The organism is Streptomyces sp. MB09-01 (genome assembly GCF_033794505.1).
In the GTDB taxonomy this organism is placed as follows: domain Bacteria; phylum Actinomycetota; class Actinomycetes; order Streptomycetales; family Streptomycetaceae; genus Streptomyces.
In genome coordinates this window covers 1-44564 of sequence record NZ_JARAYQ010000034.1, presented here as the reverse complement: position 1 = coordinate 44564, position 44564 = coordinate 1, and the positions used below count along the sequence as shown (strand labels likewise).

Here is a 44564-nt window from a genome sequence, read left to right as displayed (position 1 = left end):
ATCTGGAGGAGGGGGGGCGGCGGTGCCGCGGCGGGTTCCATCTCCACGCTCGTCACCTCGGGCGCGAAGCAGGCGAGGGTGTCCTCCAGGGTCCGCCGGGCGCCGTCCTGGCCGCCGCTGCCGCAGCCGCAGCCGCCGGTCGCGGCCCCGGGGCGGAGCCGCAGGACGCCGGTGGTCTCGTCGAAGCCGACCAGCTCCACCGGGTCGTCCACCGCGTCCAGGGCGCGCGCGATCCGGGTGCGCGCGTCCTCGGGGTGCAGGCCGTGCAGGGAGAGCAGGCTCGCCACGAGTTCGTCGTCGAGCACCGCGTCGAGCGGGCCGTGGCCCAGCCCCTCGACGATCCGGGCGAGTCCGGCGCCGTAGAAGTCCATGAGGACGCGCACCAGTTCCTCGGCGGCAGCGCACGCCGCACGGTCGCCCGTGGCGGCGATCCCGTCGAGCACCTCCTCGACCCTGCGCCCCGCCCGGGCGGCATCGAGCACCGCGCTCATCCGCCCAGTCCGCTCAGGCCGGTGGGCACGTGCATGGTCTTCACCGTCTTGCCGCCGCCGACGTACATGTGGACGCCGCAGGGCAGGCAGGGGTCGAAGCTGCGCACCGCGCGCATGATGTCGATGCCCTTGAAGTTCTCCGGGCTGTTCTCCTCGAAGATCGGCGTGTTCTGCACGGCGTCCTCGTACGGTCCCGGGGTGCCGTAGCTGTCGCGGACGCTGGCGTTCCAGGGCGTCGGCGGGTACGGGTGGTAGTTGGCGATCTTGCCGTCGCGGATCACCATGTGGTGCGAGAGGACGCCCCGTACGGCCTCGGTGAAGCCCACTCCGATGGACTCGTCCGGCACCTCGAACTTCTCCCAGGTCTGCGTGCGTCCCGCGCGCACCTCGGCGAGGCCCTTCTCGGCGCAGTGCAGGGCGATGGCGGCCGCGTACGCCTGGAAGTAGGTGCGGGCGCGGTTGCGCTCCAGCGCGTTGCTCCACTTCGGGATCTTCCACTCGAAGCGGGTCTCGGGCTTGGTCATCGTGCGCGGCAGGGTGATGACGACGCTGTGCCCGGTGGCCTGCACGTAGTCGGTGTGGACCAGTCCGGACAGGGCGGTGGACCACAGGCGGGCGATGGGGCCGCCGCCGGTGTCGAGCGCGAGGTGGTCCTTGCCGTCGAACCAGCGGGGCGACATCACCCAGCTGTACTTGTCGTCGAAGTTCCGCTTCTGGGGGGCGGGGATGGTGTGCTGGTTCCACGGGTGGCGGGGGTCGACCGGGTTGCCCAGCGGGTCGTGGGTGACGAACTGCTCCTGGCCCTGCCAGTCGTCGTAGTACGAGCTGCCGAGCAGGATGCGGATGCCGAGGTTGATCTGGGTGAGGTCGTTGGTGACCAGCTTTCCGTCCACGATCACGCCCGGGGTGACGAACATCTTCCGTCCCCAGTCGGTCATGTTGGCGTACGTGAAGTCGCAGTACTCGGGGTCGTTGAGGGCGCCCCAGCAGCCGAGCAGGACGCGCCGGCGGCCGACCTCCTCGTACCCGGGCAGGGCCTCGTAGAAGAAGTCGAAGAGGTCGTCGTGGAGGGGGACGACCTTCTTCATGAACTCGCAGTACCGCATGAGGCGGCTCATGTAGTCCGTGAAGAGCTGGACGGAGGCGATGGTGCCGACGCCGCCCGGGTAGAGCGTGGAGGGGTGCACGTGGCGCCCCTCCATCAGGCAGAACATCTCGCGCGTGTAGCGGCTGACCTGGAGGGCCTCGCGGTAGAACTCGCCCTCGATGGGGTTGAGGGAGCGCATGATGTCGGCGATGGTCTTGTAGCCGTGTTCCCCGGCGTGCGGGGACGGCGTGCGCTCGGCCAGCTCGAGGACACCGGGGTTGGTCTCGCGGACCATCTTCTCGCAGTAGTCGACCCCGACCAGGTTCTCCTGGAAGATGTTGTGGTCGAACATGTACTCCGCCGACTCGCCGAGGTTGATGATCCACTCGGCGAGGTGGGGCGGCTTCACCCCGTAGGCCATGTTCTGCGTGTACACCGAGCAGGTGGCGTGGTTGTCACCGCAGATCCCGCAGATGCGGCTGGTGATGAAATGCGCGTCGCGGGGGTCCTTGCCGCGCATGAAGACGCTGTAGCCGCGGAAGACCGACGAGGTGCTGTAGCACTCCGCCACCCGCTTCTGCTTGAAGTCGATCTTCGTGTGGATGCCGAGACTGCCCACGATCCGGGTGATCGGATCCCAGGCCATCTCCACCAGGCCGCTGCCGTCGCCGGCCGCCTTCGTGTTCGGTGCCATCGTGTCTGCCGTGACCCTTCTTCGGTGCGGAAACGGGATTTGCTGCGGGTGCGCTTGCGCTGCGGGGAGCGGGAGGAGCCGCGCCGTCACCAGGGCGGGCGGTAGCCCGTGGTCAGGCTGCGGCCGCCGTGCCTCCATTTCGGTTCCTCGTCCACGGTGTGGGCGGTGACCGCCCGGAGCTTGCGGACCAGGGCGCCGTACGCGCCGCTGGCCTTCGTGGAGACCTTGGCGCCGGGGGGCTCGTCCATGAACGGCATGAACTTGTCCGGGAAGCCGGGCATCGTGCAGGCGATGCAGATGCCGCCGACGTTGGGGCAGCCGCCGATGCCGTTCATCCAGCCGCGCTTGGGGACGTTGCACTTGACGACGGGGCCCCAGCAGCCGAGCTTGACCAGGCACTTGGGCGAGTCGTAGGTCTGTGCGAACTGGCCCTGCTCGTAGTAACCGGCGCGGTCGCAGCCCTCGTGGACGGTGGCGCCGAACAGCCAGGTGGGGCGCAGCTTGTCGTCGAGCGGGATCATCGGGGCCGAGCCGGCCGCCTGGTAGAGCAGGTAGGTCAGGGTCTCCGAGAAGTTGTCCGGCTGGATCGGGCAGCCCGGCACGCACACGATCGGGATGCCGGCCTTCGAGGTCCAGTCCCAGCCCAGGTAGTCGGGCACGCCCATGGCGCCCGTCGGGTTGCCCTCCATGGCGTGGATGCCGCCGTACGTGGCACAGGTGCCGATGGCGACGACCGCGAGGGCCTTGGGGGCCAGCCGGTCGATCCACTCGCTGGTGGTGATGGGCTGTCCGGTCTCCGGGTCGTCGCCGAAGCCGCACCAGTAGCCCTCGGGCTTGATCTTCTCGTTGGGGATGGACCCCTCGACGACCAGGACGAACGGATCGATCTCGCCCCGCTCGCCCTTGAAGAACCACTCGATGAACGTGTCGGAGCCGCCGACCGGTCCGCATTCGAAGTCGATCAGCGGCCAGTGCACGGCGATCTTGGGCAGACCGGGCAGCACGCCGGTCACGATCTCCTCGATGCTCGGCTGCATCGCGGCCGTCAAGGACACGGAGTCGCCGTCGCAGCTCAGGCCCGCGTTGATCCAGAGGATGTGGATCGGCGGGTCTTCCACCGGGTCCTTCGTCACTGCGGCCATGGGATGCCTCCTCGGGGAGGGGGTCGGGGAAGGGGGTGTGGAGAGGCGGCCTGTCTCGTCCTCACCCTTCTTGCTAACAGCAGTCGGGTCCGGGCGCCGCGTCAGGTGCGGCCAGTCCAGTGACACCGCGCGGCCGGACGGCCGCGCGGCGCGCGGCGGCGGGCGGAGCGGTGACGTGCGGGTCGGCGGCCTGCGGGGCCGCCTGCGGCGCGACGGCGGCCACGGGAGCCCGGCCCGTCGTGGCACGGGTGAGGTGGGGCGGGGTGGTGACCGCGCGCTCCTTGCGCACGAAGGCGCGGCGCAGGGCGTGGTAGGGGGCGTCCGGGTCGAAGAAGGTCCGCCGCATCCGCACCAGCTCGGCCTCGCGGTAGGCGGCCAGCGGCCGGACCGCCTCGTCGTGGTCGCGGGCCGCCTTCTTGGCGGCGATCCGGGCCGTGGTGGCGGGCAGGGCGGCGAGGCGGGCAGCGAGCCGTTCCGTCTCGCCGGTGAACTCCTGGGGCGCGCAGGACACCGTACGGTCGACCAGGCCCACCCGCTGCGCCGCGGCGGCGCTCAGCGGCAGGGCCTCGGCGGTGAGGCGCTCCGCGAGGCCGGGGCCGACGCGGCGCGGCAGGGTGTACGTCCAGTACTCGGAGCCGTACAGCCCCATCAGGCCGTAGTGCGGGTTCAGGACGACCCCCGAGCGGCACCAGACCTCGTCGGCCGCGAGGGCGAGCACGGCCCCGCCGGCGGCGGCATTGCCGCCCAGCGCGCTGACCACGAGCCGGTCGGTGGTGGTCAGCACCGCCTCGACGAGGTCGTCCATGGCGTTGATGTTGGCCCAGGACTCCTCGGCCGGGTCGGCGGCGGCCTCGATGACGCCCAGGTGGATGCCGTTGGAGAAGAAGTCGCGGCCGCCGCCCAGGACCAGCACGGAGGTGGGGCGGGTGCAGGCGGTCCGGTACGCGTCGAGCAGCCGCCGGCAGTGCGCGGTGCTCATCGCGCCGCCGGGGAAGGAGAACGCCAGGAAGCCGGCCTGCCCTTCCTCGTGGTAGCCGATGTCGGACCAGGTGCGGCGGTGCGGGCCGGCGTCCGGGGGCGCGGGCACCTCGGGCAGCGGGGGCAGCCGGTCCGCCAGGGCCACCGTCGCGGGCAGTTTGGGTTCGGCCGGACCGCCCGGCCGGCGGCGGGCGCGCAGTTCCGGGATCCAGACGGCGCCGTCGACGGTGGCCCGGCAGACCGCGCCCGCCCGGGTGGCCAGCAGCTCGCCGGGGCGGCCGCGCAACCGTTCCTCGCGGTGTCCTCCGTGCAGGAACCACTCGCCGCCGAGCAGGTCGTCCCGTACGCCGGGCTGCGAGTCGGCGGCGCGCAGCGCGCGCAGGACCTGCTCGGTGCCGTCCGCCTCCCAGTCGATCCGGCGCTCCTCCTGGCGCAGGAGCGGCCGGGCCCGGCCGCCGGTCTGCGGGTGCGGGACGTAGGTGCCGGAGGCGAAGCGCTCCACCGCGAGGAGGACGGCCTCCAGGGCCGCGTCGGCGATCTCGCCGCGGTAGAGGTCGCTCTTGCCGACCGGCGGTACCGGGCACTCGACGCTCGCCCAGACGTCGCCTGCGTCCATCTCCGCGTTGGCCTGCAGGACCGTGACCCCCCATCGGGTCTCCCGGTCCTGGATCGCGCGGTCGAGGGAGGAGGGGCCGCGGTCGCCGACGGGTCCGGGGTGGACGATCAGGCAGGTGTGGGCGGACCACACCTCCTCGGGGAGGGCCGTGCGCAGCATCGGCGCGAGCACGAGGTCGGGCCGGTGGCCGCGTACGGCTTCGGCCAGGGGGGTGTCGGGCAGGGCGAGTTCGACCGCGACGTGGTGGCCGTGGTCGCGCAGCTCGGCGTGGACTCGCTGCGTGAGGCTGTTGAACGCGCTCGCGACGAGCAGGACGTACACGTGATCTCCCAGCGGCGGCCCGGAGCCGCGGTACGGCGGTGCCCGGCCCGACCGGCCGTGCGTGTCCGGAACATGACCGGCCGCCTGAGATGGTCGAGGACGCGGGGGCGCCCGCGGCCGAAGCTGCGCGGGGATGTCACTCGAAAGCGCCGTTTCCGACGGCCGCTCGGCCGTAGGGGGTGGCACACGGGCCGGTGCGCCGCGGGTGTGCGCCACCGGGGTTCCCTACCGGCGGTCCTCGATGCCGATCGCCTCCTGCAGGTCCTCGTGCGCCTGGCCCCACTCGCCTTCCTGCTGCTCCAGGAGGGCGGCGGCGATGGCGTCGAGCTTCTGCTGGATCGCGTGTTCCGCCCGTCGCTCGGAATTCTTGAGGAGGGCGAGGAGCAGCAGGGAGACCGCGGCCATCGCATCGCCCGCCAGGAGCTGCCAGGCCATGTCCAGGCCGGCCAGGTGGACCACGACGAAGCCGGCCACCAACAGGACGCACAGCACGGAGAAGACGGGGGAACTGGTGAAATTGGAGGCCAGTTCCGCCAGCCTCTCGAAGCGGCCGAGCCGCCCGTCCGGGCCTTTCTCTGCAGGATGCTCGAGGGTCATGACCGACGCCTGCCCACGCCTGCCCCGTCGAACCCCGCCGGAGCCGCTCTCCGGGAAGGTACCGCGCCAAACTGGCGGGATTCCTTCCCCGCAAGCGGTCATTTCCGCTCGACAATGAGTTGACCGTGTCACGCGGTCCGGCCTAAGGTTTGGGCCGTTACTGCCCGGTACCCCATATCCGTCTTGACTTTTGTTCTCTGCTGCAATTCGCTCGAGCGGATCGAATAAACGGGTATTCCGCGCCGTCCGCGCTCGTGAGGTGACCGGGGCCGAGAATGCTGGACGCATCATTTTCATGCGCAGGCCGGCCACGAGCGAGGGAGGCCCGTGATTCCGTCCACCGAGGTGACCGCACAGACCGTGTACGCCGGTGACGGCGCCACGACCGAGGTCCGCCTGTACCGCAGGCCCGACGAGCCCTCGGCCGCCGTGCTGGTGTGCATGCCCGCCATGGGCACCAGGGCCGTCTCCTACACCCCCCTGGCGGAGGCCCTCGCCCGGGCCGGGTTCCAGGTGGCCCTCGGCGAGCTGCGGGGGCAGGGGACGAGCTCCGTACGCGTGCGGCGCGGGGTGCGCTACGGCTACCACGAGATGGTGACGCACGACTGCCCCGCGCTGTTCCGGGCCGTCGCAGCCGCCTTCCCCGAGGCGCCGCGCCACCTCCTGGGGCACAGCCTCGGCGGGCAGCTCGGCACGCTGTACCTCAGTCAGGAGCCGCACATGGCCTCGGGTGCGGTCCTGGTGGGCGCACCCTCCTGCCACTACCGCGGCTGGCCGTTCCCGCAGAGCCTCGGGATGCTCGCGGGGTTCCAGCTCGCGGCCGCGTTCTCCTCGGCGTACGGGTACTTCCCCGGCCGGCGCATCGGCGTGCTGGGGAACGACTCGGCGCAGATCCTGCGGGACATGGCCACCCAGGTCCGGACGGGCCGCTACCACGTGCCTTCCTCCCCCGTGGACTTCGAGCCCTGGCTGGCCGAGCTGGACCTGCCGGTGCTCGCGGTGACCGTCAAGGGCGACGGCATGGCCCCGCCCGGAGGGGTGCGGGGACTCAGCGACAAGCTCACGAGCGCACGGGTGACGCACTGGGAGCTGGTCCTCGGCGACGGCGTGCGGGGCAGCCGGCACTACGGGTGGATCCGGGACCCCGCCCCGCTCGTCGACCGGGTGAGGGCCTTCGTGGACCAGGCCCGACCGGCGTGAGGCGACACGCCCGTACGCGGGTCCGTCAGCCCAGGCGGGACGGGGAGGAGGCGCCCGGGGTCAGCAGCTTGGGGGCGCCGGTGCCGTCGGCGGGCACGGTCCACAGGTCGGTGCTGTCGGCGGCCCCGTCGGCGGGCAGGGCGTAGACGAGGGTCCGGTCGTCGAGCCAGGCGGCCTGGTCGTCCACGCTGCGCTTCTCGGCGAGCGCATGCTCCCGGAGCGTGCCCAGGTCCATCACGTGTTCGCGCCACAGCGAGGCTCCGGCCCGCACCCGCTTCTTGTACGCGATGCGGGTCTCGTCCGGCGACAGGGACGGGCATTCGACGTTCTGCGCGAGGGTGGTGACGGTGCGCCGGGAGATCGATCCCCTGATCAGATGGGTCTGGCCGGCGGTGGCGAGCGTGGCGTAGAAGGTGTCGTCGTCCTTGGAGAGGGTGACGCCCCAGAAGTTCACGTCCTGGGCGCGGTAGTCCCGGCCGTCCATGGAGACGGCGAACTCCTCCAGACTGGATTCGAGCTTCCCGGTACGGGTGTCCAGGATCGCGGTGCGCGTGGAGAAGAACGCGGAGCCGTAGGACTCGCCGGAGACGAAGACGGTCCAGGCGGCGAACCGGCCGCTGGGCGAGACGCGGGCACGGCTGGGAGTGCCCGCCAGGGGGAGGCTGCGCACCGTGCGCAGGTCGGCGTCGACGATCAGGGCCTTGTTGTCCTGGGCGAGTGCGCCCGGCGAGGAGCGCAGGCACAGCCCGGTTCCCGCTGCGGCGTAGAAGCGCCGGCAGCCGAGGCCGGAGGCGGTGCGCGCGGACCGGGGCGCATCGGCCGGGACCGAGGCGAGGGCTCCGCTGTGGGGGCCCTGTCCGCTGTTGAGGAAGGCCAGTGCGCCCTGCCGGGTGAGCGTGACGCCGCCCGCGGCGGCCTCCGGGCCGCCCGTACGGGGCCGGTCGGCGCGGTCGGCGGCGCGCACCACCAGCGCGGCGGCGAGGCCTGCGAGCAGCAGCACCGCCACCGCGAGGACGAGCAGGCGGCGTGACAACGACAGCGTCATACGGGGGGCCTCACGGGCTTCGGGTCGGGTCGGGGAGGACGGGGGTGTCTGCGGGGGCCGCCGGACGCAGGACGAAGCCGGCGACGGCCGCGCAGCACAGCAGTCCGGCCGCGGCGGCGGCGAGCGCCGGGCCGGTGCCCCAGAGGCTCCACGCCGCGCCGAAGGCCAGCGAACAGCCGAAGCGGGCCAGCGCCTGGCCGGTGCCGACCAGGGCCAGACCGGTGGCGCGCAGCCGCCCGGGGACGGTGGCGGCGACGGCCGCGGGCAGCACGCCGTCGGTGGCGGCGTAGAACATGCCGTGCAGCGCGAGGACGAGGTAGGGCAGCGGCGGCCAGTCGGGGGCCCACAGCAACAGCCCGTACCCGGCCAGCAGGAGGGCGTGCCCGGTCAGGAACACGGTGCGCCGGCCGATCCGGTCGGCGAGGGCACCGGCGGGGACGGCCAGCAGCAGGAACACGGCGGCGGTGCCCAGCGGCAGGAGCGGGAACCACTGCTCGCCGATGCCGGTGCGGCGCTGCAGGAGCAGGTAGACGAAGGCGTCGCTGACCGTGGTGAGGCCCAGCAGGACGGCGCAGAGGGCCAGGGCGCGCAGCCGGGGCAGTCGCAGCAGGGCCATCGCGTCGCACAGCCGTACGGGGTCCGGGCGCGCCGGGCCACCGCCGCCGGCCGGCCGGGGCGGGACCGCCTCGCCGCCGCTGGACGGGACGAACAGCACGAGCACCACGACGCCGAGCACCGCGACGCACGCGCTGACGCCGAAGACGGCGTCGTACCCGTCGACCGCCACGCTCAGGACGAGGAAGGCGGCGAGCGGGCCGAGCAGCGCCCCGGTGGTGTCCATGGCCCGGTGCACGCCGAAGGCGCGGCCTTGTGACCCGGCCGGTGTGGAGAGGGAGATCATGGCGTCGCGCGGGGCGGTGCGCAGGCCCTTGCCGGTGCGTTCCAGCGCGAGGACCACGCTGATCGGGCCGAGGCTGTGGGCGAGCAGCAGCAGCGGTTTGCACAGGGCGGACAGTCCGTAGCCGATGCCGGCGATCAGCTTGTGGTTGCGGATGCGGTCGGCGAGGTGGCCGCCGGTCAGCTGCACCAGGGCGCTGACTCCGTTGTAGAGGCCGTCGAGCGCGCCGAAACCGAGCGGGCTCAGGCCCAGCCCGGCGATCAGGTACAGGGGCAGGACGGCGGTGACCATCTCGGAGGAGACGTCGGTGATCAGGCTGACCGTGCCCAGGGCGAGGACGGCCGAGGTGACGGCGGGCGTCCGTAACGATCCCGGGTCCGCCGGGGCTTGCGCGTCCGCGGGCGAGGGCGCGGAGCGGTCCGCGAGGTACATGCGCTGGCGCTCCCGGTGCCGACGGTCTGAGTCACTCGAACGTGCGGATGAAACCCTAGTGCTTGTACGGGCCAACAGTGGGGCGTACGGACCGATTCGGCCGCACGCCCCCGGTCGCCGAGGTCACCCCTGCCGGCTGCTCTCGTCCCGTAGCCAGGTGGAGAAGTCCTGGTTCCGGATGGCCTTGCGGGACCCCCGGCGGGCGGCGAGCGCGGCCAGGACGAAGACCACCACCCCGGGGAGCAGCCGCGGCTGGGCCCGCAGGAGGGCGCGCAGGTCGGCCGTGCCCGTACGGGCCGACGGCGCGGCCGCGCCGGACCGCTGCGAGGCCTGGAAGCGCTCGAACTCGGCGGAGGAGGTCGCCGCGCGGATCCGCCGCCGGACGAGGTCGGACCAGGTGCGCGGGGGGTGCACGACGACCCGGGCCGCCTCGACCACGCGTCGCTCCCCCGGCCCGAAGGCGAGGGACGCGGCCAGGTCGTCGGCCATCAGCGGGGGCAGCGCGGCGATCCGCGCGTGCCCCGGCTCGGTCACCGCGATGACCCCCCGGCCGAACAGGCCCTCGCGGACGGCCGGCAGCCGCTGCCACACCCGGTAGTACGCCCGGACCGGCCAGGCGCAGCCGGCCAGCGGGACGTCACGGCCGGGGGCGGCGGCGAGCAGGTCCGGACTTCCGGCGAGCGCGCCCGTCAGGGCCCGTACGTCGGCCGCCCCCACGACGACGTCGGCGTCCACGTAGAGACGGGGGAAGCCCCGCGCGTGCTCGTCCCCGACCCGGAGTGCCGTGTGTTTGGAGGGAGTCGGGATCTCGACCACCCGTACGCGGGGGCCGCGCGCGCCCGCCACCCGGGCGGTGTCGTCCGTACAGCCGTTGCACACCACGACGATGTCGGGCCCGTCCGCCGGTGTGTCGGTGCCGGTGTCGACGTCGGCCAGGAGTGCGTCGAGGAGCCGGCCGATGACCCGGCCCTCGTTGTGGGCCGGTATCACGATGCTGGTCACCCGGGCAGTATGCACGGTCGAACACCCGCTCCAGGCGATTCCGTCAACTCTGCCCGGGGGTACGCCCGGTGGACTAGATTGAGCGGCGCCGAGCGGTTTCGGCAGGAGGTACGGGTTCGGCTGTTTGGGGGAACATGCAGCCGGCCGGGGGGTAGTACGCGGAATCACGCAAGGCATCGGTTGTGGGGGGCCATCACCGTTGAGCAGGTCATGCACGGGTCGCGCAGGCGTCCGGCCTGCCCTCGACGGCTTTCCCATCCATCCCACGCGCCCCCGGCCATGAGTTGTCGGCACGCCGGTCGGCACGCCGGTCGGCGTGCGCGGAAGGAAGGGGAACGCTGTGAAGCCCAACACTGTGAAGGACGGCGGCTCGAAGGCCGCCGGGCGGGCGGAGCCGTTAGGCGTCGCCGTGGTCGGTGCGGGCTACTGGGGCCCCAATCTCGTCCGCAACTTCCAGTCCAGTCCGCAGTTCCGGCTGCGCTGGCTCTGTGATCTGAACGTCGACCGGGCCCGGCAGGTGCTCGGCGGCTACTCCACCGTCCAGGCGACCTCGGACTACGCGGCGGTCCTCGCCGATCCGGAGGTCGACGCGGTCGCCGTGGCCACCCCTGCCGGAACCCACCTGGACGTCGCACTGGCCGCCCTGCGCGCCGGCAAGCACGTCCTGGTGGAGAAGCCCCTCGCCGCCACCTACGAGGACGGGCTGCGGCTGGTCGACGAGGCCGAGGAACGCGGCCTCACGCTGATGTGCGACCACACGTACTGCTACACCCCGGCGGTGGGCCGCATCCGGGAGATGGTCCGCTCCGGCGAACTCGGCGAGATCCATTTCGTCGACTCGGTACGGATCAACCTCGGGCTCGTCCAGAAGGACGTCGACGTCCTGTGGGACCTGGCCCCCCACGACCTTTCGGTCCTCGACTTCATCCTCCCGGACCACGTCCAGCCCGTCGCCGTCGCCGCGCACGGAGCCGATCCGATCGGGGCCGGGCAGTCCTGCGTGGCCTACCTGACGCTCCAGCTGAGCACCGGCGCCATCGCCCACGTGCACGTCAACTGGCTGTCCCCGACGAAGGTGCGCACCACCATGGTCGGCGGGTCCAAGCGCACCCTGGTGTGGGACGACCTCAACCCCTCCCAGCGGGTGGCGGTGTTCGACCGCGGCGTGGAGCTGAGCGCCCCGCAGGAGATCGGCGCGGACGAGCGCCGCGACATGCTCGTCTCCTACCGGACCGGCGACATGGTGGCGCCCGCGATCGGGGAGAAGGAGGCGCTGCGCAGCATGGTGGAGGAGTTCGCCGCGGCGATCGGCGCGGGGCGGCCGGCCCTGACCGACGGCCGGGCGGGCCTGAAGGTGCTGGACATCCTGGAAGCGGCCTCCCGGAGCCTGGAGTTCAAGGGCGCGGTCGTCGGACTGCGCACCGGACGCTGACCGTTCGCGGATCCGTGACACGAAAGACTATGAACGACTCAGTGGGGGCAGTGCGTTGAGCAGCGTACGAGGCAAGAGGATTCTGGTCACCGGCGGAGCGGGCACCATCGGCTCGCACCTGGTGGACCTGCTGGTGGACAACGGGGCACGCGAGGTCGTGGTGCTCGACAACTTCGTCCGGGGGCGGACGGCCAACCTGGCCCGCGCCCTGCCGAGCGGTGTGGTGGAGGTCGTCGAGGGGGACATCCGCGACCTGGCCGCGGTGCGCAAGGTGACGGAGGGCGCCGAGCTGGTGTTCCACCTGGCGGCCATCCGGATCACCCAGTGCGCGGAGGAGCCGCGGCTGGCGAACGAGGTGATGGTGGACGGCACGTTCAACGTGCTGGAGTCGGCGGCCGCCGCCGGCGTGGGCAAGGTGATCGCCTCGTCCTCGGCCTCGGTCTACGGACTGGCCGAGCAGTTCCCGACGACCGAGCGCCACCACCCGTACAACAACGACACCTTCTACGGCGCCGCGAAGGCCTTCAACGAGGGGATGCTGCGCAGCTTCCACTCCATGTACGGGCTGGACTACGTCGCCCTGCGCTACTTCAACGTGTACGGGCCGCGGATGGACATCCACGGGCTCTACACCGAGGTGCTGATCCGGTGGATGGAGCGCATCGCCTCGGGCGAGCCGCCGCTGATCCTCGGCGACGGCCTCCAGACCATGGACTTCGTCGACGTGCGCGACATCGCGCGCGCCAACCTGCTGGCCGCCGAATCGGACCTGACCGACGAGGTGTTCAACATCGCGAGCGGGACCGAGACCAGCCTCCTGGAGCTGGCGAACGGCCTGCTGGAGGCGATGGGCGCGGAGGGCCTGGTGCCGGAGCACGGCCCGGCCCGCGCCGTGAACGGCGTGACCCGCCGGCTCGCGGACACCGCGCGGGCCGCGGAGCGACTCGGCTTCACCGCCGGGATCGACCTGCGCAGCGGGCTGCGGGACCTGGTGGACTGGTGGCGGGCCGAGCGCGCCGCCGACGCCCCGGCCCCGACGGCGACGGCCGCGGCGGACACCGCGGCCGGGGAGGCCGGCCGATGAGCGCGCAGGATCCCGTACCGCCCGCCCGCGTCCCGGTCATGGTGCCGTGGCTGGGCGAGGAGGAGGCGAGGGCCGCCGCCGACGCGGTGCTCTCCGGCTGGGTGGCGCAGGGCCCGCGGGTCGCCGAGTTCGAGCGGGCCTTCGCGGAGCGGGTGGGCGCCGAGCACGGCATCGCGGTGAGTTCGTGCACCACCGCACTGCACCTGGCCCTCATCGCGCTGGACCTGGGCCCGGGCGACGAGGTGGTCGTTCCCTCCCTGTCCTTCATCGCCACGGCCAACGCGGTCCGCTACGTGGGCGCGCAACCGGTGTTCGCGGACGTCGAGGAGGCCACCGGCAACCTCACCCCGGCCACCGTGGACGCGGTCCGCACGCCCTGCACGAAGGCGGTGCTCGCCGTCCACCAGGGCGGGGTGCCGGCGGACGTGCACGCGCTGCGCGCGGCCTGCGCCGACTGGGACGTCGCCCTGGTGGAGGACGCCGCCTGCGGCATCGGCGCGACGGTCGGCGGCAAGTCCGTCGGCCACGGCGCGCTGCTCGCCGCCTGGTCCTTCCACCCCCGCAAGGTGATCACCACCGGCGAGGGCGGAATGCTGACCACGGACGATGCGCAGTGGGCCGAGCGGCTGCGGCGGCTGCGCGAGCACGGGATGAACGTGTCCGCCGCGCAGCGCCACGCGAGCAGCAAGCCGATCGTCGAGAGCTATCTGGAGGTCGGCTACAACTACCGGATGACCGACATCCAGGCCGCGGTCGGCCTGGTGCAGCTCGGCAAGCTGGACGAGATCGTGGCCCGGCGCCGGTCGCTCGCCGCCCGTTACGCGCAGCTGCTGCGCGGCGTGCCCGGGCTCACCCCGGTCCGGGACCCCGGTCACGGCCAGGGCAACTTCCAGTCGTACTGGGTGCTGCTGGCCGACGACTTCCCGGTCGGCCGGGACGAGCTGCTCGCGGTGCTCTCCGAGGCGGGGATCTCGGCCCGGCGCGGGATCATGGCCTCGCACCTGGAGCCGGCGTACGCGGGTCACGGGGCGGCGCCGTTGCCGGTCACCGAGCGCATCAGCCGCGATTCGCTGATCCTGCCGCTGTTCCACACCATGACGCACGACCAGCAGGACCGGGTGGTGACGGTGCTGCGGGAACAGGCCGGCGGATGAACGGGCCGCGGGGCACCGAGGACCTGCTGATCGTCGGTGCGGGCGGGTTCGCCCGGGAGACCGCCCAGGCGGTCCGGGACGTCGCCGCCGCCGACGTGGCACGGGGCCTCCCGCCGCGGTGGCGGCTCGTCGGGCACCTCGACGACGACCCGGCCCTGGAGGGCCGGGTCGTGGACGGGGTGCCGGTGCTGGGCGGCAGCGAGCGGGTGCACGAGCTGTGGGCCGCCCGGGTGGTGGTCTGCGTGGGCAGCCCGCGCGACTACGCCGTGCGCGCCCGCGTGGTGCGGCGTCTGGGGCTGCCCGTGAACCGCTACGCGACCGTGGTCCACCCCACGGCGGTGGTGTCGGCGTCCTCGATGCTCGGCGCGGGCTCGGTGCTGCTCGCGCACTGCGTGCTGACCGCCGCCGTCCGGGTGGGGTCGCACGTGGCGGTGATGCCGCAGGTGGTCCTCACCCACGACGACGCGGTCGGGGACTTCGCCACGCTCGCCTCGGGGGTGCGCCTCGGCGGCGGGGTGCGGCTGGGCCGGGGGGCCTATGTGGGTGCGGGCTCGCTGGTCCGCGAGTACACGACGGTCGGCGCCTGGTCGCTGACCGGTATGGGAAGCACGGTCCTGGCCGATGTGCCGCCCGGCGAGGTGTGGGCCGGGAGCCCGGCCCGCCGGCTGCGCGCGGCGGACGCTCCGGCGCTCGACGAGCTGCGGACCGATGGGGAGATGACCGGCCGGTGGCCGGGGACACGGATGGAGAGCCCAGTCGCATGAACCAGATACCGCTCGTGGACCTGAAGGCGGCGCACGCCGAGGTCGCCGGGGAATTACGGGCCGGATTCGATCGTGTCCTCGCGAACACCGCCTTCATCGGCGGTGAGGAGGTCCGCGCGTTCGAGCGCGAGTACGCCGACTTCGCCGGGGTCGGGCACTGCGTGGGCGTCGCCAACGGCACCGACGCCCTCGAACTGGCCCTGCGGGCGAGCGGGGTGGGCGTCGGCGACGAGGTGGTGCTGCCCGCCAACACCTTCATCGCCACCGCGGGCGCCGTCGCCCGCATCGGCGCCCGGCCGGTCCTGGTCGACTGCCTCCCCGACACGCTGCTGATGGACCCGCGGGCCGCGCTGGACGCGGTCGGGAAGGCCACCCGCGCGGTGGTCCCGGTCCACCTGTACGGGCAATGCGCCGCGACCGCGGAGCTGACCGCGCAGCTGCCGGCGCACGTACGGATCGTCGAGGACGCCGCGCAGAGCCAGGGCGCGACCCGCGACGGCCGCTCCCCCGGCAGCGGCGGGATCGCCGCGACCAGCTTCTACCCGGGCAAGAACCTGGGCGCCTACGGCGACGCGGGCGCGGTGGTGACCGACGACGAGGAGAGCGCGGACCTGGTCCGGGCCCTGGCCAACCACGGCGGTGTCGCCAAGTACCGGCACGACGTGGCCGGGTTCAACAGCCGCCTGGACGGGCTGCAGGCCGTGGTCCTGCGGGCGAAGCTGGCCCGGCTGGCGGAGGGGAACGTGGCCCGCCGGGCCGCGGCCGCCCGCTACGACGGCCTGCTCGGCGAGCTCGCGGCGGCCGGCCGGGTCACCCTGCCGGTCACGGCGGCGGGCAACGTCCACGTGTGGCACCTGTACGTCGTACGGGTCGCCGGAGCGGACCGCGACGCCGTCGTCGGCAAGCTCAACGCGGAGGGCATCGGAGCGGGCGTGCACTATCCGGCGCCGGTCCACCTCACCCCGGCCTTCGCCCACCTCGGGTACGGCCGCGGCGCCTTCCCGCACGCCGAAGGGGCCGCGGACCGGATGCTCTCCCTCCCCCTCTTCCCGCAGATCACGGCCGCCCAGCAGCAGCGGGTCGTGGACGCGCTCAGCGGCGCCCTGCGCTGACGCCTCCCGGTTCACGCAAACTAATGAGGTACAGATGAACAAGCGGAGAAGGCTGCTCCGGTTTCGGTACGGTCTTTTCACCGTGGTCGCCACCCTGGTGGCCACGGTTCTCTCACCGGCCTCGGTCGCCGGTGCCGCCGACCCCTGCGGTCCGACGTCGAACGCGGTCGTCTGCGAGAACTCCAAGCCGGGCACGCCCATGTCGAACTGGTTCGCGCCCAGCGCGTGGGGCGACATCAAGGGCTTCAGCGCCCAGATGAGCGTCCAGGCCGGCGACACCGTGCAGTTCAAGGTCCAGTCCCCCTCCCCCTACCGCGTCTCGGTCTACCGACTGGGCCACTACGGGGGCAACGGCGCCCGGCTGCTGTCGACGCAGGCCCAGGCCGCCCAGACCTACCCGGCCAACTACGCCCAGGGCGGCAACCCGAAGAGCTGCACGACCAAGGCGTCGACCGGTCTGGTCGACTGCGGCAACTGGCCCGTGACGGCGACGTGGAGCGTGCCGTCCGACGCCGTCTCCGGCCTGTACATCGCCAACTTCGACCAGGCGGACGGCAACGGCCTGATGCCGTACCCGTTCGTCGTCCGCAACGACTCCAGCCACTCCGACATCCTGGTGCAGACGAGCGACCAGACCTGGCAGGCGTACAACAACTACGGCGGCCAGGACCTCTACGACGGCGGCGGTCCCGCACCGGACGGCCGTGCGTACGAGGTGAGTTACAACCGGCCGATGGACATCGGCGGGGAGAACGGGATCTACGGATCCGAGTACCAGATGATCTCGTGGCTGGAGCGCAACGGCTACGACGTCAGCTACATGTCCGGGATCGACATGTCGGTGCGCGGCGCCTCCCTGATGCAGAACCACAAGGTGTTCATGTCCTCGGGGCACGACGAGTACTGGACGCAGGAGCAGTTCACCCATGCCCTGAACGCCCGGCGCGCCGGTCAGCACCAGACGTACTTCGCCGGGAACGAGATCTTCTGGAAGACCCGGCTGGCACCGAGCATCGACGGCGCCGCCACGGCCGACCGGACGCTGGTCTGCTACAAGGAGACCAAGCTGTCCTTCCCGGTGCCCAACGGCGTTCCCGACCCGAGCGGCACCTGGACGGGCACCTTCATGGACCCGGCCAGCGCCACCAACGGGCGTCCGTACCAGCCCCAGAACCAGCTGACCGGAACACTGTTCACGGTCAACGGCTACCGGGCGGACGCGATCACCGTGCCGGGCGCGTTCGCCAAGATGCGGCTGTGGCGCAACACCACGGTCGCGAACCTGAGCCCCTCGCAGACCGCGACCTTCCCGACCGGAACGCTCGGCTACGAGTGGGACTCCGACATCGAGGACGCGGCGCGGCCGCCGGGGCAGATCAAGATGTCCTCCACCACCGTGGACATCGAGGACGGCAAGTACCGGCTGGACTACGGCAACACCTACGGAAACGGCACCGCGACGCACAGCCTGGTCGCCTTCCGCGACCAGACCTCGCACGCGCTGGTCTTCGGCACGGGCACGGTGCAGTGGTCGTGGGGCCTGACCAACATGCCGACGGGCAACCCGGACGACATGGTGGTCACCGAGGACAAGCGGATGCAGCAGGCCACCGTCAACGTCTTCGCGGACATGGGGGTGCAGCCCAAGAGCCTGCAGGGCAACCTGGTCCCGGCCACCGCGTCCACCGACACCACCGGGCCGACCGTCACCGTGACGAGCCCCGCGTCCGGCGCCACCGTCCCGGCCCTGCGGCCCGTGACCGTCACCGGCACGGCGGCCGACAGCGGTGGCGGCGTGGTGGCCCGCGTGGAGGTCTCCACGGACGGCGGAACCACCTGGAAGGCGACCACCGGCGTCGGGAGCTGGAGCTACACCTGGACGCCGACCGCTCCCGGCCCCGTGCAGATCAAGGTCCGCGCGGTGGACGACAGCGTCAACATCGGCGCCGTCACGACGGTGCCGCTGACCGTCGGCCCCCAGCAGTGCCCCTGCACCGTCTGGCCCGCGGCCGCGGTACCGGGGACCGTCAACGCGGGTGACGGCAGCTCGGTGGAGCTCGGCGTGAAGATCCGCACCACGGCGGCCGGTTCGATCACGGGGGTCCGTTTCTACAAGTCCCCGGCCAACACGGGCACGCACACAGGCAGCCTGTGGAGCTCCACCGGTCAGCGCCTGGCCACGGGCACGTTCACCAACGAGACGGCCTCGGGCTGGCAGCAGCTGAACTTCGCCACTCCGGTACCGGTGAAGGCGAACACCACCTACATCGCCTCCTACTTCGCGCCGCACGGCGGGTACTCCTTCGACAACACCTTCGCCTCCGGCTCCGCGGGTCTCGCCCCGCTCACCGCGCTCAAGAGCGGTACCGACGGCGGCAACGGCGTCTACCGCTACAGCGCGACGGGCGGCTTCCCGAACACGGCTGCGAGCGGCAGCAACTACTGGGTCGACGCGGTCCTGGACACCTCGGCCGCGAGCACCACACCGCCCACCGTCACCTCCACCTCCCCGCAGTCCGCGGCGACCGGCACACAGATCACGACCTCGGCGTCGGCGACCTTCTCCACGGCCATCGACTCCGACACCCTGGTGTTCACCCTGAAGGACTCCGGGGGAGCCAACATCCCGGGTACGAAGGTGATGGGCGCGGCCAACAGCGCGACCTTCACGCCTTCCAGCGAGCTCGCACTGAACTCGACCTACACCCTGTCGGTCCAGGCCGGCGACCTGTGGGGCAATGCGATGGCCGCACCGGTCACGTGGAACTTCACCACCAGTCCCAACCCGCCCACGGCGAACTGCCCCTGCACCCTCTGGCCGAACACCGCCACGCCGACCACCGCCAACGTGGGGGGCGACGCCAACTCCGTGGAGCTGGGCACCCGCTTCCAGTCCGCGGCGAACGGCTACATCACCGGTGTCACCTTCTACAAGGGCCCCGGCAACACCGGTACCCACACCGGCAGCCTCTGGGCCGCCGACGGCACCCTGCTCGCCACCGGAACCTTCGGCAGCGAGACCCTGACCGGCTGGCAGCAGCTCAAGTTCGCCACCCCGGTGCCCGTCACCGCCGGCACCTCGTACGTGGCCTCCTACCACGCGCCCAACGGCAACTACTCCGTGGACGGCGGCTACTTCACCGGAGCGCACCGCTCCTACCCGCTGGTCGCACCGGCCGACGGATCGGGCGGCGCCAACGGCCTCTACAAGTACGGCGCGACCACCACGTTCCCCACGAACACCTTCGGCTCGGTGAACTACTGGGTCGGTCCGATCTTCAGCACCACCCTGCCGAACGGCATCCAGTCGGACGGCTCCACGGAGGTGACCGGCCGGTGAGCACGGTCAGCGTGGTGATCCCCTGCTACAAGTACGGCCACTTCCTCGCGGACTGCGTCAAGAGCGTCCTGGACGAGCAGGAGGGCGTCGACGTCCGGGTGCTGATCATCGACGACGCGTCCCCCGACGACTCGGCGGAGGTCGCGCGCGCCCTGGCGGCCGCCGACCCGCGGATCGAGGTCCGGGTACACGAGCAGAATCGGGGCCACATCGCCACCTACAACGAGGGCCTGCTGGAGTGGGCCGACGGGGACTACGTCGCCCTGCTCTCGGCCGACGACCGGCTGGTGCCCGGGGCGCTGGTGCGGGCCGCCGCCCTGCTCGACGCGCATCCGGAGGCCGGTTTCGCCTACGGCCGGCCGCTGCGGTTCCAGCACGGCGGCCCGCTGCCCGCGGCCCGCACCCACAGCACGGGGTCGGTCGTCTATCCCGGGCAGTGGTGGCTGGAGCGGCGGTTCCGGGAGGGCACCGGATGCATCACCTCACCCGAGGTGGTCGTCCGCACCAGCCTCCAGCGCAAGGTCGGCGGCTACGATCCCGAGCTGCCGCACGCCGGGGACATCGAGATGTGGATGCGGCTCGCCGCCCATGCCGACGTGGGCTACGTCCGGGGGGCCGACCAGGCCTTCTACCGGGTCCACGGCAACAACATGTCCACCACGGACTTCGGCGGACAGCTCGACGACCTGCGCCAGCGCCTGGTCGCCTTCGACTCGGTGCTCGACAAGTGCGCCGGCCTGCTGCCCGGTTCCGACCGGCTGGCGCTGGCGGCGCGCACCCGGCTCGCCCGGTACGCGCTGCGGCGCGCCTACCGGGCGTACGACCGGGGACGCACGGCGGTGGTACCGGTCGACGAGCTCGTGGAGTTCGCCGCCGAGTGCCTGCCCGGCGGCTACACGTCGCTGGCCGAGTACCGGGCGCTGCGCAGACGCCGGCGGATCGGACCGCGCGTGATGCCCTACCTCCAGCCGCTGGTGCTGTCGGCCGTCGCCGACCGGGGGCGCGAGTGGCTGTGGTGGCGGTCCTGGAAGCGCCGAGGAATCTGATGCCCCTTCTCCACCGTCTCCACCGCTTCTTCCGGCGGGTCCTGCGGACCGGCGTCGGCGCTCTCGCGCCGGCGCCGGTTCCGGCGTGTCAGGAGCCGGTCGGTCCACAGCGCCGCAGCCATGCCGCCGACCACGGCCAGCAGGGCCACTCCGGCCAGGGCACGCACCCGGTCGCCGGTCCGCGCGACCGCGTGCGGCTGCACCAGGAGGTCCACGCTCATCCGTGCCCCGGCCGGGATGCCCTGCTGCGTCTGGAGGTCGGTCAGGTGCCGGGTGTAGGCCTCGATGATCTTCCGTACGGAGGCGTCGGCCGTCGCGGGGTCGGAGTGCTCCACCTGGATCTGCAGCGAGGGGATCAGGTGGCGCGGGGTGACGCTGGTACCGCTGTTGCGCGGTGTCATCCGGTAGGTGCCGGTGACACCCGCGGCCTTGAGCTCGGCCGCTCCGGCGGGCGAGCCGAGCTGCTGCACCACCCCGTACGAGACGGCGGCGAGCGGCGGTTGGAGGTTCGCGAGCTGGTTCGGCTGCGTGCTGGTCACCGGCGGTTTGAGCACCACGATCGCCGAGCTGAGGTAGACCGGTTCGGGCCGCAGCACCGCCGCCGCGCCGGCGGCCGCGACCAGCACCGCCACGACCAGGACGTACCAGCGCCGACGCAGCGCGCGGACCAACTCACCAGGCGACACGGGGATCCCCTCCTTCATGACCGATCTTTGCAGGACCCGGGTAGGTCCGCCATCAAATCCGCCACCCGGCAGGGGTGTTCGTGAGCATTCGTGACATGGCCGCGGTGCTGCGACGTCGCTGGTACGTGATCGTGCCGGCCATCCTGCTCAGCCTGCTGGCGGCGCTCCAGCTGTACCGGTCGGTGCCGGTGGCGTACCAGTCGCAGAGCTCGGTCGCGCTGCTCGACTCCAGCGCGGCCTCCCAGCTGCCGCCCGCCTTCGGCAACCCCATATCCAACGCGGGCGGCACCCTGGTCGTGACGGCGGACGTGCTGATCAGGACGCTGTCCGGGGCCGACGCCGCCCGCGACCTGCACAGCCTGGGCGTGACCGATCCGTACACCGTCGGGTTCGCCGCGAACACCTCGGGCCCGCTGCTGACGATGACGGTCACGGGCACCGACCGGGGGAAGGTGCTGGAGGAGACGAACACGCTGACGGCCTTCGCCGGCGAGCAGCTCAACGCGCTCCAGACGGCGGCCAAGGTCCAGCCCGCCTACTTCGTGCAGAGCACGCCGGTGGTGCTGCCGCAGACCCCGGTGGCGCAACTCAAGAGCCGCTACCAGCAGGTGCTGGGGGTCCTCATCCTCGGTGTCAGCAGCGGGTTCACCCTCTCCTTCGTGGCGGACGCCCTGCTGGCGGCCCGCCGCCGCAGGCGCGAGGGCCCCGCCGGGGCCACCGCGCGAGGGCGCGCCGGCCGCCGCAGGTCCCGGGGCCGCCACGTCGACGCCACCGCCCTGCTCACCGGCTATCTGGCGCTGGCCTTCTTCATCCCGTCGAACCTGACGCTGCCGGGCCTGGGCGGGGTGGGCACCCCGGCCAACGTGTTCGCCCTGCTCGCCCTGCTCTGGTACCTCGCGACCTGGCTCACCGGCCGGATCCGGCCGGCTCCCGGGACCCGGCTGCCCCGGGTCGCCATGTGGCTGCTGGCCGTGTCGGTGCTGGCCTCCTACATCGCGAACGCGGGCCGCGGGAGCGTGCGCAAGGAGCTCCTCGGCGCGGACCGCGGCCTGATCGCCCTGCTGGTGTGGGTGGCACTGGTGGTGCTGGTCTCCGCCGGCATCCAGGACCGCTCGCGCCTGGACGTACTGCTGCGCCGGGCCGTGGTGATGGGGACGATCGTGGCCGCCATAGGGTTCTACGACTTCTTCACGGCGACGAACATCGCCGACAGCATCGGCATCCCCGGGCTGCAGTCGAGCGTCCCGCAGATCGCGACGCTGGACCGGGGGGCGTTCACCCGGCCCCGGTCCACCACGGCGCAGCCGCTGGAGTTCGGCGGGATGCTGGCGCTGCTGCTGCCCTTCGCCGTGCAGCAGGCCTTCGATCCGGTACGCAAGCACCTGCGGGCGTGGCGCCGCTGGGGGCCGGTGGTGCTGATGGGCGGGGCGCTGCCGCTGACGGTGTCGCGCACCTCGATCATCGGGGCGCTGATCGTGATCCTGGTGATGGTGCCGCGCTGGAAGCCGCAGCGCAGGTGGAGCGCGATCGGTGTGCTGCTGGGCGCGGTGGCCTGCTTCAAGATCATCATCCCGGGGCTGATCGGCACCATCACGGCGCTGTTCGCGTCCTTCCTGACGAACTCCGACAGCAGTACCCAGGCCCGTACGGTCAAGTACAGCGCGATCGTCCCCTACCTGGACGAGCGCCCGTTCGCCGGACGGGGTCTGGGCACCTTCATCCCCGAGCTGTACTTCTTCACCGACAACCAGTACATGCTGACCCTCGCCGAGATGGGCTTCCTGGGGCTGTTCGCGCTCCTGTTCCTGTTCCTCACCGGCATCCACCAGGGCGGGGCGATCCGCCGGCTGGCCGCCGGCGAGTCCGACCGGGAGCTCGGGCAGGCGTTCTTCGCCTCCGCCGTCGTCGCCCTCGTCGTCAGCGCCACCTTCGACGCACTCAGCTTCCCGATGTTCGCCGGGATGTTCTTCCTGACGATCGCCGCCGGAGGCAGCTACCTCGGCTTCATCCGGCGCGCGGCGCCGAAGCCCCGATCCGTGGAGTTCCCATGTCTTCCCGCCGCCCAGCCTCCCCTCAGCCCCTCCCCGGCTCCGGCCCGGTAGCCGTCCTCGTCGTCACCTGGAACAGCGCTGCGGTGCTCCCCGCGTTCCTCGCCTCGCTGCCGGAGGGGATGGCCGGGCTCGACTGGCGCCTGGTCGTCGCCGACAACGACTCGGCCGACGACACCGTGGACGTGCTCCGCTCCCTGGCCCCTGAGGCGACGGTCGTCCAGACCGGCCGCAACGCCGGGTACGCGGCCGGGGTGAACGCCGCTCTCGGCGCCGCCGCCGAGTGGGAGGGCGGCTTCCGGGCGGCCCTGGTGTGCAACCCGGACGTCCGGATGCGGCAGGGCTGCGCCGCGCTGCTCCTGGACGCGCTCGGCGCCGCGGCGCCCGGCGGCGGACGGGTCGGGATCAGCGTCCCGCTGCTGTACGAGGAGGACGGCCGGACGCTCCTGCACTCGCTGCGCCGCGAGTCGCGCGTGACCCGCGCCCTCGGCGAGGCGGTGATCGGCAACCGCCGGGCCGGGCGGTTCCCGCGCTGGAGCGAACTGGTCACGGACCCGGCCGCGTACGAGCGGGCGACGGTCGCCGACTGGGCCACCGGCGCGCTGATGGCCCTGTCGCGGGAGTGCCTGGACGCCTGCGGGGCCTGGGACGAGTCCTTCTTCCTGTACTCGGAGGAGACCGAGTACTGCCTGCGGGCGCGGGACCACGGTTTCGTCACCCGGCTGGAGCCGGCGGCGGCGGCCACCCATCTCGGCGGGGACTCGCAGGTCTCGCCGCGCCTGTGGACCCTGCTGACGCTCAACCGGGTGAGGCTCTACGGGCGCCGCCACGGAGCGGCGGCGACGGCCGCCTTCCGGGCGGCGGTCCTGCTGCGGGAGACCTCGCGGGCCGTCCTCGGCCGCCCCGCCAGCCTGGCGGCCGCCCGCGCCCTGGCCAGCCCGTCCGCACTGCGCGCCACCCCCGGTCCCTAGGGGGTGTCCTGCCAGGCGGTCCAGAAGCTGTCCGGGTTGACCAGGTAGCGGACGGTGGGGCGGGGCAGGTGGCGGACCTCGTGGCGGCGGGCGTAGCGGCGGACGAGCTCCCAGTCCTCGCGGGGCAGCACCTCGGGGGTGCGGCGCAGCCGGCTGAAGTACAGGGACCGGTTGCGCCGGGCCACGAAGGCGTTGGTGTCCAGGAAGGCCTCGTGGGCGGCGCGGCGGCGGTCGAAGGGCACCGACAGGACGTCCCGTTCGGTGCCGTCGGGCAGCACCCTGCGCAGTGCGGTGTAGACGGCGTCGGGGCCGCCGGAGGGCTCCAGTACCGCCAGGGCCTGCTCCAGGTGGTCGGGCTCCCAGAGGTTGTCGTCGTCCAGGAAGGCCACGTACCGGGAGCGGGTGAGCCGGATGCCCACGTTGCGGACGATGCCGGCGGTGGCGGTGTTGCGGGCCAGGGAGACCGCGAACAGCCGCGGGTCCGCGGGCAGTTCGGGCAGCCCTGCGCCGTCGTCGACGACGATGACCACCTGGTCGGTGACGGTCTGCGCCAGCGCCGAGCGGACCGCCGCGCCCAGTCCCTCGGGGCGCCGGTGGGTGGGGATGACGGTGGCGACGAGCGCGGCCGGGGGCCGGCCCAGGAGGGCGGCGAGACGGGCGGCCTCGGCCTCCTCGAAGCGCCGCAGCCGCACTGCGGAGGGGAAGAGCAGGAGCTTGTTGCGGGCCTCGAAGAGCACCAGCCAGCCGAAGGCCCGCTTGAGCAGCGCCCAGGGGGCCCGTGCGATCCGGCGCATCATCAACTCTCCGTGGTCAGCCGGTGGGTTCGGGGACGACGGGCCGGCCGTCGGACATGCGGTTGCCCTTCCACACGTTCCCGGCGCCGCCCGCGTTCCAGGCGGCGACCGGGCCGTAGGCTCCGGCGCCCGGGTGGTACTGGGTGGAGAAGACGTTGTCGGTGACCTGGATGCCGGTGGCGCCCGGGCCGCCGCCGTAGAGCGCGTACGCTCCCCCGGCCAGCCAGTTGCCGTCGACGACCACGGAGGAGACGACCCCGGTGTCGGCGAACAGGCCCACGGCCGCGGTGGCTCCCCGGTCCACCGGGGTGGAGTTCAGCAGGGTGTTGTGGCGCAGGATCAGCCGGCCCTTGTTGCCGCCCCCGCTGATGACGGCGTCGGTGTGCTGCCATTCCCCGCCCTGGTTGCGGAACGCGACGAGGTCGTGCACGTAGTTGTCGTGCAGGTCCCCCTGGCCCATGGACAGGGCGTTGCCGAAGACCGAGATGTCGCACCAGCCGACCTCGATGGAGCTGGCGCCCATGTTGGAGACGGCGTAGTTCACCCCGCCGTTGTCGGGGCCCTTGCCCGGCACGGCGGTGATGGTGGTGTGCAGGACCTTCAGCCCGCTGAAGCCGGGGCGCAGGTTGATCCCCCACCAGTTGGTGGAGGTGATCCTGCTGTCGATGACGGTGACGTCGTTGGCGTAGATGTCGAGCGAGCCGCGGATGTCCCAGCCCTTGATGACCGTGCCGTCCTTCTTGACCGACATGTTCCCCGTGTCGTGGCGCTCCAGGGCGATCCGCGGGCCGGTGCTGCTCGCGTCGGGGAATCCGCAGGCGCCGGGCGAGGCGCACGCGGAGGCGGAGGCCGAGGGCGACGGTTCGGCCGTGCCCGGTGCGGGCGTCGGGGAGGGGGTGGCCGAGGGGCTCGGCGTGGCGCCGGGCGCGGGCGCGCCGCTACCGGAGGGGGCCGCGGAAGGTGTCGCGGACGGCGCGGCCGCGTGCTCGCCCACGCCGGTGCGGTCCGCCTGGAAGAGGGTCAGTACGACGGCCAGCACGACGCCGGCGAGCAGCCACGCCCCCAGCCGCCTTCGGTGCTGTGTCACGGCGCTACCCCCGGAGCAACGAGCGGCTGGGCAGGACGCACAGCCCGTAGACGAGCGTGGCGGCGATCGTGGTCGCCAGGAGCGCGAGCACCCCGTCGCCGAGGTACCGCTCCAGGCCTAGGACCACCGCGGCCATCACCGTCCCGCCGAGCAAGGGCCAGGCGCAGGCCCGGGCGACGACGGCGAACCGGATGCCGCCGCGGTGCAGGGCGACCAGGTACACCGGCACCACGACGACCGCGGCGACCAGGACCTGGCCCTGGGCCACCCCCGCGATCCCGCCGGTGCGGGCACCGGCCACGAGGACCGGGATCAGGAGGAGGAGCCATATTCCCTGGACGGCGATGAGTGAGCGGCGACGGCCGATGGCCACCAGGCAGTCGTAGGCGAGTTCGCAGCCGATGCGGATCAGGCCGAGGGCCATCAGCCAGGGCAGTGCGCGGGCGGCGGGCCCCCAGCGCTCCCCGTAGACGAGCTCCACGATCGGTCCGGCGAGGCCGGCCAGCAGCACGCAGAGCGGGACGGTGACGGTCACCAGGACGGCGAGGGCGCGGCCGAATCCGTCGGCCAGGGCCTTCGGGGACTCGGCGAGCCGGGAGAAGCCGGCGAAGGAGACCCGGCGGGCCGCCTCGGAGACGATCCGTACGGGCCAGCCGGAGATGTTGAACGCGAGCACGTAGAAGCCGAGGGCCAGCTGGTCCAGGGTCGAACCCACCACCATGGGCGGCACGTTGGCGACGCCGAGGGCGAGCAGGCTGGCCCCGGCGAGCGGCAGCCCGAAGCGGAGCAGGGCCCGGGCCTGTTCCCGGTCCCAGCCGAACCGCAGGGTGCCGGGGGCCGCGAGGCAGCAGCCGACGAGCGCGCCCGCGCTGCCGGCGACGGCGCCCCAGGCGAAGCTCATGGCGCCCCAGCCCTGGACGGCCAGCAGCAGGGTCACCGTGGTGCTGAGCACGAAGTTGACCGCGTCGACGGCCATCCGCCGCCCCTGTGCGAAGGCGCGGGTGAGGAAGCCCGCGGGCACCTGGGACAGGCCGTCGAGGACCACGACCAGGCACATGACCCGCAGGACGCCGGAGGCCTCGGGCGAGCCGAGTACGTCGGCCACGGCGGGGGCCGACGCGAACAGCACCACGTACAGCAGGCAGCTGGACAGGGCGCTGAGGGTGAGGACGGTCGGGGCGAAGCGGCGCGGGTCGCCCTCCCAGCGGATGATCGCCAGTGAGACGCCGAGTTCGTTCGCGGAGAGCAGGACCAGCAGCACCGTCTGCGCGATCCCGTACACGCCCCAGGCCTCGGGTCCGAGGAAGAAGCGGGCCAGGACGATCCCGGTCACGAAGTTGCCGAGGCGCATGACCACGGTGTTGATCAGGCTCCACCGGGCGGCCGAGCCGACCTTCCGCCCGAGCGACGGCGCCGCCGCCGGGGCGGTCTGGGTGTCCGTTCCCGCGGCGGTCACGGCGATCCGGCCGAACGGGAGCCGGCCGGGTGGGCGACGGTCATGCGCAGGGTGGCCGTCGGGTCACCGGCGTCGTCCGCGGCCGGTCCGCCGGGCTCGCCGCCTTCGCCGGGGGCGGGCCGGTGCTTGCGGGGCGACGGCCGCTGCCGCTTGCGGGCCTCCGCGAAGAAGGTGGCCACCAGGCTGAGCACGAAGCCCAGCGCGCCCGCCATGACCAGGAACTGGAGCCTGGCCTTGGTCTGTGCCTGCGGCTTCTGGGGAGGCACGATCGTCGACATCCGGATCATGGCGTCGGGGGCCACCGACTGCTGGCTCTGGAACTCCTGCAGCCGCTTCTCCGCGTAGGTGGTGAGGATCTCGTCCGACTTCAGCACGGCGGCCGGGTCGGTCCCGACGACGCTCAGCCACATGTAGGGGCCGAGCGCGTTGTCGGCGATCTTCGCCTCGTGCACTCCGGTGACGCCCAGGGCCTTGAGGTCGGCCTTGGCGCCGTCGGAGTTGAGGTTGCGGGCCAGACCGTCGGCCATCCCGGTGAGCGAGGCCTGGGTGCTCAGGAAGGGGTTGCCGTCGAAGGCCACCGTGGCCTTCTCCGAGTTCAGCAGCGTCACCGTGCTCTGCGAGCGGTACTCCACCGGGACCAGCAGGTACACGGCGGCGGTGAGCACCGCCGTGATCAGCAGTCCGGGCAGCAGCACGTACCAGCGTCTGCGCATGACCCGCCAGATCTCCGCGAGATCCATGGTCTTCCCCTTCGAATTGCGTTTACAGCACGTGCTGTTGATCGGTGGCCGACCCGCGCGGGACGAGGTCGGTCGGGCGCGGCCGTGTGTGCGCGGGCGGGCCGTCGAGCAGGACCGCGGCGATGCGTTCGCTCGCCCGGCCGTCCCATAGTCCGGGGCAGCGGGGCGCGGGCGGGTGGTCGAGCACCCGGTTCACGGTGGCCGTGATGCGGTCCGGATCCGTGCCCGCGAGGACGTTGGTGCCCTCCTCGACGGTGATGGGGCGCTCGGTGTTGTCCCGGAGGGTCACACAGGGCACGCCCAGGGCGGTGGTCTCCTCCTGGACGCCCCCGGAGTCGGTGAGCACCAGGCGCGCGGAGTCCTGCAGGGCGATGAAGTCGAGGTATCCGGCCGCCGGTACGAGCCTGATCCCGCCGGGCACGCCCAGTTCGGCGAGCCGTTCGGCGGCCCGCGGGTGCACGGGCAGCAGCAGCGGGCAGCGGTCGGCGATCTCGCCCAGGGCCTTGAGCAGGCCGCGCAGGGCGGCGGGGTCGTCGACGTTGGCCGGGCGGTGCAGGGTGACCAGGCCGTAGCCGCCGCGGGTGAGTCCGTACCGGTCCAGGACGTCCGACTTCCTGGCCCGGTCCAGATTGGCGAGGAGGGTGTCGATCATGACGTTGCCCACGACGTGGATCTGGTCCTCCCGGTAGCCCTCCGCCCGCAGGTTCGCGGCCGCGTCGGGCGAGGGGACGAGGAGGTAGTCGCTGAGCCGGTCGGTGGCGACCCGGTTGACCTCCTCCGGCATGCTCCAGTCCCGGCTGCGCAGGCCGGATTCCACGTGGGCCAGCAGCGGGCCGGCCTTCGCGGTGACCAGGGCGCAGGCGAGGGTGGAGTTGATGTCGCCGACCACCACCACCGCGTCCGGAGCCAGTTCCTCGAGCAGCGGCTCGAAGGCGGCCATCACCCGCCCGGTCTGCTGGGCGTGGGTGCCGGATCCGGCGCCCAGGTACCGGTCGGGCGGCCGGATGCCGAGGTCGCGGAAGAACACGTCGTTCATGGACTCGTCGTAGTGCTGTCCGGTGTGGACGAGGATCACCTCGGCGCCGCGGCGCTCCAGTGCGTCCATCACCGGTTTGATCTTCATGTAGTTGGGCCGGGCCCCGGCCACGCAGACGATCCTGGTCATGGGTCAGAGCACCTCCACCTTCGGTCCGGTCATGCGGTTGCGGGTGTCGAGGACGAAGGAAGCGTGCTCCTCGATCATCTGGTAGTCGAAGGAGTCGTGGTCGGTGAGCAGGACGACCACGTCGGCGGCCGCCACTTCCTTGCGGGTGGGCTCGACCCGGACGAGCCGGGCGTCGACCTTGATGCTCTCCACGACGTGGGGGTCGACGGCGCGGACCTTGGCCCCCATGTCGAGGAGCAGTTCGGCGATGCGGACGGCGGGCGACTCCCGCGCGTCGCCGGTGTTCTTCTTGTAGGCGAGCCCCAGCAGCAGCACCTTGGAGCCGTTGACCGAGCGGCGCTTGGCGTTGAGCGCGTCGATCACGCGGCGGGTCACGTACTCGGGCATGTGGTTGTTGATGTCGTTGGCGAGTTCGACGAAGCGGAAGTTCTGGCCGAGTTCGCGCTGCACCCGCCAGTTCAGGTACGAGGGGTCGATCGGCAGGCAGTGGCCGCCGACGCCCGGCCCGGGGGTGAACTTCATGAAGCCGAAGGGCTTGCTGGAGGCCGCGTCGATGGCCTGCCAGACGTCGATGTCGAGGTGCCGGGCGAACATCGCGATCTCGTTGACCAGGGCGATGTTCACGTGCCGGAAGGTGTTCTCCAGCAGTTTCGCCAGCTCGGCCTCCTTGGGCGAGCGGACGGGGACCGTGGTGTCGACGAGTTCCCCGTAGAAGGCCTCGACGGCCTTGAGGGAGCGGGCGTCGACTCCGGAGACCACCTTGGGGGTCTGCTGGAAGCCCCAGACGGTGTTGCCGGGGTCGATGCGCTCGGGGCTGTAGCCGAGGTGGAAGTCCTCTCCCGCGGTGAGCCCGGAGCCGTCCTCCAGGATCGGCGCGAAGAGCTCCTCGGTGGTGCCCGGGTAGGTGGTGGACTCCAGGACGACGGTCGCGCCCGGGCGCAGGAAGCGGGCCAGGGTGTGCGCCGACTCCTCGATGTAGCGCAGGTCGGGGGCGCCGTCCTGTAAGGGGGTCGGCACGGTGACGACGGCGACGTCGAAGCCGCCGCAGTCCCGGGCCAGTTCGCTCGGGCGGTAGGAGCCGTTGGCCAGCGCCCGGTTCAGCCGTTCGGAGGAGACGTCCTCCACGTACGATTCGCCGGCGGCGAGGCTCTTGACCCGCCGCGCGTCCACGTCGTACCCGATCACCTGGTGTCCGACCTCGGCGGCCCGGACGGCCAGCGGCAGTCCGACGTATCCCTGTCCCACGACGACGACGCGCATCAGTGACTCCTGTTCGCGGAACCGGCAGACGGTGTGCGGTGGATGAGCTCCCGGACCGTCATGGCCAGGAAGGCGGCGTTGGTGGTGAGGTAGCGCTTGCCGAGACGGCGCGGCTCCTGGAGGGTGCGGTAGAACCATTCGAGTCCCATCCGCTGCCAGACCAGCGGGGCCCTCCTGGTGACGCCGGCGAGGATGTCGAAGGAGCCGCCGACGCCGTGGACGACGTGCGCGCCGGTGCGCTTGCCGTAGCCCGCGGTGAAGATCTCCTTCTTGGGCGAGGTCATCCCGAGGAACAGCATCCGGGCGCCGCTGTCCGCGACGCCGTCGGCGATCGGCTCCTGGTCGGAGTCGGCGAAGTAGCCGTTGCGGCTGCCGGCCACCCGCAGTCCGGGGAAGCGTTCGGAGATCTGCCGGAGCATCAGTTCCAGGACGGCCTGTTCGGCGCCGAGCAGGTAGACGGGGATGTCCGCCACCTCGGCCGCCGCGAGCAGCCGCATGAACAGGTCGATGCCCGCGACCCGTTCGGGCAGCCGCACGCCCAGGACGCGGCCGGCCCAGACCACCGCCTGGCCGTCGGCCAGGACGAGGTCGCAGCCGGCGACCGCCTCGGCGAGACGGGGGTCGCGCCGCATGTTGACCAGCTTGGCGGCGTTGACCATGCCGATCTCGATCTGTTCACCGCGCCGCACCGCGTCGAGGCATCGCTGCACGGTCTCGTCCATGGTCAGGGGATCGAGCGCGATCCCGAAGAGGGTGGGCCGTCGGGTCATCTCGGCAGCCCCCCGAGCCAGGCGAAGAGCATCCAGCCGAACTCGTACGGGCGGCATTCCCGGTCCACCGCGAGGGGCCGGAAGATCCGGTCCAGCGGGGCGAGCCGGGCGCCGGGAGCCACCCGGGTGGTGAGCCCGCGGGCGGCGCGGACGGCCTTCTTCGGGTCGCCGCGGTAGACCTTGCGCCAGGTGACGCCGAAGTCCTCGCGGATCATCGGCTCCCGCGGGGTCCCGGCGGGACCGGCGAGCTCGGGCACGTCGGTCATCCAGCGCAGACCCTTGCGGACGGCGGCGCCGAAGTCGGTGCCGCCCGCGTCGGCCAGGTCGAGCAGCGCGGTCGGGGCCATGGCGTGCTGGTGCACGCTGTAGACCGGGTAGCCCTCGATCACTCCGCCGCGGCGGGCGTCGTAGTGCCACCACCACTGGCCGCCGTCGCCCTGCAGGGCGCAGATGCGGGCGGCGCAGGCGTCGGCGGCCGCGAGGGCCTCCGGGTCGCCGCCGCTCGCGTGCAGCCGGGCCAGTGCCTGGAGCGGATAGGTCTGGTCGGCGAAGCAGGCCACGTGGGAGCGGTATCCCGGTACCAGCCCCGGCCCGGTGGCGTGCGGGAAGAGCGGGCCGTCGCCCGTCCTGGCCGCCAGCAGGCGGGTGCGGGCGGCCGCGAGGCGGTCCTCCACGTCCACCGCGGTGCGCGCGGCGGCGAGGGCGGAGAGCACCCAGGCCGCCTCGACGGTGTACTGCGGCCGCCCGGGCACGTCCAGCGCCGCCACCCGGTCGAGGGCGTCGGACAGCTTCGGGTGGCCGGTCTCGGCGGCGGCCCAGGCGATGAGTGCCGCGTCGCCGAGGTTCACCACCCCCGGCAGCCGCTCCACGAGCAGGCCCGCGAACTCCTCGGCGGAGCGTCCGCCGAACAGGGCGCGCTGGCGGTCCGCGGGCAGGAAGCGGGCGCCCAGCGCCGTGATGGCCGCGTACCGGGTGCTGGTCCCCCGCTGCTCCAGGCGGCGGGTGCCGTCGGGCGGGACGGTCCCCGCCCTGGTGAACACGAAGGTCTCGGCGCCCGGCAGGTACATCGCGGGAAGTCCCGCCTCGGCCAGCGCGAGCAGCCGCTCGGCGAGGGCGTGCAGCGGCAGGTCCTCGCCGGCCAGTGCTCCTAATCGTGTGCTGGTCATCGGGTCCCCACCCCGACTCCCCGGGTGCTCCGCGCACCCCGTATGCCCGCGCCGTACGGCACCAAGACACCTACCCCCTCTGATCGCTCCTCGGAGGGGGATTGCGCATGACGGCGACGCCCGTGCCGCCGGTGTCGTCCTACCGGTGGCACGAGCCGTCCGGAGGCTGCGTCTGGACCCCCCAGCGATGCCTCGGACTGGAGCATGCGTGATCGGCAGTGCCAGCAGGCGCGTGGTGTCCGCGCCGGCCGTCACACTGCCCGCGATGCCCTCGTCGTGTTACAACCCCCCACTGAGCACGGTCTGTTGCGTGCTCAGATCCCGTATACAGGGACAAGGTATGCCCACGGATGTTCGTTGATTGCGGTTTTGAGGAAATGCCGATGACGTAGTTTGCCGACGTTCCGTCAGGTTCGCTCGAGGAGCGTGCCGTCCTTCTCGTCGTGCAGCGCGCCGGTGCGCGGGCACTCCCATACGCCGGGCTCGCCCGCGCGCTCCACCAGACGGACCCCGGCCCGGCCCACCCAGCCGATCCGCCGCGCCGGCACGCCCGCCACGAGCGCGAAGTCCGGTACGTCCTTCGACACGACGGCGCCGGCCGCGACCAGGGCCCAGCGTCCGACCCGCACCCCGGCCACGCACACCGAGCGGGCTCCCAGCGAGGCCCCCTCGGCGACCACGACCCCGGCGGGCTCCCAGTCGCCGTCGCGCTTGAGCCGGCCGTCGGGTTCGACCGCGCGGGGGTAGAAGTCGTTGGTGAGGACGGCCGCCGGACCGATGAACACGCCGTCGCCGAGCTCGGCCGGCTCGTACACGAGCGCGTAGTTCTGGAGCTTCACGTGGTCCCCGATCCGCACGCCGGGGCCGACGTACGCCCCGCGCCCCACGATGCACCCGCGCCCGAGCCGGGCCTCCTCCCGTATCTGCGCCAGATCCCAGATCGTGGTTCCCTCACCGAGCTCGGCGCTCTCGTCGACCTGGGAGGAGGGTTGAATGCGGACACTCACGGCGCGGTCCCCTTACGGTTCGCGAGGCGTTCGGACGTACGGACGCACGTCCGTACGGGCCGAGCATATGCGCCGACGGGACGCCCCACCGGCCGATCAACCAACCGTCCGCGAAACGGATTTGGGCGTTCCCCACCCTGCCGGGGCCGGCCGCGGCGGACGGTCAGAGGAGACGTTCGGGGACGGAGCCGGGCGGGACGGTGCGCGTGTGGAGGCGGCCGTCGGGAGCCAGGAACTCCACGTCGCCCATCGGGTCGGCCGTGACCTCTCCGACGACGGCGGCCCGGCGTCCGTAGGGGTGGGCGCGCAGCGCCGCCAGGACCCGGGCGGTGTGCTCCGGCGGGACGAACAGGCAGAGGCAGCCCGCACAGGCCGCGTCCAGGGGCGCCAGGCCCCGGGCTCCGAGGGCCACCCGGGCCTCGTACCGGACGGGCAGGGCGGCCTCCTCGACGCACAGCGTCAGGCCGCGGCCCGCGGCGCACTGGCGCAGCACCTCCGCCAGGCCTCCCGCGACCACCGTGCGGGCGTGGCGGACGTCGGCGCCCACCGCCCGCAGCAGGCCGCCGAGCGGGGCGCAGTCGCTGGGCACGTGGTGCTCGTACCCGAGGCCGTCGCGCAGCGAGACCAGGTGGGCGGCGTGGCTGCCCAGCGGCCCGGTCACCAGGATGCGGTCGCCCGGCCGGACCGAGTCGAGTTCCAGGGCCGGTGCGCCGGGGACCGGCACCCCGAAGGCGGTCGCGGTGACGAAGACCCGGTCGGCCTCGCCCGCGCGGACGACCTGGGTGTCGACGGCCGCGATCGTGACCCCGGCCTCGGCGGCGGCCGAGCGCACCGAAGCGATCAGCCTGTGCACCAGCTCCAGCGGCAGCCCGGCCTCCAGCACGATGCCGAGGGCGACGTGCCGGGGTTCGGCGCCGGTGACGGCCAGTTCGTTGACCGCTCCGCAGACGGCGACCCTCCCGATGTCGCCGTTGCCGAAGAAGGGCGGGTCGACGACGTACGTGCCGGTCCGGACGATGACGCTCCGGTCCGGGAGGAGCTCTTCCTCGATCAGGGCCCGTACCCCCGGACCGAAACCGACCTGGGCCCACCCCTGTGTGTACGTCACGCCATCCCCCGATGCCCGCGAGCCATGATCGTCCCATCATCCTGCGCCTACGGGGTCCCGCATACCCGTGTCACCGGATACGCGACGGATGAGGGGTCAATAGGGGCGGCGGCCCGTACGTCCGTATCCGCGCAGCAGGACGACGGCGACCGCGGTGGCGAGGGCCGGGAGGAGGACGAACCCGGCCAGCATGCCCAGTTCGGCGGTCGCGCTCTGCTCGGCGGCGCGGCCGGTGCCGGAGGAGACGTAGCCGGAGAGCTGGAGCACGAGGCCGTAGAGGAAGGGGCCGAGGGCGACGCCGAGCGCCTCACCGGTGGTGAACAGGCCGGACAGGACTCCCGCCTGGCGGCGCTCGGTGCGGGCGGTGTCATCGGCGATGCACTGCGGCAGCATCGCGTACAGGAAGAGCAGCTGGCCCGCGTGGCCGGTGCCCGCGAGCGCCATGGTGGCGAGCACCGCCGCCGGGGGCAGCACGGGCGCCGCGAGGAAGAGCAGGCAGCCGGCGGCGAAGAGCGCGGAGGCGAAGGCGTGGCCGCGGCGGCCCCGCAGCCGCGACCAGAGCGGCAGGGTCAGCAGGTTGGGGGCGACGAACGCGGCCACCATGGGGCCGACCCCGGCGGAGTCGTGCAGCACGTGGTCGGCGAAGTACGGCGCGCCCGCGAGGAGGACCCCGGTCGCGACGGACTGGGCGACCACGCACCGCAGCAGTGCCATGAAGGAGGGGTTGCCGCGGGCCGCGGCGAACTGGCGGCGCAGGCTGGGCTCGCTCTCCAGGACCCGGCCGCGGCGGCCGCCGCCGGAGGTGCCGGCGAAGACCCAGAGCGCGCCCAGGGCGATGACCGCCCCGCCGAACACGCCGGCCCAGCGGTGCCCGGCGAGGCCGCCGCCACCGGCCTCGACGAGGGCGGGAGCGGCGGCGCCGGTGACGAGGGCCGCCACCCCGATGACGGCGACCCGCCCGCCGACCAGCCGCATCCGGTCCTCGTCGCGGTCGGCGAGCTCGGCGGGCATGGCGACGTACGGCACTTGGAAGAAGGCGAACGCGGTGGCGGTGAGCAGGTAGCCGGCCGCGGTGAACCATGCGCCGGCGGTGCCCGGCAGCGGGCCCGCGAAGGTCAGCGCGAAGGCCAGGGCCATCGCGAGGCCACCGCCCAGGACGTACGGGCGGCGGGCGCCCCAGCGGGTGCGGGTGCGGTCGCTGGCCCGCCCGACCAGCGGGTTGAGCAGCGCGTCCCACGCCTTGGGGACGAAGACGATCGCACCGGCCAGCGCGGCGCCCACGCCCAGGGTGTCCGTGAGGTACGGGAGCAGGAGCAGGCCGGGGAGGGTGGTGAAGGTACCGGTGACGAGCGATCCCGAGGCGTAGCCGAACCGGAGCCGGGCGGTCGGAGCGCCCGGCGCCCGGCCCGGCGGTCCCGACGGTCCCGGTGCTCCGGGTCCCGTCGGTGCCGTCGGTGCTCCCGCCGGCTCCGCACGGTCCGGTACGGCGCGGGGGGTGCGCGCGGACCCTGTGGTGGCCATCGGGGGTTCCCTTCCGGGATCGGGGAGAGCAGTGGTTCGAAGCCCCGCCCGAAGGGTGGGGGACGTCCCGGGGCGGGGCCTCGGTAGGAACGGTGCCGCCCGCCGCATGGACGTCGCTAAAGCCCCCGCGGGCCCGGCGGGGCGGGACGAGTTCCTGCCATGCACGTTGCTGACACCGGCGCCGGGTGGCTGCCCGCTCCGCCACCGCTCCACCATGGCTGCAGAGAAGGAGAGGGACATGACAGTCGACAACGGCACGACCTCGCCCCCCACCATCCATGGACACGCGACCGCGGGCACCCAGCACCTGATCCACCGTCCGCCCACGCGGGCGTACTACGCCCTGGACGCTCCCAGCCTGGGGGAGGAGCACTTCACCCTCGTCGGCGCGACTCCCGTCACCCACCCGCTCTTCAACGACGGCCCGGCACACTTCCACGACCTGCAGATCGCCACCGAGACGGTGCGCGAGATCGGCGAGTTCGTCGGGCACCGCTACTTCGGCGTGCCGGACGACCGGCCCGGCCTCTTCTACCGCTTCACCCTCGACTTCACCGACCTCTCCGCGTGGCGCACGGACGCGGGCGCCGCCGGCCCCGTCCCCCTGGCGACCCACATCACGGCCCGCCCGGCGAACGTGGTGGCCGAGGTGCCGCGTGGGCTCGACTTCCACCTCCAGGTCACCATCGACGGCCGCCCGTGCGCGACGGGCGCCGCCGGCCTGGTCTTCCTCATGCCGAAGCTGTACCGCAAGCACGTGGAGCACTCCCGACAGGCCCTGCAGGCCGCGCCCGAGCTCGATGACGCCCCGGACGGCCCGCTGCGCCCCCTCGACCGCGCCGAGGCGGGCCGATACGCCTCCGAGAACATCGTGATCAGCGAACCGACCGACGTCTCGCGCGGCCGGCTCAGCACCTGGCTGCTCTCCACCCGGGTCAGCCCCGTGTTCACCGGCGAGGACGGCCAGTACTCCGGTCTGCACCTGATGGAGGCACTGCGCCAGACGTCGCTGCTCGCTTCGGGCCGCGCGCACGGACTCAACCCCGCGCGCAGCACGCTGGGCGCCTGCCAGGTGCACTTCCGCGGCCCGGCGGAGCGCGACCTGCCGCTGCGCTGCGTGGCGGTGGCCGGGCCGCTGGAGCGGGACGAGGAGGGGCGGCCGGCCGTTCCCGTCACGCTCACCCTGACGCAGCGCCGCCGGGCCGTCGCCGAGGCCCGTACCTCCGTGGTGCAGGACTACTGAGCACCATGCGCTTCGGGATTCTGGGCCCGCTCGAGGTCACCGGCGGTACGGGCCCCACGGACACCGGCCAGGTGACGTCGTACGCCCCGCAGGCCGCCAAACTGCGGGTCGTCCTCGGCACGTTGCTGGTCCGGGCGAACGACGTCGTGTCGGTGGAGAGCCTCATCGACGAGCTCTGGCCGGACGCGCCGCCGCGCACCGCGACGACGACGCTCCAGGTGTACGTCTCCCACCTGCGCAAGACCCTGCAGAGCGCCGACCCGGAGAACGGCCGGGAGGCGCTGGTCACCCGCCGGCCGGGCTATCTGCTGCGGGTCGGTGCGGACGCGGTCGACAGCACGGCCTTCGAGGACCTGTCCCGGCGCGGCCACCAGGCCCTGCAGGCGGGCGACTTCGCCACCGCCGCCGATCTGCAGCGGCGGGCGCTCGCGCTGTGGCGGGGGCCGGTGCTGTCGGACACCCCCCACGGTCCCGTGCTGGAGGGCGCTGCAGTGCGCCTGGCGGAGGCACGCACCACCGCGCTCGACGAGCGCATCCGGGCCGAGCTCCACCTCGGGCTGCACCGTGAACTGGTCGCCGAACTCCAGGAGCTGGTCGCCGAGCACCGGATGCACGAGGAGTTCCACACCCATCTGATGGTGGCGCTGTACCGGTGCGGCCGGCAGGCCGAGGCCTTACGGGTGTTCGCGCTGCTGCGCGCGACCTTGGTCGAGGAGCTGGGGATCGAGCCGGGTCCGTCGTCGAGCCGGCTCCAGCGGCGCATCCTGGAGGGCGACCCGGCGCTGTCCCGGCCCCGGGCCGGCACCAGGGCCGAGGCGGGGACCGCGACGGGGCCGGAGACCGGAACGCGGGGCGCGGGCGAGGCGCCGGCCGGGACCGAAGGCGCCTACGGCGAGCGGCCGGCAGGCGAGGGCGAGGCCACCGGCGGGGGCGCAGGCGCTCCCGCGGGCCGCCGGTCCGCGGCGCTCGAGGCGCTGCTGCCCGCCGCCGATCCCTGTTTCACCGCCCGGGCGGACGAACTCACCGCGCTGGAGCGGATGCTGCGCAGCGCCCCGGCGGGCGGCTGCGTCGCCGTGACGGGCATGCCGGGCGCAGGCAAGACCGCCCTCGCCGTCGAAGCCGCGCACCGGGTGGCGGACGCCTTCCCCGACGGGCGGATCTTCCTCGACCTGCGGGACACGGCCGGCCCGCCGGCGGAGGGGGCACAGGCCCTGGAACGGCTGCTGCACCGGGCCGGCGGGCCCGCCGACCCCGCGGACGGCCGCTCGACGGCCCCCCGCGTGCTGCTGATCCTGGACGACGTCACCTCCGAGACCCAGGTGCGGCCCCTGCTGCCCGCGCTGCGGGGCGCCGTGGTGCTGCTCACCGCGCGCCGCGTGCCCGCCGGGCTCCCCGGGCTGCGGTCCGTGGTGCTCGCACCGTGGCGTCCCGACGAGGCCGCGCGGCTCGCCGGCCTGTTCACCGGGCGTGCCGGGACCCGCGCGGTGACGCGCGGCGGCGCTCCCGCCCTCGATCCGGGGCCGGTCCCCGATCCGGGCACGGTCGCCGAGATCGCCGAACTGTGCGGGCGGCTCCCGCTCGCCGTACGGACCGCCGCCGCGCAGCTTGCGGCCCGGCCGCACTGGACGGCCGCCACCCTGGCGGACCGGCTGCGGGACGAGAGCGGCCGCCTGGACGCGCTGCGGACCGGCGACGTGGACGTACGGGCCCGCCTCCTGGCGGCGTACGCGGCGTGCCCCGACGACCAGCGGCGGGCCTTTCGGCTGCTGTCCCTGCTGCCGCCCGGCCGGTTCGGCGCCCGGGAGGCCGCGGCCGCGCTGGACGTGACCGGACCGCAGGCCTCGGCGGCCCTGGAAGCCCTGGCCGACGAGCGGCTGGTGGCGGCGGACCGGGACGGCTGGCACCTCCCCGAGCTGCTGCGGCTGCTGGCGGCGGAGCGGCTGGCCCTGGAGGAGCGGACCGGGGCGGCCCGTGCGGGGGCCGAGCGCGTGTGCCGGGCGTACGCGGTCGCCGCCGCGGAGCCCGGCCGCGGACCGGAGCAGGGAGCGCGCGGGCTCGTACGCCTGGCCAGGACCGCGTACGACGCCGGTCTGTGGGAGCTGACCGTACGGCTGACGGACGCCCTGCCCGGCGGGTCGGTGCAGGACGAGGGCGAGGCCGCCTACACGCTGGCGCTGGACGCCGCCGAGCGGTGCGGGGACCGGTCGGCCCAGGCCCGGATGCTGCGCTCGCTCGGCGATCTCGCCTGGCAGTACCGGCGCGTGGAGCGGGCCCACGAGGTGTTCTCCGGGGCACTGGCGCTCGCCCGGGCGGCGGACGACGAGGAGGAGGCGGCCCGCGCCCTGGTGGGGCTGGCCGAACTGCGGCTGGACGCCGGGGAGTCGGCGGAGGCCGCCGCCCTGCTGGAGCCCGCCCTCGCCGCCCTGTCGGCGCCCGGCCGCACGCGGGGCCGGTACGAGGCGAGCCGGGCGCGGGCGCTGCTGGCGCTGGCGCAGGAGGGGCCGGAGACCGCGCGGGCCTGGTTCGGCGAGTGCCTGGAGCTGGCGGGCGCGCTGCGCGACCACCGGCTGGAGGTGTACGCATTGCGCTCGCTGCGCGCGCTGAGCACCCCGTCCGGTCCGGGCGCCGGTTCCGGCCGGGGTGCCGCGGCGGCGCGTGCCGTGGAGATCCGTCCTGGCCTCTGGCGGATCCGTCCGGCCGGTGTCCGCGCATGAACAGGAGGCAGGCCCCCGGCATGGGGGGAACCACGGCGCTGTCCCTCGGGCCGGCGACAGAGCTCGTGGGACGCGAGCTCGAGGCCGACGTGCTGCGGGAGCGGCTGCGGGACCCGTCGGTGCGGCTGGTGACGGTGACGGGGCGGGCAGGTGTGGGCAAGAGCCGGCTGGCCGTGGAGGTCGTACGGGAGATCGGCGGGGAGTTCGCCCGGGTGGCGGCCCTGGACCCCGCGGGTGTCCGCGCCGGGCTTCCGGAGCTCCCCGGACTGCCCGAGCAGCCGCCGGAGCTGCCCGTTCCGGCCGGCCTGCCCGGCCGGATGCTGGTGGTGCTCGACGGCTGCGACCACGAGGCGCGCCCGGCCGCCGCCGCGGCCGTGGAGGCCCTCACCGGGGATCCGCGCGTGGTGGTGCTGGCCACCGCCGTGGAGCCGCTCGGCGTGTACGGGGAGCAGCTGCTGCCGCTGGCGCCGCTGCCCGTGCCGGGGCCGCGGCGCGGGCCGGCCGGCGGCGCCGATCCGCACGAGGTGCGGGAGGCGGCCTCGGTCGCGCTGTTCGTGCGCCGGGCCCGGGACGCCGACCCGTCCTTCGCGCTCACCGAGGAGAACGCCGGGGCCGTCGCCGAGATCTGCACGCTGCTGGGCGGCCTGCCGCTGGCCGTCGAACTCGCCGCGATGCGGCTCCGGTTGTTCCCCCCGCACCTGCTGTCGGCGCGCCTGCGCGGCCGTACGACGATCCTGTCGGGCGGCCCTGCGAACGCGCCCGAGCGGCACCGCTCGCTCGCCGCGCTCGCCGAGTGGAGCTGCCGCGGACTGGACGACGGAGCCCGCGCCCTGCTGGGCCGGCTCTCGGTGTACGAGCCCGGCTTCGGCCTGCCGGCGGCCGGACTGTCGGCGGAGGCGGCCGTCGAGACCCTGCTGGACCGCGGGCTGCTCGCCGTGGTGGGCGAGGAGCAGGGGGAGCTGCGGCTGGCCGTGCCCGAGCCCGTACGGTCCCACTGCCGAGCCGAGTTGGCGGATTCGGGCCGGGAGGGTGCGGCGCTGGACGCGCACGCGGAGCGCTACCGCCAGCTGGTCACCACCGCATTGCCGGGTCTGCGGGGAACCGAACAGGGGCGGCTGCTGCGGGAGTCGGCGGCCGAGGCCGCGAACGTGAGCGGCGCCCTGCGGCGGCTGCGCGAGCGCGGCGACAGCGAGACGGTGGCCGCCCTGGTGCTCGGCTGCGGTCTCCCGTGGCTGGCACAGGGGCGACTGCGGGAGGGACTGGAGTGGTGCGACGACACCGTCGAGGCGGGCGGGGCGGCGCTGCCGGAGGGCGTACGGGCCCGGCTCGCCGACCTGTCCGGCGTCTTCGCGCTCGCCCTCGGCGATCCGCAGGAGGCCGTCCGCCGCCACCGGCACGCACTGGCCCTGGGCAAGTCCGTCGGCGACCGCCGGCAGAACGCGCTCGCCTCCGCCCGGCTCGGCGCGGCCCTGCTGCGGGCCGGTGATCCGGCGGGCGCGCGGGCCGTACTGGTGACCGCCCTCAACGCACTGGAGTCGATGGGCGTGACCGGGGGCGCGGCCGATGCGGCGGGCTCGCTCGCCGCCGTCCTGCGCGCCGAGGGGGACCGGCGCAAGGCGCAGGAGCTGCTGGACCGGTGCGTCGAGACGTTCCGGCGGACCCGCGACGGGCGGGGGCTCGCGGGCGCCCTGCGGACCGCGGCCGCGCTCGCCCTGGAAGGCGACGAGCCGGACCGGGCCGACCGGGCGCTGCGGGAGAGCCTGCGGCTGTACGGGTCCTTCGACGAGCGGACCGAACTGCCCGGCGCGCTGGAGGAGTTCTCCCTGCTGCTGCTCCGCACTGCGCCCGCCCAGCGGCCTCGGACGGTACGGCTGCTGGCGGCGGCCGACACCCTGCGCGGCGAGACGGGGGCGGAGGTGGCGGACGAGTGGCGCTCCGCGGCCGAGCGGGCCCGTGCGGAACTGAGCGCCCGCCTCGGCTGGACCGACTTCGCCGTGGCCTGGGCGGAGGGCGTCCGGATGACCGTGCCCGCGGCGGTGGCGGAGGCCCTTTCGTCGCCCGCGCCCTCGCGGCGGGCGGCGGCCGGGACGGCCCCCGAGGCGCAGTCCCTCACCCCGCGGCAGGTCCAGGTGGCCCTGCTGGTCTCCGAAGGTATGACGAACCGTCAGATAGCAGCCAAGCTGGACATCTCCGAGTGGACCGTCGTCAACCACGTCCGCCACGTGATGCGCCGCCTCGGGTGCAGTTCCCGCGTGCAGGTCGCCGGGGCGGTGGGCCGATGGGCCTGACCGGCTCCGCCGCGCCCGGTACGGCGGCCGCCTATCCGGGGCGGACGCCCGCCCGCCCGCTGGACCTGGTCCCGCCGGCCGAGGTCGCGGACCGGTTCCGGGCCGCCGGATGGTGGCGCCCGCAGACCTTCCTCGACGACCTGTACCGTACGGCCGCCCGCGCGCCCGAGCGCCCCGCGATCGTCTCGGAGCGCGCCCACCGCCCCGCCGGCCTGCGCCGGGTCACCCTCACGTACGCCCAGCTCGCCCTGTACGTCGACCGGTTCGCCGGCGCCCTGACCTCGCTCGGGGTCGCCCCGGGCGATCCGGTCGCCCTCCAGCTGCCCGACTGGTGGGAGACGGCGGCGCTCACCCTCGCCTGTCTGCGGGTCGGCGCGGTCGCCGTGCCTGTACTGCCGACGGTACGGGCCCACGGGCTGCACCGGATCCTGGACGGCACCCGGGCCCGGGTCTGCGTGGTGCCCGACGTCTGGGAGGGCTTCGCGCACGCGGAGGCCCTGGCGGACCTCGCCGGGCGGCTGCCGTGGCTGCGCCACCGGGTCGTCCTGGGGGACGCAGCGGCGACCGGAGCGGTCGATTTCGGCGCGCACTTCCAGCGCACCGCCCACGAGCGCACCGAGGCGGGCCTGCGCAGCCGGCCGCGCGGCGGGCAGGCCGACCGGCCCGCGCTGCTGATCAGCGTCATGGGTCTGCGGGACGCGTACACCTCGGTGCTGCACTCCCCCAACACCCTGTACGCGAACATCTCGGCCCAGAGCGGGCCCGACGGCCCGGGGCGGCGGCCGGACGAGGTCTTCCTGAGCACGCTGCCGCTCACCTCGCTGGCCTCGCTGATCTACACCGTGTGCTGGCCGCTGGCGGTCGGCGGGACGGGGGTCTACCAGGACGTGTGGGATCCGGGCCGATGCCTGGACCTGATGGCCGCGGCCGGGGTGGACCAGGTCTACGCGGAGCCGGCCTACCTCGCCGAGCTGGTCACCGCGCAGCGACGGCGTCCCCGGGAGACGGACCGGCTGCGGCTGGTGCTGTCGGGAGGCCGCACCAGCACCCCGGCGCCGCTCGCCGCCGAACTGCGCGAGGTGTTCGGCGTACCGGTGCTCTCCGTGTGGGGGGCGCCCGAACTCGGCATGGGGGCGCTGTCCGGGGACACCGCGCAGGGCGGTGACGGCGTCCGCCCGCTGCGGGGGCTGGAGGTGTCCGCCGCGGACACGAAGTCGGCCCTGGAGGTGCGCGGTCCCTCGGTCTGCCTGGCCACCTGGCGGCACGGCGCTCCGGCGCCGGTGGCCACCTGGGAGCGGGGGGACGGCTGGCTCGCCACGGGGGACCTGGCGACGGCCGACCGGAACGGCGGGATACGGGTCCTGGCCCGGGCCGGCACCCGGACCGGCGCCATCTTCATGGTCCCGGTCGCCGAGGTGGAGGAGCAGCTGCTGGCCCACCCGCGGGTGCGGGAGGCGGCGGTCGTCGCCTACACCGATCCCGAGCACGGGGAGCTGCCCTGCGCCGTCGTGGTCCCGACCGCCCTGGACCGGCCGCCGGGGCCGGCCGAACTGCGGGAGCACCTCGTCTCCCTGGGCGTCGCGGAGGCCTTCCTGCCCACGCGGCTGGAGATCGTCGGCGCGCTGCCGCGCGACGAGGGCGGCCGGGTCCGCCGCGGCGCCCTGCGGAACTGGCTGGCCCGGCTCCGCCCGGGCGGCCCCCGCCCGGCCCCGGACTGACCGGCCGGTCGCCTTGCCGGCAGGCCCAACGGCTGACGCGGGTCGCGGGGTTCTCGGCCCGCGGCCGATGTGCCGGGGGCGGCGGGCTTCGCCGGTTCGGGTGGGGCCGGCCTGACCGGCCGGCCGGGGTTCTCGGCCCGCGGCCCACGGCCCGATGCGCCGGGCTCGCCGGTTCGGGTGCCTCGGGCGCGGGATGGCTGCGCCGCTCGGCCGGGGGCCGTCCCCTGCGGGTGGGGCCGGCCGCGGGATGGCTGCGCCGCTTGGCCGGGGACCGTCCCCTGCGGGTGGGGCCGGGCGCGCGCCGGGGCGTCTCCTCGGGCGCCGAACGTGGCGGGGGGTCGGAGGGCCGAGGCACCTTGCGTTCGACGCCCTGCGGGGAGCGCCCCG

Annotated in this window: 34 protein-coding genes; 14 read left to right on the top strand and 20 right to left on the bottom strand. The window is 73.6% G+C overall.

The genetic code is table 11. From position 1 onward, the window contains the following. The 5 genes from PV721_RS10610 to PV721_RS10590 all read right to left on the bottom strand — a co-directional run. Nucleotides 1–491 (bottom strand): hypothetical protein (locus tag PV721_RS10610; RefSeq protein ID WP_319722674.1); only part of this gene is annotated, 491 nt, incomplete at its 3' end. Next, nucleotides 488–2272 (bottom strand): nickel-dependent hydrogenase large subunit, encoded by a 1785-nt coding sequence (locus PV721_RS10605; protein ID WP_319722672.1) that lies wholly within the window; start codon nt 2270–2272, stop codon nt 488–490. The genes PV721_RS10610 and PV721_RS10605, both read right to left, overlap by 4 nt. Nucleotides 2273–2358: 86 nt before the next feature. Then, entirely contained in the window at nt 2359–3414 is a 1056-nt protein-coding gene (locus tag PV721_RS10600) for a hydrogenase expression protein HypE (RefSeq protein ID WP_319722670.1), read from the bottom strand. A gap of 73 nt (nt 3415–3487) precedes the next feature. Beyond that, nucleotides 3488–5329, bottom strand: a complete 1842-nt coding sequence (locus PV721_RS10595) for a hydrogenase maturation protein (RefSeq protein WP_319722668.1) — start codon at nt 5327–5329, stop codon at nt 3488–3490. A 225-nt stretch (nt 5330–5554) separates the two neighbouring features. Continuing rightward, the gene (locus tag PV721_RS10590) at nt 5555–5926 is read right to left on the bottom strand and encodes a low affinity iron permease family protein (protein ID WP_319722666.1); all 372 of its coding nucleotides are present in this window, start codon (nt 5924–5926) and stop codon (nt 5555–5557) included. Nucleotides 5927–6253: 327 nt separating this feature from the next. On the opposite strand from PV721_RS10590, the gene PV721_RS10585 reads away from it, so the two are divergent. Next, a complete protein-coding gene (locus tag PV721_RS10585; protein WP_319722664.1) occupies nt 6254–7126 on the top strand; it encodes an alpha/beta fold hydrolase in 873 nt (290 codons plus the stop codon). Between the two features lie 25 nt (nt 7127–7151). Here the strand turns inward: PV721_RS10585 and PV721_RS10580 are convergent, their stop codons facing one another. The 3 genes from PV721_RS10580 to PV721_RS10570 form a co-directional block, all read right to left on the bottom strand. Then, the gene (locus PV721_RS10580) at nt 7152–8165 is read right to left on the bottom strand and encodes a TolB-like translocation protein (protein ID WP_319722676.1); all 1014 of its coding nucleotides are present in this window, start codon (nt 8163–8165) and stop codon (nt 7152–7154) included. A 16-nt stretch (nt 8166–8181) separates the two neighbouring features. Continuing rightward, nucleotides 8182–9501 (bottom strand): MFS transporter, encoded by a 1320-nt coding sequence (locus PV721_RS10575; RefSeq protein WP_319722662.1) that lies wholly within the window; start codon nt 9499–9501, stop codon nt 8182–8184. Between the two features lie 123 nt (nt 9502–9624). After that, nucleotides 9625–10503 carry a glycosyltransferase gene (locus tag PV721_RS10570; protein WP_319722660.1) on the bottom strand — a complete coding sequence of 293 codons (879 nt, stop codon included), beginning with the start codon at nt 10501–10503 and terminating at the stop codon, nt 9625–9627. Between the two features lie 340 nt (nt 10504–10843). Between PV721_RS10570 and PV721_RS10565 the strand changes: the two genes are divergently transcribed. The 7 genes from PV721_RS10565 to PV721_RS10535 are packed head-to-tail and all read left to right on the top strand — an operon-like array spanning nt 10844 to nt 20435. Further along, nucleotides 10844–11935, top strand: coding sequence for a Gfo/Idh/MocA family oxidoreductase (locus tag PV721_RS10565; protein WP_319722658.1), 1092 nt, complete (start codon nt 10844–10846; stop codon nt 11933–11935). A 55-nt stretch (nt 11936–11990) separates the two neighbouring features. Next, on the top strand, nt 11991–13019 hold the full coding sequence (locus PV721_RS10560) for an NAD-dependent epimerase/dehydratase family protein (protein WP_319722656.1): 1029 nt from the start codon (nt 11991–11993) through the stop codon (nt 13017–13019). Next, nucleotides 13016–14173: a DegT/DnrJ/EryC1/StrS family aminotransferase gene (locus PV721_RS10555; RefSeq protein ID WP_319722655.1), complete on the top strand. Its 1158-nt coding sequence runs from the start codon at nt 13016–13018 to the stop codon at nt 14171–14173. The genes PV721_RS10560 and PV721_RS10555 overlap by 4 nt, the downstream gene beginning before the upstream one ends. Continuing rightward, complete coding sequence (locus PV721_RS10550) at nt 14170–14937, top strand: NeuD/PglB/VioB family sugar acetyltransferase (protein ID WP_319722654.1); 768 nt, start codon at nt 14170–14172, stop codon at nt 14935–14937. Before PV721_RS10555 ends, PV721_RS10550 begins: the two co-directional genes overlap by 4 nt. Beyond that, nucleotides 14934–16049: a DegT/DnrJ/EryC1/StrS family aminotransferase gene (locus PV721_RS10545; RefSeq protein WP_319722653.1), complete on the top strand. Its 1116-nt coding sequence runs from the start codon at nt 14934–14936 to the stop codon at nt 16047–16049. The genes PV721_RS10550 and PV721_RS10545 overlap by 4 nt, the downstream gene beginning before the upstream one ends. Nucleotides 16050–16083: 34 nt before the next feature. Continuing rightward, a complete protein-coding gene (locus PV721_RS10540; protein WP_319722652.1) occupies nt 16084–19389 on the top strand; it encodes a DUF4082 domain-containing protein in 3306 nt (1101 codons plus the stop codon). Then, on the top strand, nt 19386–20435 hold the full coding sequence (locus tag PV721_RS10535; RefSeq protein ID WP_319722650.1) for a glycosyltransferase: 1050 nt from the start codon (nt 19386–19388) through the stop codon (nt 20433–20435). The genes PV721_RS10540 and PV721_RS10535 overlap by 4 nt, the downstream gene beginning before the upstream one ends. Here the strand turns inward: PV721_RS10535 and PV721_RS10530 are convergent. Next, nucleotides 20348–21121, bottom strand: a complete 774-nt coding sequence (locus PV721_RS10530) for a hypothetical protein (RefSeq protein WP_319722648.1) — start codon at nt 21119–21121, stop codon at nt 20348–20350. The genes PV721_RS10535 and PV721_RS10530 overlap by 88 nt on opposite strands. 80 nt (nt 21122–21201) lie before the next feature. On the opposite strand from PV721_RS10530, the gene PV721_RS10525 reads away from it, so the two are divergent. Both PV721_RS10525 and PV721_RS10520 read left to right on the top strand, forming a co-directional pair. Next, nucleotides 21202–23223: an O-antigen ligase family protein gene (locus PV721_RS10525; protein WP_319722646.1), complete on the top strand. Its 2022-nt coding sequence runs from the start codon at nt 21202–21204 to the stop codon at nt 23221–23223. Continuing rightward, on the top strand, nt 23169–24140 hold the full coding sequence (locus tag PV721_RS10520) for a glycosyltransferase family 2 protein (protein ID WP_319722644.1): 972 nt from the start codon (nt 23169–23171) through the stop codon (nt 24138–24140). Before PV721_RS10525 ends, PV721_RS10520 begins: the two co-directional genes overlap by 55 nt. On the opposite strand, the gene PV721_RS10515 is transcribed toward PV721_RS10520, so the two are convergent. The 11 genes from PV721_RS10515 to PV721_RS10465 all read right to left on the bottom strand — a co-directional run bounded on the left by PV721_RS10515 (nt 24137) and on the right by PV721_RS10465 (nt 36214). After that, nucleotides 24137–24937: a glycosyltransferase family A protein gene (locus PV721_RS10515; RefSeq protein ID WP_319722642.1), complete on the bottom strand. Its 801-nt coding sequence runs from the start codon at nt 24935–24937 to the stop codon at nt 24137–24139. The genes PV721_RS10520 and PV721_RS10515 overlap by 4 nt on opposite strands. A gap of 13 nt (nt 24938–24950) precedes the next feature. Beyond that, a complete protein-coding gene (locus tag PV721_RS10510) occupies nt 24951–26021 on the bottom strand; it encodes a hypothetical protein (protein ID WP_319722640.1) in 1071 nt (356 codons plus the stop codon). 4 nt (nt 26022–26025) lie between these two features. Beyond that, on the bottom strand, nt 26026–27477 hold the full coding sequence (locus tag PV721_RS10505) for an oligosaccharide flippase family protein (RefSeq protein ID WP_319722639.1): 1452 nt from the start codon (nt 27475–27477) through the stop codon (nt 26026–26028). Further along, nucleotides 27474–28217: a chain length determinant protein gene (locus tag PV721_RS10500; RefSeq protein ID WP_319722637.1), complete on the bottom strand. Its 744-nt coding sequence runs from the start codon at nt 28215–28217 to the stop codon at nt 27474–27476. Before PV721_RS10500 ends, PV721_RS10505 begins: the two co-directional genes overlap by 4 nt. Before the next feature lie 22 nt (nt 28218–28239). Next, nucleotides 28240–29382: a non-hydrolyzing UDP-N-acetylglucosamine 2-epimerase gene (gene wecB / locus PV721_RS10495; protein ID WP_319722635.1), complete on the bottom strand. Its 1143-nt coding sequence runs from the start codon at nt 29380–29382 to the stop codon at nt 28240–28242. 3 nt (nt 29383–29385) lie between these two features. Next, entirely contained in the window at nt 29386–30642 is a 1257-nt protein-coding gene (locus tag PV721_RS10490) for a nucleotide sugar dehydrogenase (protein WP_319722633.1), read from the bottom strand. Beyond that, nucleotides 30642–31412 carry a WecB/TagA/CpsF family glycosyltransferase gene (locus tag PV721_RS10485; RefSeq protein WP_319722631.1) on the bottom strand — a complete coding sequence of 257 codons (771 nt, stop codon included), beginning with the start codon at nt 31410–31412 and terminating at the stop codon, nt 30642–30644. The genes PV721_RS10490 and PV721_RS10485 overlap by 1 nt, the downstream gene beginning before the upstream one ends. Beyond that, entirely contained in the window at nt 31409–32578 is a 1170-nt protein-coding gene (locus tag PV721_RS10480) for a hypothetical protein (RefSeq protein WP_319722629.1), read from the bottom strand. Before PV721_RS10480 ends, PV721_RS10485 begins: the two co-directional genes overlap by 4 nt. A gap of 407 nt (nt 32579–32985) precedes the next feature. After that, nucleotides 32986–33585, bottom strand: a complete 600-nt coding sequence (locus tag PV721_RS10475; protein WP_319722627.1) for an acyltransferase — start codon at nt 33583–33585, stop codon at nt 32986–32988. Nucleotides 33586–33748: 163 nt separating this feature from the next. Further along, nucleotides 33749–34693 carry an AIR synthase-related protein gene (locus tag PV721_RS10470; RefSeq protein ID WP_319722626.1) on the bottom strand — a complete coding sequence of 315 codons (945 nt, stop codon included), beginning with the start codon at nt 34691–34693 and terminating at the stop codon, nt 33749–33751. Between the two features lie 96 nt (nt 34694–34789). Further along, on the bottom strand, nt 34790–36214 hold the full coding sequence (locus PV721_RS10465; RefSeq protein WP_319722624.1) for an MFS transporter: 1425 nt from the start codon (nt 36212–36214) through the stop codon (nt 34790–34792). A 238-nt stretch (nt 36215–36452) separates the two neighbouring features. On the opposite strand from PV721_RS10465, the gene PV721_RS10460 reads away from it, so the two are divergent. Genes PV721_RS10460 through PV721_RS10445 form a run of 4 tightly spaced genes read left to right on the top strand, consistent with a single transcriptional unit; the run spans nt 36453 to nt 44177 of the window. Next, nucleotides 36453–37457 carry an AfsA-related hotdog domain-containing protein gene (locus PV721_RS10460; protein ID WP_319722622.1) on the top strand — a complete coding sequence of 335 codons (1005 nt, stop codon included), beginning with the start codon at nt 36453–36455 and terminating at the stop codon, nt 37455–37457. A 5-nt stretch (nt 37458–37462) separates the two neighbouring features. Beyond that, complete coding sequence (locus PV721_RS10455; RefSeq protein WP_319722620.1) at nt 37463–40171, top strand: AfsR/SARP family transcriptional regulator; 2709 nt, start codon at nt 37463–37465, stop codon at nt 40169–40171. Between the two features lie 20 nt (nt 40172–40191). After that, complete coding sequence (locus PV721_RS10450) at nt 40192–42459, top strand: ATP-binding protein (protein ID WP_319722618.1); 2268 nt, start codon at nt 40192–40194, stop codon at nt 42457–42459. Next, nucleotides 42450–44177, top strand: a complete 1728-nt coding sequence (locus tag PV721_RS10445) for an AMP-binding protein (protein ID WP_319722616.1) — start codon at nt 42450–42452, stop codon at nt 44175–44177. Before PV721_RS10450 ends, PV721_RS10445 begins: the two co-directional genes overlap by 10 nt. The last annotated feature ends 387 nt before the right edge of the window (nt 44178–44564 follow it).

Excerpts from the sequence above, each read along its gene's own strand:
- PV721_RS10545 (WP_319722653.1), top strand. The coding sequence starts at position 14,934 with ATGAACCAGATACCGCTCGTGGACCTGAAGGCGGCGCACGCCGAGGTC.
- PV721_RS10520 (WP_319722644.1), top strand. The coding sequence starts at position 23,169 with ATGTCTTCCCGCCGCCCAGCCTCCCCTCAGCCCCTCCCCGGCTCCGGC.
- PV721_RS10465 (WP_319722624.1), bottom strand. The coding sequence starts at position 36,214 with ATGGCCACCACAGGGTCCGCGCGCACCCCCCGCGCCGTACCGGACCGT.
- PV721_RS10490 (WP_319722633.1), bottom strand. The coding sequence starts at position 30,642 with ATGCGCGTCGTCGTCGTGGGACAGGGATACGTCGGACTGCCGCTGGCC.
- PV721_RS10540 (WP_319722652.1), top strand. The coding sequence starts at position 16,084 with ATGAACAAGCGGAGAAGGCTGCTCCGGTTTCGGTACGGTCTTTTCACC.
- PV721_RS10450 (WP_319722618.1), top strand. The coding sequence starts at position 40,192 with ATGGGGGGAACCACGGCGCTGTCCCTCGGGCCGGCGACAGAGCTCGTG.
- PV721_RS10480 (WP_319722629.1), bottom strand. The coding sequence starts at position 32,578 with ATGACCAGCACACGATTAGGAGCACTGGCCGGCGAGGACCTGCCGCTG.
- PV721_RS10590 (WP_319722666.1), bottom strand. The coding sequence starts at position 5,926 with ATGACCCTCGAGCATCCTGCAGAGAAAGGCCCGGACGGGCGGCTCGGC.
- PV721_RS10485 (WP_319722631.1), bottom strand. The coding sequence starts at position 31,412 with ATGACCCGACGGCCCACCCTCTTCGGGATCGCGCTCGATCCCCTGACC.
- PV721_RS10575 (WP_319722662.1), bottom strand. The coding sequence starts at position 9,501 with ATGTACCTCGCGGACCGCTCCGCGCCCTCGCCCGCGGACGCGCAAGCC.
- PV721_RS10455 (WP_319722620.1), top strand. The coding sequence starts at position 37,463 with ATGCGCTTCGGGATTCTGGGCCCGCTCGAGGTCACCGGCGGTACGGGC.
- PV721_RS10445 (WP_319722616.1), top strand. The coding sequence starts at position 42,450 with ATGGGCCTGACCGGCTCCGCCGCGCCCGGTACGGCGGCCGCCTATCCG.
- PV721_RS10600 (WP_319722670.1), bottom strand. The coding sequence starts at position 3,414 with ATGGCCGCAGTGACGAAGGACCCGGTGGAAGACCCGCCGATCCACATC.
- PV721_RS10555 (WP_319722655.1), top strand. The coding sequence starts at position 13,016 with ATGAGCGCGCAGGATCCCGTACCGCCCGCCCGCGTCCCGGTCATGGTG.
- PV721_RS10550 (WP_319722654.1), top strand. The coding sequence starts at position 14,170 with ATGAACGGGCCGCGGGGCACCGAGGACCTGCTGATCGTCGGTGCGGGC.
- PV721_RS10515 (WP_319722642.1), bottom strand. The coding sequence starts at position 24,937 with ATGATGCGCCGGATCGCACGGGCCCCCTGGGCGCTGCTCAAGCGGGCC.
- wecB (WP_319722635.1), bottom strand. The coding sequence starts at position 29,382 with ATGACCAGGATCGTCTGCGTGGCCGGGGCCCGGCCCAACTACATGAAG.
- PV721_RS10460 (WP_319722622.1), top strand. The coding sequence starts at position 36,453 with ATGACAGTCGACAACGGCACGACCTCGCCCCCCACCATCCATGGACAC.
- PV721_RS10605 (WP_319722672.1), bottom strand. The coding sequence starts at position 2,272 with ATGGCACCGAACACGAAGGCGGCCGGCGACGGCAGCGGCCTGGTGGAG.
- PV721_RS10500 (WP_319722637.1), bottom strand. The coding sequence starts at position 28,217 with ATGGATCTCGCGGAGATCTGGCGGGTCATGCGCAGACGCTGGTACGTG.